The sequence below is a fragment of the Rhodococcus sp. UNC363MFTsu5.1 genome (assembly GCF_000686785.1).
GTDB lineage: Bacteria > Actinomycetota > Actinomycetes > Mycobacteriales > Mycobacteriaceae > Rhodococcus_G > Rhodococcus_G maanshanensis.
This window is the reverse complement of the sequence record NZ_JMLO01000034.1, coordinates 1-55,769: the sequence shown is the minus strand read 5'-3', so window position 1 is coordinate 55,769 and position 55,769 is coordinate 1. Positions and strand designations below refer to the sequence as shown.

The following is a 55,769-nucleotide window of genomic DNA, read 5'->3' as shown; positions in this document are numbered from 1 at the left end:
CGCCCCGATCGCCGCGGCGATGAATGGCGCGTTCACCGCGCCGAGCAGGGCGAAGCCCGCCTCGTGCCAGGAGTCGGGTGCGGCGTTCGCGGCACGCATCACCTGCTGGTCGACGAGCTGGCCGCCCTCGGTGGTGACGAACACCGAGTGCACGACCATCAGTGCGATCGCGCTCATCGCCGCGATCGTCGCGCCGGGGAGGTACCGCGGCGCGCGGGTACCGGCCTTCCGCTTCGACGTCCACATTCGAACCAGCATGCCTCGCCCACATGAGAGCTCCGTGAGAAAAGCCGTTGCCGAAGTCAGTTCCACGCCGTATATTCCATCTGGACTAATTGGCACGGAATATGCGGGGTGAACATGGCGGCCACGGCGCTGACGCCCCTCGGGATCACCGTGCTGGCGCTGCTGTTCGAGCGGCCCATGCACCCGTACGAGATGTACCAACTGCACGTTTCGCGACGCGACGACCGGATCGTCAAGATCAGGCCGGGCTCGCTCTACCACACGGTGGAGCGGCTCGAACGCCAGGAACTGGTCGCCGTCGTCGGTACGGAGCGGGCAGGCAATCGCCCCGAGCGCACCACCTACTGCGTCACCGACGCCGGGCGTGCGGCGCTCACACGGTGGGTTGGCGAGACCCTCTCGACCCCTAAACCGGAGTACCCGGCGTTCCCGCTGGCGCTCGCCGAGGCGCACAACCTCGATGCCGACAGTGTGTGCGCCGCCATGGCCGAACGGATCGGCCTCGTGGAGAAGGACCTCGCCGAACTCGACGCGCTGCGCCAGGTGGCGGTGTCCAACGAGATCCCGCGGGTGTTCTGGTTCGGCTTCGATTACCTGCGTGCTCTCGCGGTCACCGAGGTCGAGTGGCTGCGCGGGCTGATCGACGAGATAGAGAGCGGCGCACTGCCGTGGCACACCGACAGGCAACACTGCGAACTGGCGAAGGGCTGACACGTGACCGAGATCAACCAGAACGCCGAGATCAAACAGAACGCCGAGATCAAACAGTGGCCGGCGCTCTGGGCTCTGTGTCTGGGCTTCTTCATGATTCTGGTGGACTCCACCATCGTCGCGGTCGCGAACCCCGCGATCATGGAGGACCTGCAGACCGACATCAACAGTGTCGTGTGGGTGACCAGCGCCTACCTGCTGGCCTACGCGGTCCCGTTGCTCATCACGGGCAGGCTCGGTGACCGCTTCGGTCCCAAGAACCTCTACCTGCTCGGGCTCACCCTGTTCACCGCGTCTTCGCTCTGGTGCGGCCTGTCCGGCAACATCGAGATGCTCATCGTCGCGCGCGTGTTCCAGGGCTTCGGTGCCGCGCTGATGACCCCGCAGACGATGGCCGTGATCACCCGGATCTTCCCGCCGGACAAGCGCGGTACCGCAATGGGGCTGTGGGGCGCGGTCGCCGGTGTCGCGACCCTGGTCGGCCCGCTCGCCGGCGGCGTCCTGGTCGACGGGCTCGGTTGGCAGTGGATCTTCATCGTCAACGTCCCGGTCGGCGTCATCGCCTTCCTCGCCGCCTGGCGGTTCGTGCCGTCCCTCGAGACCCATCAGCACCGGTTCGACATCCCCGGGGTGATCCTCAGTGCCGCGGGCATGTTCTTCCTGGTCTTCGGTCTGCAGGAGGGCAACACCTACGACTGGTCCGCGCTGGTCTGGCTGTCGATCGTCAGCGGTCTGATCCTGCTCGCGGTCTTCATCTGGTACCAGTCGTGGAACAAGAACGAGCCACTGCTGCCGCTGGGGCTGTTCAAGGACCGGAACTTCTCGCTGGCCAATATCGCGATCACCTCGATGGGCTTCTCGATCACGGCGATGGTGGTGCCGCTGATGTTCTACGCGCAGGCCGTCCGCGGGCTCTCACCGACCGGTTCGGCATTGCTGATGGTCCCGATGGCGGTACTCACCGGAGCGCTGGCACCGAACGTCGGCAAGCTGGTGGACCGGGTGCACCCGCGCTACATCGCCGCGCCCGGCTTCCTGATGCTCTCGATCTCGCTCGCCTGGCTCGCATTGGTGATGAAACCGGACGTCGCGATCTGGGAGCTGCTGCTGCCCATCGCCCTGATGGGTGTGGCGAACGCCTTCATCTGGTCGCCGCTGGCGGCGACCGCTACCAGGAACCTGCCGATGAACGCGGCAGGCGCGGGCTCCGGCGTCTACAACACCACCCGCCAGGTCGGTGCGGTGCTCGGTAGCGCAGGCATCGGTGCCCTGATCACCTCGCGCCTGACCGCCAACGGCGTGCCCACCGGCGGTGCGCACGAGGCGGGCGGCGCGATGCCGAGCTTCATCGTCGACGGATTCAGCACCTCGATGGCACAGGCAGTGCTGCTGCCCGCGGGTGTGCTGTTGATCGGTTTCGTTGCCTCGCTGTGCTTCTCGCGCCCTATCCGGGAGGGCGACAAGCCGCCGGTCGAGGCCGGCCAGGAGCGCGTCCAGGCCTAGGCCGCGCGGGCTCGGGTGTGGCAGGCTGACGCCATGACTGCGTCGTTCCCGCCCGCCAGCCCCGAGCCCGCCAAGCCGACCCGGCTGGAGCGCGTCACCACGGACGCAGGCGCCGAGATCGCGGTGCTGACGTTCGCGCACGGACCGCTGAACCTGTTCGACAAGGCCATGTTCGACGCGATCACCGCCGACGTGGATGCGCTGAGTGCGGCCCCGCCGCGTGCGGTGCTGCTGCGCGCCGAGGGCAAGGTCGTCTCCGGCGGCGTCGACGTGCACGTCTTCGAGGGGCTGAGCGCCGAGCAGGGCGCCGAGTTGTGGCGGACCCTGTTCGCGGAGATCATCCACCAGATCGAGGCCCTGCCCTGCCCGGTCGTGTATGCCGCGCACGGGCTGACGCTCACCGCTGCCTTCGAGATCGCGCTCGCCTGCGACATCATCCTCGCCGCGCCCAAGGCCAAGTTCGGGCTCGTCGAGACGGTCGTCGGGTTGACGCCGTCGATGGGCGGGCCGCAGCGGCTCGCCGAGCGCGCCGGGTCGGGCCGGGCCAGGGAACTGGTGATGACCGGCGATCTGTACGACGCAGCGACATTGGCCTCTTGGGGGGTCGTCAATGCGGTGCACGATGATGTCGACGCGGCCGCCCGCGCCCTGGTCGCGAGGCTCGCGGACGGCCCGACCCGAGCGCACCACGCCACCAAGCAGATCATCGAGGCCTGGCGCTCCGGCGGTGTCGCACATGCGGACTCGATCACCCCTGAGGTCTCGGGCGAGCTGTTCGGCACCGAGGACCTCGCGGGGGCGGTCCGCAGCTTCCTCGACGTCGGACCGGGAAAGGCCACCTACACGGGGCGCTGAGCGCGGAGTCGGCTCGCGGCGGCGCGGTAGCGCCTAGGGTGGGCGCATGTCTGACGAAGTGCTGCTCGAACGTCGTGGCCGCATCCTGGTCATCACCATCAATCGCCCCGAGGCGCGCAACGCGATCAACGCCGCGGTCAGCAACGGACTCGCGGCCGCGGTCGACGAACTCGACGCCGATGCGGACCTGTCGCTCGCCGTCCTGACCGGTGCCGGGGGCAACTTCTGCGCCGGCATGGACCTCAAGGCGTTCGTCGCGGGCGAAAACGTGATCGCCCCCGGCAAGGGGCTCGGGTTCACCGAGGCGCCGCCCCGCAAACCGATCATCTCCGCCGTCGAGGGATATGCACTCGCAGGCGGCACCGAGCTGGTGCTGGCGACGGACCTGGTGGTTGCGTCCTCGGAGGCGCGGTTCGGCATCCCCGAGGTCAAGCGGGGACTGGTCGCGGCCGGTGGCGGACTGCTGAGGCTGCCCAAGCGGATTCCGTACCAGAAGGCGCTCGAATTGGCGCTCACCGGAGACAGTTTCACCGCCGAGGAGGCGCACGGCTACGGCTTCGTCAACCGGCTGACCGAGCCCGGCAAGGCTCTCGACGGCGCGCTGGAGCTGGCCGAACGGATCACCGCCAACGGCCCGCTCGCGGTCGCGGCCACCAAGGAGGTGATCGTCAAGTCGTCCGGGTGGACCGACGAGGAGGCGTTCACCCGGCAGCTCGAGCTGATGGGTCCGGTCTTCGCCTCGGAGGACGCGCAGGAGGGGGCGATCGCCTTCGCGCAGAAGCGCGCCCCGGTCTGGAAGGGCCGATAGCGGTGCGCCGACGTCGGGTGGCGGTGCTGTCGGCACTCGTGCTGGTGGCCGGGCTGCTCGGCGGATGCGCAACGCAGGAACAGGATTCGGCGACGGAGCAGGCGGAGATCGCGGCCGACGGCTACGTCTACGGCTACGCGCCGATCGCCCTGGCCAGGACCAGGGCCAACATGATCTGTCTGCTGCCGGTCAACCAGCTCTACAGCCAGTCCGCCATGTCGGGGCCGGAGACCAGGGTGGTCGTCGCGCCGAACGCGGACACCCTGTACTCCATCGCCTGGCTCGACCTCCGGTCCGGACCGGTGTTGCTGACCCATCCCGAGATGGGGGAGCGGTACTTCGATTTCCAGCTGCTCGACATGTACACCAACGTGTTCGGCAACATCGGTACCAGGGAGACCGGGCAGGCGGCGGGTTCGCACGTGATCGTGCCGCCCGGATGGCACGGCGAGACGCCCGCGGGCGCAGCGGTGATCGAGTCACCCACCTGGGATGCCTGGGTGATCGGGCGCACCCTGGTGGAGTCCGACGCGGACCTCGCCGCGGCACGTGCCGCCCAGCAGCGGTACGCGATGACCGTGCTCACCTCCCCGATCCCGGACGCGCCGCCGCCGTTGCCGCCGACCGACTGCGGCAACAACCCGGCACCACAGGCGATCGCGGGATCCGGCCCGAAAGTCTTCGACGAGCTGTCCGCGATCCTCGCCGCCGACCCGCCGCCCGAGGCGGACGCGCCGATGCTCGAGCAGCTCGCCATCCTCGGGGTGACGCCAGGCGCGACCCCGAGCAGCGGCGAACCGGACGACGTCAAGGCCATGGCCGCGGGCGTGGTCCGCGGGGACAAGCAGATCGTCGGGCTCGCGAGCACCTCGTCCGGCGGCGACGGCCCATGGAGCTCGTTGCGGGACGCGGGCCGGTACGGCACCGACTACCTGCACCGCGCCGGGGTGGCGAAGATCGGGCTCGGGGCGAACGTGCCCGAGGAGTCGATGTACTACGTCGCCAGGACCGACTCGGGCGGCGCCGTGCTGCGCGGAGACGGTGACGGCTACCGCCTGCACTTCCCGGCCGACGGGCTGCCGCCGATCGACGAGCGCGGCTTCTGGTCCGTCACCCTGTACGGACCGGACATGTTCTTCGTTGCGAACCCGTTGGGGCGCTATGCGATCGGTGACCGTACCCCCGGACTGGTGCGCGGCGCCGACGGCTCGCTCGACCTCTGGATCGGGGCCAAGCCGCCCGCGTCCGGCCCGTCCAACTGGTTGCCTGCCCCGCCCGGCGAGTTCGTCCTCATGCTGCGCTCCTACCTGCCGACCGATCAGTCGTGGACGCCGCCCGCGCCGGAACCGGGGCGCTGACGCGGGATACTGGACGCCTGACGACCTCAGGAGGACATCGTGTCGACCCCGCTCGCCGAGCTGCACATGCACATCGAGGGATCCCTCGAGCCGGAGCTGATCTTTGCGCTCGCCGAGCGCAACAAGGTGGAGCTGCCCTATCGGGACCTCGATGACCTGCGTGGACGCTACGAGTTCAGCGACCTGCAGTCCTTCCTGGACCTCTACTTCGCGAACATGGCGGTGCTGCGGACCGAGCAGGACTTCGCCGACCTGGCCCGCGCCTACTTCGCCCGCGCGGCCGCGGGCGGGGTGGGGCACGCCGAGATCTTCTTCAACCCGCAGGCGCACACCGCGCGCGGGGTGCCGCTGCGCGCGGTCCTCGACGGGCTCGGCGATGCCGTCCGCGCCAGCGAGGCCGAGTTCGGTCTGACCAGTGACCTCATCGTCGCGGTGCTGCGGGACCGGCCTGCCGAGGAGGGCATGGCGATGCTCGACGAGCTGCTCGGGCTCGACGTCCCGGTGCTGGGCATCGGGCTCGATTCGGCGGAGGTGGGCAACCCGCCGTCGCTGTTCGAGGACGTTTTCGCGCGGGCCCGCGCCAACGGGCTGCGGGCCGTCGCCCATGCGGGGGAGGAGGGCCCGCCGGAGTACATCCGGCAGGCGCTGGACGTGCTCAAGGTGGAGCGGGTCGACCACGGGGTGCGCTGCCTCGAGGACGCCGAGCTGGTGGCGCGCCTGGTCGAGGAGCAGATCCCGCTGACGGTGTGCCCGCTGTCGAATGTGCGGCTGCGGGTGGTCGACACGCTCGCCGACCACCCGCTGCGCACCATGCTCGAGGCCGGCCTGCTGGTCACCGTGAACTCCGATGACCCCGCCTATTTCGGCGGGTACGTCGACGACAACTTCGCGCGCCTGCAGGCCGAGCTGGGGCTGACCGCCGAGGAGCGGGAGACCCTGGCCCGCAACTCGATCCGGGCCTCGTTCGCCTCCCAGGAGCGCAAGGCCGAGCTGCTGGGAGGCGCGGGGCGCTAGATCCGCTCGTAGATGGTGGCGTTCGCGGTGCCGCCGCCCTCGCACATGGTCTGCAGTCCGTACCGGGCGCCGGTGCGCTGGAGGTGGTGCACGAGGGTGGTGGCCAGTCGGGCTCCGGATCCGCCGAGCGGGTGGCCGAGGGAGATGGCGCCGCCGAGCGGGTTCAACTTGTCCGACGCGGCGCCGGTCTCGCGCTGCCAGGCCAGCGGCACCGAGGCGAAGGCCTCGTTGACCTCGAAGACGTCGATGTCGTCGATGGACAGCCCGGACCTCTTGAGCGCCAGCGCGGTCGCGGGGATCGGGCCGGTGAGCATCTTGACCGGGTCGTCGCCGGTGACGACGGCGGTGTGCACCCGGGCGAGCGGGGTCAGGCCGAGCGCCTTCGCCTTCTCCGAGGTCATGATGAGCACGGCCGCTGCGCCGTCGGAGATCTGCGAGGCGTTGCCCGCGGTGACGACGCCGTTCTCGCGGAACGGGGCCTTGAGGCCGGCCAGCTTCTCGACGGTGGAGCCGCGGCGGATGCCCTCGTCGGCGTCGACGACCGTGCCGTCGACGGTGACAGGGGCGATCTCGGCTGCGAACGCGCCGTCGTCCTGGGCTCGGGCGGCGCGCTCGTGCGAGGCCACCGCGTACTCGTCGAGCTCGGTGCGCGAGATGCCCCACTGCTCGGCGATGATCTCGGCGCCGACGCCCTGGTTGAACCGGCCGTTGAAGCCCGGCGCCTGCAGCGCGTCCGCGTAGCGCTCGCGGGCAGGGCCGCCCATGTCGCCGGTGCCGGGGACCGCGGACGAGCCGAGCGGCACCGCGGACATGATCTCGACGCCGCCGGCGATGATCACGTCGGCCTGGCCGGACACGACGGTCGCGGCCGCGGTGGAGATGGCCTGCTGCGAGGAGCCGCACTGCCGGTCCATGGTGAAGCCGGGGATGGACTCCGGCCAGCCCGCGCCAAGCACGGCCATCCGGCCGATGTTGCCGGTCTGCATGCCGACGCTGTTCACGTTGCCCCAGTGGACGTCGTCGACGACGGTCGGGTCGATGCCGGTGCGGGCCGCGATCGCGCGCAGCACGTGCGCGGACAGCTCGACGGCGTGGACGCCGGACAGTGCCCCGCCGCGCTTGCCGACGGGGGTTCGGACGGCCTCGACGATCACCGCATCACGCATGGTCAACTCGCTCTCTGTCGTCGGCCACAGCCGAATTCGATATTGAATCTAATCATTTACCGGATGATGTCAGGCGAGCCTTCCCGACTGCTGGGAGTCCCCGGCTAGCCGACGGCCGCAGGCTGTGGCAGGTAGGGAGTCGAACGGTGCAGACCGCGGCGGTCGTAGAGGCGCGTGAGGGCGAGGCCCGAGGCGAGCGACACCACGAAGCCGAGGCCGACCATGATCCAAGCGCGGCCGAGACCTGCGTCGGTCCTGGCCCCGAAGTAGAGGATGGACCGGACGCCATCGACCACCTGGCGGAACGGTTCGAAGACAGCAAGGAAGCGGTAGAAGTCCGGGAGGGCCTGGAGCGGGATCGTGGCGCCTGCCGACGGGATGGCCAGGCCGATCAGGACCAGCATGGAGACGAGGGGGCCCGGGGTACCGAGGACGGCCAGCAGGGCCAGCGCGGTGATGCCCATGGCGGCCGTGGCACAGGTTCCGAAGATCCACAGCAGGGGCAGGTGCGAGGCGTCGATGCCGATGACGCCGACGGCCGCCACCATGGCGAGCGCTGAGGTCAGCATGGACAGGACGATCATGAGTGCCGAGCAGACCAGGAAGTGGTGCACCCGGGTGGTGTGCTGGGCGGGATTGACGACGCGGAACGGGCCCTTGTCGTTGGCGATGTAGCCGAGGGCGGTGTCCGCGCCATGACCGCCCGCGGCGGCCTGTCCATCGCCGCCACCCGCGACGTCCTCGCGGCGATCGACGAACCGCTCGACCCGCTCGCGACGCTCGGCGTCGTGCACTACGCACTCCCCACCCCCGTTGACGCGGACGAGACGGACGCTGTCGACGAACAGACGCCACGGGTCGACGCACTCGTACAGGCCATGGGATGGGACGTCTCACCCGACTCCCCACACCGCCGGGCACTCGCCGCGAGCCTCATGGACCCCAGTCGCCTCGGCGTCGATTACGGCACCGGGGACCTGGTGCCCTACGCCGAACTGGCCGCAGGCGCCGCGAAGCTCGACGTCGACCGCCTGGAGGAACTCGACGACAGCGAGGACCGCCTCAAGCTCGCCGAACACGCCGCCGTCGTCGTACTCCTGCTGGAACCGGTCCTCGCCGTGCTGCGCCGCCTGGCGCAGGAGAACGAGACCCGCCGCCGGGCCGTGTGGGCTCGCGCGACCGACGAAGCCGGCCTCGGCCGGCCGAGGGCGACCGGTCCTGAGTCGGCCTAGTCGGGATAGCCCTTGAAGTCTTCTCCCGTCGCGATGTGGGGGTACTCGGCCGCGCTCTGCTGGAATTGCGCGATCTGTTCCTGTACCGGGCGCATCACCCAGCCCATGTCCATCGACACCTCCCAGAGATTGAAGCGCTCCCCGGGATCTCCGATGAGGTTGAACACCATCGGGAGCTGTACGTCCGTGATCGGTTCACCGATGGCGTCGGACTTGCGGAAGACGACCTTGAAGTTCTGCCACTTCACCGACATCAGCCGGCCGTCGAGGCCGAAGTACAGGACCGCATCCCTCCCGGAGGTGTCCTGCTTGCCCAACAGATGGTCGGCGGCATCGACACCATCGATGGGACGGTCGGTCGGCACCCGCTGTGACTGCCCGGCCAGCCCGGCCAGTGTTGGCAGCCAGTCCACCGCGGAGAGCAGTTCTTGGCTCTGTCGTCCGGCGGGGATGTGGTCGGGCCATCGGATCAGGGCGGATACCCGGTAGCTGCCTTCGAACGGCGGGTTGAAGAAATCGCCCCGCCACGGCCCATTCGACCCGCCGTCCGAGCCTTTGAGGGGACTGGTGGCGTTGTCGCTGCTGAAAACGACGATGGTGTTCTGGGCGATGCCCGCGGCGTCGATCGCATCCAGGATCTCGCCGACGCGAAAGTCGATCTCGGTCAGGCAATCCGCATACAGTCCGCCACCGGACGTGTGCTCGAAATCCGGGTGCACGCCGACGGGGGGATGAATCTGCAGAAGCGCGGTGTACGCGAAGAACGGCTTCTGCGTCTCGGCGTGCCGCCGAATGAAGTCCACCGTGCGCGCGGTGATCTTCTCGTCCCCCAAATCCTTGGCCTCCCGGTCGAAGACACCGGCCGCCGTCACCGATTTGCCCTTGATGCCCTCCCACCACTGGGGCTCGGGCACTCCCAGTTCGCCGAAGCGCGGGTATGACGAATAACCCGCTTCATCGGAGGAGTTCTTGATCCCGAACCACTCGTCGAAGCCCTGGTCGATGGGTAATCGGCCAGGCGTTTCACCAAGATGCCACTTGCCGAAGGCGCCGGTGGCGTAGCCCGCATCCGAGAACAGCTCGGCCAATGTGTACTCCCAGGGCGCAAGCCCGGAATCGCCCTGGCCGGGCAGCGGCACCTTCGTGGTCCCCGATCGCACCGGCAGGCGGCCGGTCAAGATCGCTGACCGCGTCGGGGTGCATTGCGCCTCGACGGTGTAGTTGTTCAAGCGCATTCCGTCGGCCGCGAGCGAATCGATCCGCGGCGTCGGGACGGTCCCGCCGTAACAACTGAAGTCGCCCCACCCGCAATTGTCCACGAGGATGAAGACGACATTGGGTGCGGTCGACGGCGTCATGAGCAGGCCCTCCTCCGGTATCCGCTTCCTCCGATCATCATCGACCAGTCGCGTCGGCGAGGGGAGTGCCAATCGGCACTCGGCGATGGAGGCGGGGCGAAAGCGCGGTCTCTGGCCCGCTGCGCGAGGAGGCGCCTGCTCGGACCTCCTCGCGCTCGCCCGGGCGGCTACCTAGCCGAGCACCTGGCGCAGGTAGGCGTTGTCGAACACACGAGCCGGGTCGTACTTGTCCCGCACCGAACGGAACTCGTCGAAGTGCGCGTAGGTCGGCTGCAGGTCCGCCGCGGTGCGCGAGTGCAGCTTGCCCCAGTGCGGTCGTCCGTCGACGGCGCGCGCGATCGACTCAACGGCGTTGAAGTACTCGGTGTGATCGCGACGGTGGTACTGGTGCACGGCGATGTAGGCGGAGTCGCGACCGTTCGCGGTCGACAGCCAGACATCGTCGGCCGCGGCGAAGCGGACCTCGACCGGGAAGGCGACCCGGAAGTCGGACTTCTGCAGCCAGCCGTCGATCTCACGGAGCGTCTCGGGAAGCGCCTCGGCGGGGATCGCGTACTCCATCTCGCGGAACCGAACCCGGCGCGGGGAGGCGAACACCGCGTAGTTGCGATCGGTGAACTCGCGCGCCGAGAGCGCCCGCGAGGAGACGTTGTTGATCCGCGGAATCGCGCCGGGGAACCGGGTGGCAACCCGGTTGACGCCCTCGAACAGGGTGTTGGAGAGCAGCTCGTCGTCGATGTAGCCGCGGATCTTGTTGACCGGGGTGAGTGGGGTGTCGCCGGGGAGGCGCGTGTTGTGCTTGGTCAGCACCCGGTCGGTGTGCGGGAACCAGTAGAACTCGAAGTGGTCGACGCCGTTGGCGTGCTCGTCGATCCGTTCCATGGTCTCGCTCAGCCGTGCGGGGGCCTCGACCGCGCGCATGGCGTAGGCGGGTTCGCACAGCAGCGTCATGGACGCGATGACGCCGAGCGCCCCGAGGCCGAGCCGCGCCGCGTTGAACAGTTCGGCGTTTTCCTCGGCGGAGCAGTTCACCACCGAGCCGTCCGCCAGCACGATCTGCAGCCCGCGCACCTGGGTGGCCAGGCCACCGAAACGGGCGCCCGTGCCGTGGGTGCCGGTCGAGATCGCGCCCGCGATGGACTGCACGTCGATGTCGCCGAGGTTCGTCATCGCGAGACCCAGAGACCACAATGTGGGATTGAGTTCGTTCAGGCGGGTGCCCGCGAGAACCGTGACGAGGGCGCCCGACGGTTCCACCGGGATCACGGACTGGATCCCCGTAAGGTTGTCCAGGCTGATCTGCACGCCGTCGGTGACCGCGACCGGCGTGAAGGAATGTCCGGCACCAATGCACTTGACGTGCAAGCCTTCCGCTGCGGCGCGGGTGATCTCGTCACTCAGCTCCGCGACAGTCGCGGGCGCGGCGAGGCGAGTGGGCCGTGCGCTCGCGCAGCCGGCCCAGTTCTGCCAGAAATGTGATTCCATTCACTCACTATCTCCTGGACGATCGTCCAGGTCAACACCTTCTACGGAACTGGCTCCGGCGTTCTAGGATCGGCAGATGCTGAATAGGCTTCCTGCGGACGAACGTCGCGCCCAACTCGTCGAGTCCGCGATGGGTATCGCGGAGCGCACCGGGATCAACTCCGTCACCATTCGTGCCGTCGCCGAGGAGGCGGGGGTCTCGCTCGGGGTGGTCCACTATTGCTTCGAGAACAAGGAGGCGCTGGTCGCCGCCATGGGCGAGGCCCTCGTTCTCCAGCTCAGCGGTGCGCTGCGGTACGCATTCGGCACGGCGCAGGGAGAGGGCGACCAGAGCGGCCTGCGTGGCCTGCGCGAGGTGCTGCACAGCGGCCTGTCCAATATGTGGCCGCTCATCGAGATGACGCCGAACCGGCAGTTGCTCACCTATGAGATCACCGCGTACGGACTCAGGCAGCAGGCCGCGGGTGCCGAGCTCGCCGGATCCATCGCCTCCCTGCAGTACCAGACCATGGACGTCGAGGCGACCGCCTTCCTCGAGGAGACGGCCCGGTACACCGGGACCACCTGGACCGAGCCGGTCGAACACATCGCCCGCTTCTGCCTGGCGGTGATCGACGGCATCGTGCTGCGGTGGCTCGTCGACCGCGACGGCGAGGCGGTGATCGCCCAGCTCGACGACGCGGTGCAGATGATCGCCATGAAGGCGGTCGAGGCGGAAACCGAGCAGGGCTAAAACCTGGACACTCGTCCAACTGAGTGGTTGACTCTGGCCATGACCTCGACCCGCGAACGGCTGGACTCCTACGCCATGACCTCCACCCGCGAACGGCTGGACGCCGCTACCCGTGAACTCGATCCGCCGCTGGCCGCGGTGGACCTGGGCACGCTACGCACCAACGCCGCGGACCTCGTCCGGCGCGCCGGTGGCACCCCGGTCCGGGTGGCCAGCAAGTCGGTCCGCTGCCGGGCGGTGCTCGAGGAGACCCTTGGCTCCGGGCTCACCGCGCAGGGTGGATTCCGGGGCATCATGTCCTACTCGCTGCGCGAGGCGATCTGGCTGGTGCGGCTCGGCGCGCGCGACGTGCTCATGGGGTACCCGACCGTCGACAGGGGTGCGCTCGCCGAGCTCGCCTCCGACCCGGTGCTGCTCGAGTCGATCACGTTGATGGTCGACAACCCGGCCCAGCTCGAGGTGCTGCACGACGCGGCGGGCAGCACCTCGGTGCCCGCCCGGGTGTGCCTCGACATCGACGCCTCGCTGCGGGTGGGCCCCCTCCATCTCGGCGTCCGGCGGTCCCCGCTGCGGACGCCCGAGGAGGCCGAGGTCGTCGCCCGCGAGGCCAAGCGCCGCGGGTTCGTCGTGGTCGGCGTGATGTTCTACGAGGCGCAGATCGCCGGCCTGCCCGACACCAGCGCACCGGTCCGGCTGGTCAAGCGGGCCTCCGCGGCCGAGCTCGCGACCAGGCGCTCGGCCGTCGTCGATGCGGTCACTGCCGCCGTCGGCGAGCTGCAGATCGTCAACAGCGGCGGCACCGGCTCGCTCGAGGTCAGCTCCGCCGACAGCTCGGTCACCGAGGTGACGGCCGGCTCCGGGTTGTACGTGCCGACGCTCTTCGATCGGTACAACGCCTTCACCCCGCGTCCGTCGGTGTACTTCGCGTTGTCCGCGGTCCGCAAGCCGACGTCCCGCATCGCCACCCTGTTCGGCGGCGGCTACATCGCCTCGGGCCCTGCGGGTCCCACGCGGGTGCCGACCCCCGTCTGGCCCGCGGGCCTCAAGCTCACCAGGCACGAGGGCGCGGGCGAGGTACAGACCCCGGTGACCGGTGATCCGGCCGCCGCCATCCAGATCGGGGACCGGGTCTGGTTCCGGCACGCCAAGGCGGGCGAGCTGTGCGAGCGGTTCAACGAGCTGCACCTGGTCGAGGCCGACGGGACCCGCACCACGGTGCCGACCTTCCGCGGTGAGGGGCAGTGCTTCGGCTAGACGTGCGTCCGCATGAACGCGCCCAGCTCGGCCAGGCCCTCGGGCGTGGAAGGCAGGTAGCGGGTGAGCTCGGGGGAGCGCACGACCACCGCGCGCCACTTCCCGCGCGACACCGCGACGTTCAGCCGGTTCCTGGACAGCAGGAAGCCCATGCCGCGGGGCACCTCGTCGACCGACGACGCCGTCATCGACATGAGCACCACCGCGGCCTCGCGGCCCTGGAACTTGTCGACGGTGCCGACCAGGACCTCGTCGAGCCCCGCGTCGGCGAGGGTTCGCCGGAGCAGGCTCACCTGCGCGTTGTATGGCGCCACCACCAGGATGTCCGACTGGCCGAGCGGGCGGGTGTCGGTGCCGTCGGTCCAGGCCCTGCCGAGCAGCGCCCTGGCCTCGGCGAGGATCGCGGCGGCCTCCTCGGTGGAGCTGGTGGCGTTGCCGTGGTGCTCGACGTACAGCGCCGCGACGCCTGGCTCGACGCCCGCGAGTGCCCGTTGCGTGGTGACCGACTCCTGGGATCGGAGCCGGCCGTCGTAGGACAGCATCGACACGGCCTCGCACACCCCCGGATGCATCCGCCACGTCCGGTCCAGGAAGTAGCCGAGCTCCGGAGGTAGGGCGCCGTGGCCCTGCGCCAGCCAACCCAGCGCCGACGTGTCGACCGGCTCCGGGTGGGTGCCCTGGCTGACCTGCGGCAACTGCTGCGGGTCGCCCAGCAGCAGGAGATTGCGCGCGGAGATGCCGACCGCCACGGTGTTGGCGAGGGCGAATTGGCCTGCCTCGTCGACCACCAGCAGGTCGAGACTGCCGGGCGGTACCCGGTCGGCGTGTGCGAAATCCCATGCGGTGCCGCCGATCACGCAGCCCGCCTGGCCGTGCTCGGCGAGGAACGCGGGAAAGTCGTTGGGATCGAGCTTCGTCCAGGCCGGGTCGGCGGCGAGCCCCGAGCCGGGCTTCTTGGCGACCCGCTCGCCGGGGACGCCGGACCGCACCACCGCATCGAGCATGTTCTCGACCACCGAATGGGACTGCGCGACGACCCCGACCCGCCAGCCGTGCCGGGTGACCAGGTCCGCGACCACCGCGGCGCCGGTGTGGGTCTTGCCGGTGCCGGGCGGGCCCTGCACGGCGAGGTAGGAATCGTCGAGGTCGAGCAGCGCCGCGGTGATCGCGGCCGCGCGCCGGTCGGGATCGGCGGTGGGCAGCGGTGCGCCCGAGCGGGTGCGCGGCGGGATCCGGCGCAGGATGTCCACCGCCGCCGTTGCGGGCATCGCCGGTAGCTCGGCGGCCATGGCGGCGGCCTGCCCGGCGATCGCGGCCTCGATGCGCTGGGTCGGCACCGGCCGACCGGGAGCGAGCGCGATCGGCAGCGCGGTGTGCGGTTCCGCGCCCCGCTTCAGCACCTCTTCGACGACCACCACGTCGCGGACCTCGCCTGTCGGGTCGGCCTCCTCGGTGCAGGAGATCACCGTGACGTCGGTGGTGCCGCGGGTGCGGAGGTCCTCCGATCCGATGCCGGTGGTGGCGTCGTACAGGGCGAACACCTTGTCGCCCGGCCGGGTGGTTGAGCCTGCACCCCAGGAGCCGACGAGCCGGAGGTGCCGTCGCAGGTTCTGCCGCGGGGTCTTCTTGTGCCAGTCCTCGGGCACGCTCGTCGACCGCGCGACGAGCACGTCCGCGGTGTCCGCCCACTCCTCCTCGGCCCGGACCTGCGCGAGCCGGTCGAAGTGTGCCCACCAGAAGGGCTTTCGCTCACGCCGGTGATAGCCGACCGCGGCGGCCATCAGGGCGGCTGCCTGCTGGTCGTCGGTTCGGCGGCCGGGCAGTGTGTCGCCGACGTATGCGCGCAGCGCCTGCTCGGACGGATCGGGCTCCTCGACCACCGAGACGGCGGTCTGCTGGGGGTGCGCCGTCACCCCGTGCTGGGCGGCGATGCCGAGCAGCCAGTCCCGCAGCCGGTGCGTGGACACGCAGTCGTACTCGTTGTAGTCGGCGATGTCGCCGAGCAGGGCCTCGGCCGCCGCGGTCCGCCCGGTGTCGCGCAGCTCGCAGTAGTCGGCGTAGGCGACGATCGAGGCGGCGGCATCGGTGACGTCACCGCCGCGCAGCTGCTCACCCATGTAGAGCGGCTCGAGCTTCTTGATCGAGTACGACGGCGCGCCGACCCGGACCGAGCCGCGGACCACCGGGTACAGGTCGACCAACACGTTCTCCCGCAACAGCGTGTCGACCGCCTCCTCGCCGACGCCGTAGCGGCCCGCCAGGCGCAGCAGGGCGCTCTTCTCGTAGGCCGCGTAGTGGTAGACGTGCATGCCCGGGAACCGCGCGCGCCGCTCGGCGACGTAGTCAAGGAAGTCGATCAGGGCGCGGCGTTCCTGCGCGCGGTCGTGTGCCCAGAACGGGCGGAAGGCCCCGGAGTCCGCCTCGACGACGCCGAACAGGTACTCCAGACCCCAGTCCGGCGACCCGTCCTCGGCCCACATCGGATCGCCCTCGAAGTCGAAGAAGATGTCGCCCGGATCGGGGGCCGGGATCGAGGCCAGCGACCGGGCGCCGTCGATCACCTCGAACACCGGTGCGCCTGTGCGCTCCTGGCGGACCTGTGCCGCCGCCTGCGCCCGCAGCGAGTCGAAGGTGTGCCTGCTCAGGCCCTCGACCGGAACCGACGATGCGGCGAGCGAGTCGAGGTCACCGATGCCGCCGCGGATCAGCTTGTCCCGCTGCGAGGTCCGCATCCCCGCGACCAGCAGCAGGTCGCGCTGCCTGGTCACCTCGGGGGCGCAGTGCTCGCAGCGCCCGCACGCCGAGTACCGAGGGTCAGCCCAGGAGACGGGGCCGCCGTCCCGCCGGTGTCCGTCGAGCACCCGCAGCAGCTCGTCGAGGCGCTGCCGGTACACCGGGGTGATGTCGGCGAGCCGATGCGAGGAGACGCTGTTGTCCCCGAGGACGAGGTGCGCGAGCGGCGCGGGTTCGATCCCGTCGGCGGCGAGCGCGTCGGCATAGGCCGCGAGCTGCAGCAGCGCACTGACGTTGGCCCGCCGCGCGAGCTTCGTGTCGTACACCGCGTACCGGCCGTCCTCGCGCACCAGGAAGTCGCAGAAACCGAGGAACCGGCCGTCGAAGAAGGTGCCCTGGTAGATCACGTCCGCGCCGGCCCGCGCGGCCGCGATGGTGGCCTTGTTCGCCCGGGTCAGCTCCTCCCAGTCCACGCGCGGCCGGTCGATGCGGACCACGCCGTCGCCGAACCGCTCGACGTACAGGTCGAGCTGCCGCCGCTCGTGGGCGTCGCCGAGTCCGGAGGTGCGTGCCAGCATCGGGTCCTCGCGGTCCTGGCCTTCGGGCTCGGACCGCCCCAGCTTGACGTCGAGGCGGCGCAGCAGTGCGTACTCGCAGGCTGCGGCCTGCGACAGATCGCTGGCGCTGTGGATCAACACGTCGTCGAGGAGGAACACGGGGACGACTATCGCAGACGGCACCGACCGATCCGGGTGAACGCCACCCAGATCCGGGCGCGGTCGATCGTCAGCCGCGTCCGCCGCAGGCCGCGGAGATCCCGGCCAGTGCCTGGGCCGTCGTCAGCTCGGCGTCGAGTGTGGGCTCCCCTGGCTGGGCCGGGTCGGCGGGGTGGTGGACCCCGAGCACCGTCACCGGGCGACCGTCGCCGGGGGTGAGCGTCAGCCGGGCGCCGGGCGCGAATCCGGGAGCGGGCTCCGGCGGTACGACGCCCGCTGCCCCGAGCGCGCGCAGTGTCGCGTCCCAGCCTGCCGGTCCGAGCGCGACGATCACCCGGACCCACGGGCGCACCTCGGCGTACTCCCGTTCCAGCCACGACGCGTCGCCGACCGCGGAGACGATCCGGGTCCCGAACAGGTGCTGGCCTGCCGCACGCAGGCCGGTTGGCCTTGAGGCGACACCGATGCGGTGCAGCGCCCCTGCGATCCGGTCCTCCGCGGCCGGGTCCGGCGCCGGGTCCACGATCAGCAGCTTGGGCAGGGTGTCGCCGTATCCGGGCACAATCGTCGACATGAGCCCTATTGAACCCGATCCGGCGCTGGTCGACGCGGCCCGTACCGCGGGCCGAGTGGTGGTGTTCTCCGGGGCGGGTATGTCCGCCGAGTCCGGCGTGCCGACGTTCCGTGACGCGCTCACCGGGCTGTGGCAGCGGTTCGACCCGACCGAGCTGGCCACCCCGCAGGCGTGGGAGCGCGATCCCGAGCTGGTGTGGGCCTGGTACGAGTGGCGCAGCGCGCTGGTGCGGCGGGTCCAGCCGAACGCAGGCCACCGCGCCGTGGCGGACTGGGCACGGTTCGCCGAGGTGGCCGTGGTCACCCAGAACGTCGACGATCTACACGAGCGGGCAGGCTCCGACGTCGCCGCGCACCTGCACGGCAGCCTGTTCGCGCCGCGGTGCAGTGCGTGCGGAACGGCGGCACACGTCGACGTCGGTCCGGATCGGGTCCCGGTGGAACGTCTTTCGCCACCGGAGTGTGCCGCGTGTGGCGCTGCGGTCCGGCCGGGTGTGGTGTGGTTCGGCGAGCAGTTGCCGCAGGCGGTGTGGGAGGTCGCGGAGCGCGCCGTCGAGGGGTGCGACCTCATGGTGGTCGTCGGCACATCCGGGATGGTGTACCCGGCGGCCGAACTCCCCGCGCGGGCGGCCGCGTCGGGTGCGACGGTGGTCGAGATCAATCCGGAGCCAACCGAATTGACCGCCGTGGCGACCCATTCCTGGCGGGCCACCGCGGCCGAGGCGTTGCCTGCGCTGGTGGCGGCCTGCGCTTCGTCCTAGAAGGTCCGCAGCGCCTCACGGCTGAGCTGGTAGCCGTGCCCGGAAACCTCATTGGCGCAGAGCAATCCGCCCTCGGTGCTCAGACAGCCGAAGGCGCCCATCCTGATGCTGCTGCCGTACGGCAGTACCTTGCTGCCCCGGGTGACCAGCGGCCTTGGCAGACACACACCCGCGCCGACGCCCTCGTCGGTGAGCATCGCGTAGTCGGGGAACCACTGGCACGGTTCCTTCGCGTCCGCGGGTTTGGCCGCGGACGGATAGGTGTGGTCGGCGACCTCGCAGAGCAGGACGGTCGGCTCCTTCGGCGTCGAGCAGCGGATGTTGCCGCTCGGTGTCGTGAAGTGGAACCCGATGGTGGGCGCGGCGGGGGAGGAGTCGGTCTCCTTCGCGTCGTGGTAGGTCTCGGGGTCGACTGCGGCCCCGGCGGCGATCCGGGCGGTGTCGGTGGCGGCACCCGGAGTCGGCTGTCGCGTCGGCGCCTGCTCCCTGGACGTGGCGGGGGCGCCCCAGCCCTCGGCGGCGACCGCCGTCCCCTCGATGCCCGCGCCGCCACATCCGCTCGCCGCGACGCCGATCGTGACGGCGCCGAGGGTGCGGAGGAGGGTGGGGGCACATGCGAGGAACCGTCGCGGCATCGGTCGACTATCTCAGATGATTTCGTGCCGCCGCGCGGTGCGCTGACGGCACAATGTCCCGATGCCATTCTTCTCGGGGGTCAGCGGGCAGGTCCACTATCGATATTGGCCGGTGCCCGATCCGGTCGTTGTCTTGGTGTTCCTGCACGGGTTGGGCCAGCACAGCGGTAACTATCACCGGTTCGGACGGGCCATGTCGGCGCAGCGGATCGAGGTGTGGGCCCTCGACCACATCGGCCATGGTCTGTCGGAGGGCGACCTCGGGGTGATCGGTCCGCTGCCAGGACTGGGCGACAATGCCCTGCGGCTCGCCGCGATCGCCGAGGAGCAGCGGCCGGACCTACCGGTGGTCGTGATGGGGCACTCGCTCGGCGCGGCTGCGGCGCTCGCCGCGATCGAGGCGGAGCCGGCGAGGTTCGACGCGGCCGTGCTCAGCGCACTCCCTCGCGTCATCGCCACCCGGCCGCCGATCGCGACCCAGTTGCCGATCCTGGCCCTGCACGGTGTCGACGACAGGATGGCCCCGATCGACCCGGTCAGGTCGTGGGCGGCGGCGCTGCCGACCGCCGCGATGCGCGAGTATCCGGATGCCGGTCACGATCTGCTGCACGAACCGGTGCACCGGGTCGTGACTTCCGACGTCGCGGCCTTCGTGCTGGGTACCGTTCAGGAATGACACCGGACCAACACCTCGAGACACTGCGGACCGAGGGTCTGCGGCTCGCCGCGATGCCCGCCGAGGCGCTTGACGCCCATGTCCCCACGGTGCCGGGGTGGACCATGGAACGGGTCGTGCGACACACCGGGAAGGTGCACCGATGGGTGCGGGCAACGCTCGCGGCGGGGCCGGAAGCCGAGATGGACGGGGCAGGGCAGCCTGAGTCGCTGCCGCGTGGCCCGGACTGCCTGCCCGCGTATCGAGAGTCCCTCGAGCAGCTCCTGGCCGAGATCGACGCCCATGATTTCGACCGCGGGGCACCGACGTTCGCGGGTCCGGGCACCGTCGGGTTCTGGGCGCGCAGGCAGGCCCACGAGGTGGCCGTGCACCGGGTGGACGCGGCCGACGCCCTGCACGCCGCGGGCGGACCCCCGCCGGCCGACATCGCCGCGGAGTCGGCCGCGGACGGCGTCGACGAGTGGGCCCGCCTGATGTTGGTCCGCGCCATGCCGGCCGATCGGATCCCGCAGGAGCTGCACGGCAGGACCGTGCACCTGCACGGCACCGACACCGACGATGCAGAATGGCTGCTGCGGTTCGGACCCGATGGGATCACGGTCGAGGCCGGGCACGCCAAGGGCGACGTCGCGGTCCGCGGCACCGCGCAGGAACTGCTGCTGACGATGTGGCGGCGGCGACCGCTCGCGGCGCTCGAGGTGTTCGGCGACGTCACCGTGGCGCAGCGGTTGGTGGATGCGGCCCGGATCTAGCCCGACGAGCGTGGCGGGTGGAACCGCGTCGGGCGCGTGTGCGTCCAACCGGAACAGGGGCACGTAGTCGGGATGGACAGTAGGGATGGAGTGTCGATGGCGACCTCGGACAACTGCAACGAACTGAACGGCCTCCTGCCGGCCTTCGTCGCTCCGGTGCCGGGGGTCTGAGCCGGATGCGGTGGAACCTCAGCCCGGACGAGTTCGACCACGCCTGGCGCGAGGCCGGACACGACGGGTTCCCGTACCCGCTGGAGGTGCGTCGCACCGTCGACGACGGTGCCGTGCACGCTCGCGTGCTCTCCGATTGGTACGAGGGCTATCGCTCCGCGGAGCTCACCGTTGCGCTGGGAATTCTCGCGAAACCGTCCGTGCGAGTGGAGATATTCGGGGTGGAGGGCGGCGCCGCCATCAGCGACGGCCTGCCTGCCGCGGTTAGCGACGGGCGGCTCACCGCCGAATGGGATGGTCGGCCTGCAGCCGTGGTCCGGGTTCTCGGGTGCGCGAGCGAGCGCACCTCCGTGGTGGTGGCGCAGCGACCCGGGCTCACCGCAGACACGGGCGGGGACCTGGCGATGTGTCTCGGCGGGGTGGACACGCTGGCCCAGCGCATCGCGGACATGTTGCCGGGGGCCGAGGCGGGTGGCAGGAGGCCGCTGAGGGCTCCGGTGTCCGAGGTTCGCGGCGGCCGCCGGTCCTCACTCTTGGTGCCGGTGCGCTCGGCGACTTCGGCGGCCCGTATCCGAGCGCTGCTGGACCTGCCGCGGAACGGGGTGGGGCAGGTGACCGTGACCACCGGGCTCGACCAGGACGCGTCGTCGGCGAGCCGGGCGTTCAGCTGGATCGACGTGAGCGGTGACGGTCGGTACCTGGTGCGGACCGAGTCCGCGGTCGAGATCCGGCCGCTCTCGGTCGCCGACTTCACCGCGGAGCTGCGCGCGGATCTGCCGGCGACCTACTGAGCGTCGATCAGGTCATGATGACCGCGTCGGCCGAGCCGAGCGCGAGCGCGAGGTTGTTGAAGAACGTCGTCACCGGGTCGTACACGAGTACGTCCTGCGGGTTGAGCATCTGGCACTCCTCCTGATAACCGAATGGGTCGTCCCCCCGATCGGAGGGACGACCCATTCACTCATGGTCGGGGACCGCTCAGGAGTAAATGGCCTCGATTGCCGTCGCGAACTCCTGGTGGATGATGTTGCGCTTGAGCTTGAGGGTGGGGGTCAGCTCGCCGGTCTCGACGGTGAAGTCCACATCGAGGATGCGGTACTTCTTGATCTGCTCCGGGTTGGAGACCTTCTTGTTCCCCTCGGCCACCGCGGCGTCGATCTCGGCGACCAGGTCGGCGTGCTTGACGATCTCCGAGATCGGGGTGTCCGCGGCGATGCCGTTGCGCTCGAGCCAACCCGGCAGAGCCTCGGGGTCGATGGTGATCAGCGCGCCGATGAACGGCTTCGCGTCGCCGACGACCAGGCACTGGCTGATCAGGGCGTGGGCACGCAGCGCGTCCTCGAGCACGGCAGGGGCGACGTTCTTGCCGCCTGCGGTCACGATGATCTCCTTCTTGCGACCGGTGATCGAGACGAAGCCCTCCGAGTCGATGGCACCGAGGTCGCCGGTGTGGAACCAGCCGTCGCGGATGGAATCCGCGGTGGCCGCATCGTTGTGCCAGTAGCCGCCGAACACGACCGGGCCCTTCACGAGCAGCTCGCCGTCGTCTGCGATCTTCGCCGCATGCCCGTTGATCGGCTTGCCGACGGTGCCGACCTTCTGGGCGGTCGTGGTGTTCACGGTGATCGCGGCGCTGGTCTCGGTGAGGCCGTAGCCCTCGTAGATCGGGAGGCCGATGCCCCGGAAGAAGTGGCCGAGTCGCGCGCCGAGCGCCGCGCCGCCGGACACCGCGCGGTCACACTCGCCGCCGAGCGCCGCCCGCAGCTTGCCGTAGACCAGCTTGTCGAACAGGGCGTGCTTGAGCTTGAGTCCGAGGCCGGCGCCGCCGGTGTCCTGGGCCTCGCTCCATGCGATGGCGGTGTCTGCGGCCTTCGCGAAGATCTTGCCCTTGCCGCCGTCCTCGGCCTTCTGCTTGGCGGAGTTGTACACCTTCTCGAACACGCGCGGCACCGAGAGGATGAAGTTCGGCTTGAACGTCGCGAACTGCTCGAGCAGGGTGCTGATGTCGGCGGTGTGACCGACGGTCACCTTGTTGTCGAAGGCGCCGAAGGAGATGGCGCGGGCGAACACATGCGCCAGCGGCAGGAACATCAGGGTGCTCTGGCCCTCGTACATCGCGTCGTCCAGCGCGATCTTCACGGCCTTGGACTCGGCGTAGAAGTTGGAGTGGGTGAGCTGGACGCCCTTGGGGCGGCCGGTGGTGCCGGAGGTGTAGATGAGCGTGGCGGGGGAGGAGGCGTTCACCTGCCCGCGGCGCTCGTGCAGCTCCTCGTCGGTGATGGCGGAGCCGCGGGCGGTGAGCTCGTCGAGGGCTCCCGCCTCGATCTGCAGCATCTCCCGCAGCGCGGGGGCAGCCTCGGCGACGTCCTTGACGGTGGCGGCGTGCTTGGCGGTCTCGACAACCAGGATGGAGGTGGCGGAGTCCTCGAGGATCCACTGCGCCTGGTCGGCCGAGGAGGTCTCGTAGATCGCGACGGTGCAGCCGCCCGCGGTCCAGATGGCGTAGTCCAGCACGACCCACTCGTAGCGGGTGGCGGACAGGATGGCGACGCGATCACCGAGCGCGATCCCGGAGGCCATCAGGCCCTTGGCGACGCCCTTGACCTGCGCTGCGAACTCGGCCGCGGTGACGTTGACCCAGGCGCCGTCGACCAGCCGCTTGAAGGGTACGTGCTGGGGGCTCTCCTTTTCGAGGCGGAACACCGTATCGGCCATCGAGATGTCTTCCGGGATGGAAAACGACGCCGGAACTTCGAACTCTCGCACTGTGACCCCTCCAGGTACTACTGACGTGTGGAGTGTGCATTGGATCACATCCGTGGTCGGTATGCACTCTCAAGGCTGTCCGGATTGCGAGGGTTCACCCCCGCTTCGGGGAGTTACGTGTAACTCCAAGTCGCGTGATCTGCGGGTTTTTCGCCGAGTTGAGGCGAAGATCACGTGTCGAGCAGGTCGGTCACCTCCTGGTCCGTGAGCTGGTGGAAATCCCGGTAGGCGCCGCCGACACCGCCGAGCCAGCGCGGGACCAGCGGGCAGATCACCTCGTCCGCTTCCTTCTGCAGCCGGGCGACCGCCTCCTCTGAGGAGACCGGCACCGCGACCACGACGCGTGCGGCTCGCTCGGCCCTGGCCACCCGGCAGGCGACCGCCGCCGTCGCCCCGGTGGCCATACCGTCGTCGACGATCACCACGGTCCGGTCCCGCAGCGGGATCCGCCCCCGATCGCCGCGCAGGACCCGCGAGCGTCGCTCGAGTTCGCGGCGCTCCCGCGATTCGACGGTGGCCAGCGCGAGCGGACTCATCCCGGTCTGTGCGAGGACGTCGTCGTTGAGCACCCGGATGCCGCCCTCGCCGAGCGCGCCCATCGCGAGTTCCGGCTGCCACGGCACGCCGAGCTTGCGGACGAGGATCACGTCGAGTTCGCCGCCGAGCTCGTGCGCGACCTCGGCCGCGACCGGCACCCCGCCCCTCGGCAGCCCAAGCACGAGCGGATCCGCGTCGCGCAGGTGGCCGAGCGACTCGGCCAACGCGCGACCGGCCTTCGCGCGGGTCTCGTACAGCATCCTGTGTTCGACGCTACGCCGATCGAGAGCCTCCGGCGCCTGCGCTTCAGCGTTCGGTGATGCCGAATCGGCGCAGCTCGAGCGCCGGGTTGGTCGCCCGCACCTGGGCGATCCGCTCGGCGGTGGCCTCGGCCCGCGCGGTCCCGACCTGGTCGCCGAGCGACGCGAGCACCACGCCCATCGGGTCGACGATCATCGAGTTGCCCGCGCCGGTCCTTGCGCTCTGGTCGGCGGCGGCGACGTAGATGGTGTTCTCGATCGCCCGCGCCCGCACCAGGGTCGTCCAGTGGTCCTCCTTGAGCGGCCCCGGCACCCACTGGGCCGGTAGCAACAGCACCTCAGCGCCCGCGTCCACGATCCGCCGGGTGACCTCGGGGAATCGCAGGTCGTAGCAGGTCTGCATGCCGAAGGTGAGCCCGTCCACCTCGAAGGTCGCCGGATCGTCGATCGCGCCGGCGCGGAAGAACTGGGATTCGCGGTAACCGAATGCGTCGTAGAGGTGCAGCTTTCGGTAGACGGCGGCGATCCGGCCGTCGGGCGCGGCGGCGACAAGGGTGTTGGAGACCCGCTCGTCGCCGTCGAGTGCCTCGTTGATGCCGGCGACCACGTGTACGCCGAACTGGCCGGCGATCTCGAGCATCCCGCCGACGAACGGGCCGTCCAGCGGTTCGGCGGTGGCGAGGATGCGTTCGTCGGTTGGCGGCGCGGTGAACATGGCGTACTCGGGCGCCACCACCACCTGCGCGCCGCGCGAGGCCGCCTCGCCGACGAGGTTCCGCAGCGTCAGGTGGTTCTCCCGCTTGTCCTGTCCTGCGGAGAACTGGGCAACGGCGATCTCGACCATGGCACGAGTATGGCCCAGCCGGTGGGCGCGCCGCGGGCGCGCCCACCGGTGCGTCCTACCCCGTGGAGGTGAGGTTGCCGTCCAGGTAGGCCTGGTACGCGGGCAGATCCAACATGCCGTGTCCGGACAGGCCGATGACCAGGACCTCCGGCTCGGTCAGTCCGCGCGCGTACTCGGCGCAGGCGGCGATCGCGTGCGCGGACTCGGGTGCGGGCACGATGCCCTCGGCGCGCGCGAACAGCACGCCCGCGGCGAACGAGTCGGTCTGGTCGACGGCCTGGCCCTGCACGTAGCCCAGCTCGACGGTGTGGCTGAGCAGTGGCGCCATGCCGTGGTAGCGCAGGCCGCCCGCGTGGATCGGGTCCGGGACGAAGTCCTGGCCGAGGGTGTGCATCTTCAGCAGTGGCGTCAGGCCCGCCACATCGCCGTGGTCGTAGCGGTATTCGCCCTTGGTGATCGAGGGGCAGGCGGCCGGCTCGGCGGCGATGATGCGCGTCGTGGCCCGCTCGTGCAGCACCTCGCGGATGAACGGGAACGCCAGCCCGGCCAGGTTGGATCCGCCGCCCGCGCAGCCGAACACCACGTCCGCGTTGGCCTCGCCCGCCGCGCGCAGCTGCTCGACGGCCTCGAGGCCGATGACGGTCTGGTGCAGGACCACGTGGTTGAGCACGCTGCCGAGCGCGTAGCGGGCGTCGGGGTCGCCTGCCGCGACCTCCACGGCCTCGCTCACCGCGATGCCGAGCGATCCGGGGGTGTCGGGGAACTCGGCGAGCATCTTGCGACCGGACTCGGTGAGGTCGGACGGGCTCGGGTGCACGGTGGCGCCATAGGTCTCGATCAGGTGGCGTCGGTACGGCTTGGAGGCGTACGACGCCCGCACCTGCCAGACCTCGAGCTCGATGCCGAACTTGGCGCACGCGAAGGACAGCGCGCTGCCCCACTGCCCGGCGCCGGTCTCGGTGGTGATCTTCTTGACCCCGTCCTGGGCGTTGTAATACGCCTGCGCCACCGCGGTGTTGGTCTTGTGGCTGCCCACCGGGCTGACGCCCTCGTACTTGACGTAGATGCGGGCCGGGGTGCCGAGCGCCTTCTCGAACTCCTTCGCCCGGATCAGCGGTGCCGGACGCCAGGTCCGATACACCTCGCGGATCGGTTCCGGGATCTCGATGTACTGCTCGGTGGTGGCCTCCTGCGCGATCAGCGCGCTCGGGAACAGTGCCTCGAGGTCGGCGGGCGTGACCGGCTCCCTGGTACCGGGGTGCAGGTGCGGTGGCGGCGGCACGGGCAGGTCCGCAGCGATGTTGTACCAGTGGGTGGGGATCGGCGTCTGCTCGGACACGGGCGCTCCTGGTCGGGATTCGGGCGAATGGGACGGGCACATTGTGATCAGCGGCACTCGCGGTGCCGCGACCAGGGTGGCCGTTACGGCCCGTTCGGGTCTATATCCTAGTGCTAGGATATAGACATGCCCGCAGAGCTGACCGAATCCGAGGTGACCCTTCTCGGCCTGATCGCCGAGCGTCCGCGCCACGGCTTCGATCTCGAGAAGGTGATCGGCGAGCGCGGCATGCGGCAGTGGACCCAGATCGGGTTCTCCTCGATCTACTACCTCCTCGGCAAGCTCGAAAAGCGCGGCCTCATCGAGGAGGTGGCGGCCCCGTCGGGCGGCCCAGGCCGGGCGCGCCGGGTCTACGCGATCACCCCGGCAGGACTGGCGGCGGCCGCGGAGCGGACCGCGGCGTTCCTTGCCGAGCCGTCCGCGGTCGCCGCGCCGGTGCTGGTCGGGATGGCCAACTGGCCTCTGCTCCCGCCCGTCGAGTCGGTCGGCGCATTGCGGCGACGCTCGGACGCGTTGAGCCGCAAGCGGGCCGAGGTCCTCGCCGCCCGCGATGCCCAGCAGCCGCTGCCGGATTTCGTCGATGCCGTCTTCGAGTACTCGCTCGCGATGCTCGAAGCCGAACAGAACTGGGTCGCCAGGACCCTGACATCCCTTGAGAGGAAACGATGACCAAGCTGGACTTCAAGAAGCAGAAGGAGCTCTACGCGCCTGCCACCGACGACTTCGTGCTGGTGGAGGTTCCGCCGATGTGGTTCCTCATGATCGACGGCCACGGTGATCCGAATGTCGCCGAGGACTACCGGCTTGCGGTGGAGGCGCTGTACGCCGCGTCGTACGCGGTGAAGTTCGCGAGCAAGAACGGCCACGAGGCCGACTACGTGGTCGGCCCGCTGGAGGGCCGGTGGTGGGCACCCGATCCCGCGGTCTTCGTCGACCGCAGCAAGTCGGAGTGGAACTGGACGATGCAGATCCGGCAGCCGGACTGGATGGCCCCCGAGGAGGTCGTGGCCATCCTGGCGGAGACGGAGTCCAAGAAGAAGCTGCCCACCGTGGGGCAGTTGCGGCACGAACGGCATGAGGAAGGCCTGTCGGTGCAGATCATGCACGTCGGCTCCTATGACGACGAGGCGCCGACCCTCGAGCGGTTGCACTCCGAGTTCATCCCCGGTCGCGGTCTCGAATTCAACGGCAAGCACCACGAGATCTACCTCGGCGACCCCAGGAAGTCCGCGCCCGAGAAGCTGCGGACGGTACTCCGTCAGCCCGTCCGGCAGGCGTCGGCGACGGGCGCGACGAGGGCGTGACCGTCGGCTCCGGGCGGCGACGTACTAAACTCCTGGTGAGATGAGCGACACCGAGCACAACCCCGAGCCGGAAACCGACACCACCACCTTTGCCGATCTGGGCATCGATGAACGGGTGCTGCGGGCACTCTCGGACGTCGGCTACGAGTCGCCGTCGCCGATCCAGGCCGCGACCATCCCGCCGCTGATGTCAGGAAACGACGTCGTCGGCCTCGCGCAGACCGGCACCGGCAAGACCGCGGCGTTCGCCGTTCCGATCCTGTCCCGCATCGACACCGAACAGAAGCGGCCGCAGGCCCTGGTGCTGGCGCCGACCCGCGAGCTGGCGCTGCAGGTGGCGGAGGCGTTCGGCAAGTACTCGGCGCACATCCCCGGGCTGAGCGTGCTGCCGATCTACGGTGGCCAGGCCTACGGTGTGCAGCTGTCGGGCCTGCGGCGCGGGGCGCAGATCATCGTCGGCACCCCCGGCCGGGTGATCGATCATCTGGAGAAGGGCACCCTCGACCTCTCGCACCTGGACTACCTGGTGCTCGACGAGGCCGACGAGATGCTCAAGATGGGCTTCCAGGACGACGTCGAGCGGATCCTGGCCGACACCCCCGAGTACAAGCAGGTGGCGCTGTTCTCGGCGACCATGCCGCCGGCGATCCGCAAGATCTCCAAGCAGTACCTGCACGATCCGGTCGAGATCACCGTCAAGTCGAAGACGTCGACCGCCTCGAACATCAGCCAGCGGTACGTGCAGGTCGCGCACCAGCGCAAGCTGGATGCGCTCACCCGGGTCCTCGAGGTGGAGACCTTCGAGGCGATGATCATCTTCGTCCGCACCAAGCAGGCCACCGAAGATCTCGCCGAACGTCTGCGGGCGCGCGGGTTCTCGGCCGCCGCCATCAACGGCGACATCGTCCAGGCGCAGCGTGAGCGCACCATCGGTCAGCTCAAGAGCGGTGCGCTCGACATCCTGGTCGCCACCGACGTCGCGGCCCGCGGTCTCGACGTCGAGCGCATCTCGCACGTCGTCAACTACGACATCCCGCACGACACCGAGTCCTACGTCCACCGCATCGGCCGCACCGGCCGCGCGGGCCGCTCCGGCGAGGCGTTGTTGTTCGTGGCGCCGCGGGAACGGCACCTGCTCAAGGCGATCGAGAAGGCCACGCGGCAGCCGCTGACGGAGATGCAGCTGCCGACCGTCGAGGACGTCAACGCGCAGCGCGTCGCCAAGTTCGGCGACTCGATCACCGAGAGCCTGAACTCCGACAACCTGGCGCTGTTCCGGACGCTGATCGAGGACTACGAGCGCGAGCACGACGTCCCGCTCGCCGACATCGCGGCGGCCCTTGCCGTGCTCTCGCGTGACGGGGACACGTTCTTGATGCCGCCCGAGCCGCCCGCGCCGCCGCGCCGCGAGCGTGAGCCCCGCGGGGAGCGCCCGCCCCGCAAGTTCGACGAAGGGCCCAAGTTCGGGCGGGAGGGGCAGGAGCTCGCCACCTACCGGATCGCGGTCGGCAAGCGGCACAAGGTGGCGCCCGGCGCGATCGTCGGCGCGATCGCCAACGAGGGTGGTCTTCGGCGAAGCGACTTCGGCCACATCAGCATTCGGCCCGATCACAGCCTGGTGGAGCTGCCGGCGGACCTGGCGAACGAGACCCTCGAGGCGCTGCGGCGGACCCGGATCTCCGGCGTGCTCATCCAGCTGACCCCTGACCAGGGCCCGCCGGGGCACCGGCCCTCGCGCGACGGCGGCAAGGGCAAGTTCGACCGCAAGCCCAAGCGGGACCGCTACTGACGCTCGGCCTCGGCCACCAAGGCCGAGGCCCGCGCGCGGGTGAGGGTGCGCCCGCGCGCGATGCCGGCCTCGAGGCGGTCGGCCGGGACCTCCGCGCGGAGCTCGCGGTCGTAGCGCGCGAGGTCGACCGGGTCCATGGCCTGTGGGTCGTATCCCATCAGCGCACCCTGCCTGGACACGAAGCCGGTCAGTTCGGCCGCGGTGTCGTGGTCCCCGCGCCGGAACAATGCGTAGGCGAGCGTGGCCAGCGCCACCAGCCAGGAGGTCAGGTCGCCGTTGGACTCGCACACCCGCGCCATCCGGACCAGCTTGCCTTCGGCCGGGCCGCCCCATTTTCCCTGTGCGAGATCGGTTTTGGCGTTGATCCACAGCGCGGATGCCTCGCACCACCCGTAGCCGTTCTCGGCGGCGACCCGCACCGCCTCGTCCAGGTGCCTGCCGGCGCTCTCGAAATCACCGCCACGGAAGTCGGCGGTGCCCAGACACATCAACGCCTCCGCGTGGGTGAACGGCTCGTCGGTGCGTAGCGCGTGGGCCAGTGCGTGCCCGGCGTGTTCGCGGGCCTGCTCGACGAGCCCGGACCCGGCCTCGAAGAAGGCGAGGATGAGTGCGGCTTCCGTCCTGGCGACGTCGTCGTCGGTGCGGGTGTGGAGTTCGGCCAGGTAGCCGAAGGCCTCGAGCAGGCCGGCCATGTCGCCGGCCAGGTAGCGGATCAGCGTCACCCCTGAGACGGCACGCACCCGGGTCGGGCTGAGACGCTCGCCTGGGATGGGGCAATCGCGTTGCCGCAGTGCCTGATCGAGGTAGCTCAACGCCTCGGCCACATGACCGCTCCGGTACCAGTACCAGTACACCCCGCCCGCGATCCGGAAGTAGGTCTCGTCGTCGTGCAGGCAGGCCTCCAGTGCCGCGCGCACGTTGGCGATCTCCAGGTCGAGCCGACGCATCCACTCGGTGCTCTGCGGACCGCGCAGCCCGTAGTGGGCGCCGTCGGCCATCTCGCAGACCCAGCGGGTGTGCCGCTCGCGCACCGCGGCGGTGAGTTCGGGCCGCCGGACCAGGGCGGCGTAGCGCCGGAGGGTCTCGAGCATCCGGTACCGCCGGGGGTCGCCGCCGACGACGAGGATCAGCGACTTCTCGACCAGTGAGCCGAGGTCGGTGAGCAGGTCGGGGGAGTCGGTGATCGCCCGTGCACCGTCCAGGTCGAAGCCGCCGCTGAAGATCGCAAGGGACTGGAACAGCTCTTGTTCCGACGGCGACAGCGAGTGGTACGACCAGTCGACCGCCGCCTGCATCGTGGCGTGCCGTGCGTTGGTCCGCGAGCCCCCGCGAAGCACCGAGAACCGGTCGTCGATGTTCGCGAACAGCTGCCGCACGGACAGGGTGCGGCACTGGGCCGCGGCCAACTCGATGGCGAGCGGCATGCCGTCGAGCTCGGTGCAGAGCGTCGAGATCAGCTCGTGCTCGGCGTCGTCGGGTTCGAAGCCGCGGGACTGGGCGGATGCCCGCTGGACGAACAGTGATACCGCTTCGCCCCCTCGGCCCTCGGACAGCGGCGGCACCTCGTAGACGAATTCGCCTGCGGCCCCGAGTGCCTCACGGCTGGTGGTGAGGATCCGGACGCGGGGACAGGTGGACAGCACGGTGTCGACGAAGTCCGCCACCGGCGCGAGTACCTGCTCGCAGTTGTCGAGCACGAGCAGGAGTTCTCGATCGCGGAACACGGCCGCGAGTGGATCGGATCCGCCCGAGATCGTCACGCCCATCGCGGTCGCGATGGCGTCGGTGACGTGGGATTTCTCGCAGGCCCCCGCGAGTTCCACGAGCCAGGGCCCGTCGGCGTCCTCGCGCCTGCGCGCGGTCTCGAGCGCCAGCCGGGTCTTACCCATGCCGCCCGCACCGGTGAGCGTGACGAGGCGGTGCGTGCGGATCAGCGTGGCGAGTTCGGTGAGCTGGGGCGCCCGCCCCACCAGCGGGGAGAGGGTGAGGGGGATGTTGTGCGCGAACGGATCCGGCGCCGCGGGCTGGGTCGGCGGTTGGGCTGCGGCCGGGACCGTCGGTGCGGGCGTCAGGGCGACGTCGTGGTCGAGGATCGCGGCCTGTAGCGCCAGCAGGCTGGGGCGCGGATCGGTCCCGAGCTCGTCGGCGAGCGTCTCCCGCGCCCGGCGCAGCGTGTCGAGGGCCTCGCCGGGGCGGCCGGCCAGGTAGTGCGCGCGGGCCAGCAGTTCCCACGACCGCTCCCGGAGCGGGTGCCGACGAGTGAACGCCTCCAGCCGGGCCGCCGCGGATCCGTACTCGCCCAACGCGAGTGCGGCCTCCATCCGATCCTCCACCGCGTCGAGCCGGAGCGCGTCGAGCCGGCCCGCCTCGACGGACACGGCTTCGGAGTCGGTGACGTCCGCATACGCGCCGCCGCACCAGTGATCCAGTGCGGCGTCGAGGGTTTCGGCTGCCGCCGCGGCGTCGCCCTCGACGAGAAGTGTTCTGCCAGCTCGTGCCAGCGTGGTGAACTGCTGCCAGTCCGTGGCATCGAGTTCGAGCGCGTATCCGTTGCCGCGCCGGGTCAGCACCCGCGATCGCGACCCGGGACGGTGGGGATCGAGCGCCCGGCGAATCCGCGCGACATAGCCCTGCAGGGTGACCTTCGCGCTCGGCGGCGGATCGGCACCCCACAGGTCGTCGATCAGGGCGTCGTCGGAGACGCTCTCGCCTGCCGCGACCGCCAGCCGCGACAGCAACGCCCGCGGCACCGGGCCGCCGATCGAGACGTCCTCGTCGCCGACGAGTACCCGCACCGGGCCGAGGACCTGCAGGTACACGGAGGTCGGAGGCGGTGTGGCGGTGGTCGGTTCGAGCATGCCGATCAGCATAGGGGGCGCGTTTGCCAGCGACTTACCAGTGAGTTGCCAGTGCCGCGCAGCGCACTGCCAATCGCTTTCCACCGCTGCCCGGCACTGTCTGTGGTGTCGGACGGACCGACGCTTCCACTGAAGGAGAGACAGATGCGCAACACCACCATCAACGAGATCCCCGCGGCAGGCGCCGAGCTCAACGAGGCCCAGCTCGCGGCCGTCTCCGGCGGTATGCGTGACCGCGGCCGCTCCAGCAAGGTCATCGACGTGGTCGACGGCTGGACCGGGACCGACGCCGACTTCTGATCGGTCACCCACACGGGAGGCAGGGGGGCGCGGTGCGAACCGCGCCCCCCTGCGCGCCCTCGGGACGTACACGAGGAGCAATCGCCATGCCACAGCCCGCCGCCCACATCCTGGTCCTGACGCAGCCCGGTGACGCCCACGCCGACACGGTGATGGGCCTGCTCCACGCCGCGGGCGCCCGGGTCACCGTCTTCGATCCCGTCGAATTCCCCTCCGCTGCGGCGCTGTCGGTGCGTTACGCCACCGACGGCCGGCGCAGCCGCGGGCTCGTCCGCGACGGTGAGCGGGTGGACCTGGAATCGATCGACGCCGTCTGGTTCCGCCGCCCGCAGGACCCGCGCGCGCACCCCACCGTCACCGACCCTGCCGTCCGCGAGTACGTCGAGCAGGAATGCGAGTCCTTTGCCTCGGGACTCTGGGACGACCTGGATGGGCTCGCCGTGCCGGGCACCAGGTCCGCGATCCGGCTCGCCGGACGCAAGCCGGGGCAGCTCGGCCTCGCGGGACGGCTCGGCTTCGAGCTCCCGCCGACGATCATCACGACCGACCCCGACGAGTTCCTCGACTTCTGGGACGAGAACGAGGGCCGGGTCATCACCAAGCCCTTGCAGCGACCCTGGCTGGTGCGCGGCGACGAAAGCCACGCTCGGATGGCGGAACTCGCGACCACCGTCGACGTGGCCTCTGCCGAGGCGATGCGGCTGTGTCCGCTGATCGTCCAGGGCTACGTGCCGAAGCGGGTGGAACTGCGGGTGACCGTCGTCGGTACGACCGTCTTCGCCGCCGAGATCCACAGCCAGGAGAGCAATCACACCCGTCTCGACTGGCGCTGCTACGACCCGTCCGCGACCCGGTACGCCGTGCACGACCTCCCCGCCGACGTCGCCCGGCGCTGCGTACTCCTGGTCGGCGAGCTCGGTCTGCGGTACGGCGCAATCGATCTGATCGTGACCCCGGACGGCAGGTACGTCTTCCTGGAGATCAATCCGTCGGGCCAGTGGCTGTGGATCGAGGACGCCACCGGGCTGCCCATCTCCGCCGAGCTCGCAGCGCTGCTGTTGAGCTCAGCCGACCGTCACCTCCCGCAACGAACCCTCGGAGCCACCTCATGACCGCACCGACCCCGACCCTGCTCGCCGAGGCGCTGAGCCTGCTGGTGCAGCTCAACGAGTCCTCGACGCGGCCCGACCCCCGTGAGGCCCTCGCCCCGCTGCGCGCCCGGCATCCGCGCACCCGGATGCGGCTGCTCCGGCACCGCGAGGCGCTGGACGATTCCATGCAGTACGGCCTGCTGCTCACCGAGACGGGAGTGGGCACGGCCACCCTCTCCTGGGCGCCCGAGCGTGCCATCCCGTGGTCGCTGCGCGGGACCCAGCGCACCGCCGAATCGATGCTGTTGCGGGTGAACGGGGAGGCGCTCGCGATCGAGGAGGCGATGGCCTACCTCGACGTCATGTGGGAGCGGACCGAGCTGCTGGACCGGCTGATCTCGGTGTGCCTGATCAAGCAGGAACTCGCCGAGAATCCCGTGCGGCTGGCGCCGGGCGTGCTGCAGGACGCCATGGACGCGTTCCGGCGGGCGCGCGGGTTGCTGACGGTGGCGGATACCGAGCGCTGGATGCGTGCCAGGACGCTCAGCCATGCGGCGCTCGAGGAGCTGGTGGAGCGCGAGGCGGCCATCGCGGAGCTGAAGCGGCGGGTCGTGGCGGACCGCGGGCAGGCATGGCTGGCCGAGAACGTCGGCGCCCTCGATCGGGCACGCGTCGCCACCGTGCGATTCGCCGAGCGTGCCGAGGCCGAGCGGTTCCTCGATCTCGTGCGGGCGCGGATGGTCGACGGCGGGGAGCACGCCGTGCGCGCGTTCGGCGCCGCGGCCGCGGCGGAGTTCGCCGCCTCGGCCACGCTCACGGGCGTCGAACTGACCGAGGTGGTCAGGTGCGAGCTACCCGAATCTCTTGCGGGGCCGCTGTTCCTGGCCGAACTCTCGGAGGTGCTCGGTCCCGTGCCGGACGAGCCGGGCTGGCGGGTCGTGCAGGTACTGGCGCGAACTCGGGCGGCGTCGGACGCACGGGCCGATCGGGCGGTGGCGGAGGCGGTGTTCGCGCAGTGGCTGGCGGAGCGGCGCGAGGTCGCTCAGATCGAGTGGTTCTGGGGCGACGCCGCCAAGACACCGACCGGCGCGCCGGTGCACCGGCCGTGACGCGGATAGTCCCCGTCGCCCAGAACGGGATGTCGGACTGCGGTGCGGCGTGCCTGACGATGATCCTCCGGTACTTCGGATCGCACCGCACCGCGGCCGAGGTGGGCGAGGAACTGGGCGCGGGACGGGACGGGTTGACCGCGTTGGCCCTGGTGCAGGCCGCCCGCGGGTACGGACTCGGCGTGCGCGCGCTGGGTGGGCCGGCGCAGATCGTGCTGAGCGGCGAGGTGACCTTGCCTGCCGTGGTGCATTGGCGCGGAGACCATTTCGTGGTGGTCGAGCGGGTCGGGCCGACCTGGGTGCACATCGTGGATCCGGCCCGAGGCAGGCGCAGGATCCGGCACGACGAGTTCGACGAGGGCTATGCCGGGGTGTTGCTGGAATTCGAGCGAGGGTCGCTCGAACCGCACCGGTCCGATCGCGCGCGGGCGCCGTGGCGCCGGGAGTTGGCCTCGCTCCTGCTGCGCGGACGACGCGGCCTGATCGCCCGGATCGTGCTCGCCTCGGCGGCGTTGCAGGCGTTGGGGATGGCCCTGCCGCTGTCGTCGGCCGTCCTGGTGGACCGGGTCATACCGGACGATGATCGGAGCCTGCTGCTCGTCGTGATGCTCGCGGTTGGCGCCGCGTGCCTCGGCTACCTCGGGGTCGGGCTGGCGCGGAGTGCGCTGTTGGTCCTGTTCCGCAGCCAGGTCGACGCGGAGGTCACCGCGACGCTCGTCGAGCGGTTGCTGCGGCTGCCGCTCGGGTACTTCCTCAGGCGGGGGACCGGTGATGTGGTGCAACGCATCTCATCGGTGGGTGCGGTACGTGAGCTGGTCACGGGCCCGGTCGTCGCCGCCCTCCTCGACGGGCCACTCGCGCTCGGTTACCTCGCGGCGGTGTACTGGTGGTCGCCGCTGGTCGGCCTCTGGCTGACCGGTTTCGCGGCGGCGTCGGTCGGCCTCATCGCGCTGAGCAACCGCCGGGTGGTCGAGCTCGGGCAGCGGGAGCTCGCCGGGCAGGCCGCCGCCGAGGGACAGCTGATCGAGGCGGTCGGCGGGATCGAGACGGTGAAGGCCTCCGGCGCCGAGACCGCGGTGCTGACGCAGTGGTCGCGACTGTTCGCCGCGTCGGTGCACGATGCCGCGCGCAGCGGCCTGCTGCAGGGTGCGCTGGACGCGGCGCTCTCGACTCTGCGGGTCGCGGCCCCCGCGGTGCTGATCACCGTCGGTGCGACCCAGGTGATGTCGGGGCAGCAGACGCTCGGTCAGATGATCGCGCTGAACGGGATCGCGCTGGCCGCGCTTGCACCGATCGGTTCGCTCGTCGGCACCCTGCAGCGGCTCCAGGTGGCGGGCGCGCATCTGCGGCGGATCGGCGACATCCTCGAGGCCCCCGCCGAGCAGCACGACCTCGACGTCACGGTTGCGCCCGCGCTTCGTGGATCGATCTCGTTGCGGGGAGTGGGGTTTCGGTACGACCCGCGCTCGGAGTGGGTGCTGCGCGACCTCGATCTCGAGATTCCGGCGGGGGCAACGGTGGCACTGGTCGGACGCTCCGGATCGGGCAAGAGCACTCTCGCACGCCTGCTGCTCGGACTGTTCCCGCCGACCGAGGGATCGGTGCACTTCGACGGCATCGACTCGGTTGGTGTCGACCTGAGGTCGCTGCGCGCCCAGTTCGGCGTCGTCACGCAGGAGTGCGTGTTGTTCACCGGGAGCATCGCCGAGAACATCGGGCTGTGTCGGCCGAGGGCAGGGCGGGACGAGATCATGGCGGCCGCCCGGGTGGCGTGCCTGCACGACGAGATCGCCGCGATGCCGATGGGCTACGACACCCTGCTGCGCGAGGGGGCGGGGCTGTCCGGCGGTCAGCGGCAGCGGCTGGCGTTGGCCAGGGCGGTGCTGGCGGACCCGTGCATCCTCCTGCTGGACGAGGCGACCAGCGCGCTGGACACGAGAACGGAGGCGGCTGTCGCGGGCAATCTGTCCACGCTGCGTCAGACCCGCATCATCATCGCGCACCGCCTGAGCACGGTGCGGGAGGCGGACGTGATCCTGGTGCTCGAAGGCGGTCGGATCGTGGAGCGGGGCAGGCACGACGAACTCGTCGGCGCGGGCGGCGCGTACGCCGATCTGGTTGCGGGGCAGACGATCGAGGCCGCCCCGGCAACCTGATCCGGGCTACTTGGCGGGAGCGGCGGCGGGGGCGGCGACGGTGAACATGCCGACGGTCGGCAGCACCACACAGGTCGCGTCCGCGTAGGTGACCGTGCCGAAGAGTGCGGCGGCCACGTTGCCGGGGCCCGAGTCGACGACCTTCGACAGCGACGGGGTGCCGAACTCGGTGACACCGTCGATGGGGGCGATGCCGCTGGCACCGGTGCTGGTGTTGACCCACACCGCGGTCAGACCGGAGCCCTTCGCTACGCCGGAGACCCGGGGCGAGGCCTGGAACCGGATCTGGCCGGCCTTGAGGTCGCCGCCGCTGCTGGCGGAGGCTCCGGTGAGCGTGATCGGGACGCCGGGGCCGCAGCCGATCGTCGGCGAGGTGAACGCGAACAGGCCGAAGGAGCTCGCGATGTTCGTGGTGACGAGAGGAGAGTTCACGAGGACGTCGACGGCGGCGCTGTTCGCCTCGGAGTTGGCGGCGGCCTTGCGGAGATCCTGGATGCCGTCCGACTGGGGGTCGGCGCCTGCGGTGCCCGCGAACACGAGGGTGGCGGTCGCGCCGATGGCGAATGCGGCGGTGGTGCGACGTGCCAGGTTCTTGCCGTTCACTCAATGCTCCTCGTGTCGTGTGCTGCTCCGAGGAGAAGGTACCGGATAACCGGGCACCCGGCGAGAGATGATTTCACCGCCAGGACAACGTGGTCCGTTCAGCGCGCGGGCGTGAGCGGCTGCTCCCCGAGCGATTCCCGGATCGCGCCGATCAGTGCGGCCTTCTTGTCGTTGTATCGGGTCCGGAACGCGTCCTGGTCGGTGACGCCGTCGATGGTGGAGTCGGTGACGAATCCGAAGAGGGCGACGGTCGCGCCGACCACGGGGCCGGGGGCGCAGATCCGGAGTTCGTTCGCCATCGCGTCCATCTCGACGATGGACCGGGCCAGTGCCTTCAGTTTCGGGTCGTCGGACTCGAGAGACTCCTCGAGGTCCGCCTCGGCGAGCACGGCGTGGTCGACCTCGACGATGCTGTTGTGTGCACGGTCGGCCGCGGCGAGGAAGCGCACGTAGGTGGACCGGGCCTGCGGGTCGCTCGCGATCGCGCGGGCAGGTTCCGGGGTGGGCGACGACCTGCCGCGCCGGACGGCGAAGACGCCGAGCAGGATCCCGACGATCATCGACAGCGGTACCGCCCACCACGGTGCGGTATCGGAGCTGAGGGCCTCGACCAGCGAGTTCACTTGCCGATCCTAACAATCGGAGACCCGAATTCCGGTGAGCGACGGGCCGCGACACGCGATCGCTAGTGCAACCAAAGGATTGCATTGATCGAGGACGAGTGCAACCATTGGGTTGCAGCTTTGCGGGCAACCCAACAGGAGGAGATCGAGATGACGTCGACAGGGCAGGCAACCGTGGACGAGGGGCGCTACGTCGTCAGCAGGACCGTGGTCATCGACGCGCCGCGCGATCGGGTGTGGCAGGCGCTGACCGAGCCGGAGCACATCGCGAAATGGTTCGGCCAGCGTGCGGTCATCGACTCGCTCACGGTCGGGGCCAGGGGCGTCTTCAGCTGGGACGAGCACGGCGACATGCCTCTCGAGATCATCGAGGTCGACGAGCCCGACCACTTCGGGTACCGCTGGGGCCAGGCGGGCGACCCCGACCTGATCCGCGGCACGGACGTGCGATTCACGCTCCGCGAGCTCGGCGGCTCCACCGAACTCACCGTCGTCGAGACCGGATTCGACCGGGTCAGCGACGTGGAATCCGAGCGCCGCGACGCGCTCGAGGGCAACCGTCAGGGCTGGAACGCCGAGCTGGACGAGCTGGTGGCCTACCTCGAGGCGAAGGCGGCATGACCGCCGGGGTCCCGGCGCCGACTCGCGTGTTCGCCGCGCTCGCCGACGACACCCGCTGGGACATCCTGGTGCTGCTCGGCGAGGCGGACCTGTCGGCGTCCGCGCTCGCCGATCGCCTGCCCGTCAGCAGGCAGGCGATCGCGAAGCACCTCGCGGCGCTCGAGGCCGCCGGGCTCGTGGAACGCGTCCCGGCGGGCCGGGAGGTGCGGTACCGGGCGATCGGCGCCACCCTCAGTGCGGTCGGCAGGCGGCTCGAGGCGATCGGCGCGCAGTGGGACGCCCGGCTCTCCGAGATCAAGCGAATCGCCGAGGCGCTGTAGGCCTGTCGGCTCAGGCGTTGCCGACGGCCTCGCGCAGGTAGGCGAGGTCGTCGGCGAGGCCGTCCGCCGGGGTCTCGAGGATGACCGGGGCCTGAGCGGCGAGCACGACGGCCGCGAGCACCTCCGGGTCGATGGTGCCGTCGGTCAGGTTTGCGTGCCGGTCCCGCGCGGAGTTGAACTCGTCGCGGGAATTGTTCAGGTGCACCAGGTCGATGCGCCCGGTGATCGCCTTGATCCGCTCCACCACGCCGACCAGTTCCTCGCCACCGGCCCACGCGTGGCAGGTGTCGAGGCAGAATCCGGCGCCGAACTCGCCGACCTGGTCCCACAGCCGGGCGATGTCGTCGAACCGCCGCGCCATCGACGACTCGCCGCCCGCGGTGTTCTCGATCAGGATCGGCACCTCGAAGCCGCCCTTGTCGGCCTGCCGCTCGAACAGCTTGCGCCAGTTGTCGAACCCCGCGGCGGGGTCCTCGCCGTCACGGACATGCCCGCCGTGCACGACAAGGCCGATCGCACCGAGGTCCGCCGCGGCCTTCGCCTGGTCCGCCACCGACTTGCGGGAGGGGATCCGGATCCGGTTGTTCAGGCTCGCCACGTTGATGACGTACGACGAGTGGACCACGACGTCGATCGCGCTGTCGCGGATCTGCTCGGCCCTCGGGTGCGGGGTCAGCTTGTTCCACTTCTGCGGGTCGGTGAGGAACAGCTGCACCACCTCCGCGCCGAGCCGCTCACCTGCCCCGATGGGATCGTCGTCCTCGCGTACGTGTGCTCCGATGCGCATGGTTACCAGGGTAGGGCCTCGGGCGGGTTGTCGTTCCGATGGCTAGAGTCGTCGGGATGCCGAGGCCGACCGCAGGAAGCGCCGCACCCGCTGGCAGGGATCGCACACTCGCCCAGGTGTACCGACGATTCGGTGAGGTCGACGCAGCCGAGACATCGCCGCTGTATGCGCGCGTCGCCGTCGCGCTGAGCGAGTCCGCCGAGGCGCTGCGTGCCATCGAGGCGGCGCCTGCGCGCAAGCGGCACCCAACGGTGATCCTCGCCGCGCTGCACGACCTCGCCCTCGCCGGACGTGCCCCGGCGCTTGCCGCGGCCTATGCGGCCGGGGACGGCGACGCCGCCGCTCGCGCCGCGATCGACGCGCTGCTGCGCATGACCGACTCGGTCGTGGCCATCGTCGCGCGCAGGAAGGTGCTGACCGACGAGACCGGACACGGCCCCGTGCTCTATCCGGCCATTGCCGAGGCGGCGCGCCGGACAGGCGCGAATGCGGTCGGGTTGATCGACGTGGGCTGTTCGGCCGGGCTCGATCTCAACGTCGATCGCGTCGGCATCACGTACAGCAACGGACAGACGCTTGGCGACCCGTCATCTCCCGTGCAGCTGTCGTCTTCGGTCGTGGGAGACCGGCCCATTCCGGCGCGGGCGATGCCGGAGGTCGTCGCCCGGGTCGGCATCGACCTCGATCCGATCGACGTGACCGACGCGGACGACGCCCGATGGTTGCGCGCCTGCCTCGGGCCGGACCAGCCGGAGCGGGCCGCGAGGCTCGACGCGGAGATGGCGTTGACGGCGACGGCCCCTCCGCTGCTGCTGCGAGGCGACGCCGTCGAGTTGATGCCCGACGCCCTTGCCCGGGTCCCCGCGGACGCCCTGCCCGTCGTCACCACGACGTGGGCGTTGTCGCACCTCTCGCTCGAGAGCCGCCTGCGCTTCCTGCACCGCCTCGACGAAGCGGCGGCGGGCCGGGCGGTGGCGTGGGTGTCGGCGGAGGGGGTCGGGGTCGCGCCTGCGATACCGACACTCGGCGATCGCCGCGCCTCCGGCCACAGCATCATCGGCCTTGCGGTGTTCGACGGGCCGGCCCTGCACGCCGAGGCCATCGGCCGCTGCTGGTCACGGGGTCGCCTGCTGGCGTGGCTGACAGGAAGCCGGCACGCCTCCAACTCCGCCCCCTGAACCGGGGACGCCGAGCGGCGTCGGGGGTTAACCTTCGCGCATGTCTCCTGCGTAGCAATCGAGGCCCGCAGGCTGGGCATCAAGTACGTGTGGGTGTACGTCGTGCTGTCGATCGTGATCGCGATCAGCGTGATGTTCCCGCTCTTTCTGATCGCTCGCGAGCGGCGCCTGTCGGAGACCTCGGGCACGATGGCGACGTGAGCACCGGCTGTCGCGGTCGGACCGCACCCTGAGCGAAAGATCAGGGTGGTCCCTGATGGTGCTCGTATAACTGCTCCGACCAGACTGATGCGGTCGCAGTGTCAGCCCAGCCCCAGGACGAAAGGCAGTCATGAGCTCGCATGCCCTCGGCGCCGTCGCGGTGTCAACCGAAACGCCGGCCCCCACAACCCTCGCTGCCCGCGCGCAGAACCTGAACAAGACGTACGGCTCGGGGGACACCCAGGTCCGTGCGCTGGACGGGGTGTCGGCCGACTTCGCCCGCGGCGAGTTCACCGCGATCATGGGGCCGTCGGGGTCAGGCAAGTCGACGCTGATGCACTGCCTGGCCGGGCTGGATTCCGCCACCTCGGGCTCGGTGATGATCGGTGACACCGAACTGACCACCCTGTCCGACAAGCAGATGACGCAGCTGCGGCGCGACCGGATCGGATTCGTCTTCCAGGCGTTCAACCTGGTTCCGACGCTCACGGCGCTGGAGAACATCACCCTCCCGCTGGACATCGCGGGCCGCAAGGCCGACCCGTCCTGGCTCGACAACGTGCTGACCCGGCTCGGGCTCAAGGACCGGCTCGACCACCGGCCGAGCGAGCTGTCCGGCGGCCAGCAGCAGCGCGTCGCCTGCGCGCGGGCGCTGGCCGGTCAGCCGGAGATCATCTTCGGCGACGAGCCAACCGGGAACCTGGACTCGCGCTCCTCCGGCGAGGTGCTCGCCATCCTGCGCGCCGCGGTCGACGAGTTCGGCCAGACCGTCGTGATCGTCACGCACGATCCGCGGGCCGCGAGCTACGCGGACCGGGTGGTGTTCCTCGCCGACGGCCACATCGTCGACGAGTTGCGTGACCCGACCGCGGAGACCGTTCTGGACCGGATGAAGCGGCTCGACACCGTCGCCGTCGACGTAGAGGGCTGAGACATGGCCTCACCCATGCGCAAGGTCTCGCTGCGAAACCTCGCGGCGCACAAGGTGCGTCTCGCGCTGACCGTGCTCTCCGTCGTCCTCGGCACCGCCTTCGTGGCCGGGTCGTTCGTGTTCACCGACACGCTGCAGAAGACCTTCGACGGACTGTTCGCGGATGCGGCCAAGGGCGTCGACGTCCGGGTCAGCGGCCTGGAGAAGGGGTCGAGCGGGGTGCCGCTGGCCGACCTCCCGACGCTGGAGGCCGTCGACGGGGTGCGCGCAGTCGTGCCAGCCGTCGACGGCCCGATCGTGCTGCTCGGCGCCGACAAGAAGCCCATGCAGTCCGGTGGAGCGCCCAGCATCGGGCTGTCGTACATCCCGCCGGAGCAGGCGCTCGGCGACCCCGACGAGATGGTCGCGGGCGCGCCGCCCGCCGCTCCGGGCCAGATCGCACTCAACGAGGGCGCGGCACGCAAGGCCGGTCTCGCGGTGGGGGACCGGACCCAGGTGCTGGTGCCCACGAGCGGCGTCATCGACGTCACCGTCACCGGGATCTATGAAACGCCCTCCGACAGCGGTGGATTCGTCGGTGCGTTGTTCGACGGTGCGCAGGCGCGCGAGCTCTTCACCGACGGTAGCCACGTGGACTACATCGACGTCGCTGGCAGCGGGGTGTCTCAGTCCGAGCTGCGCGACCGCGTCGCCGCCGCCCTCCCGGACCTCAAGGTGGACACCGGCGATCAGGTTCGCGAGGACGTGAAGGCGGAGGTGAGCTCGGCGCTCAGCTTCATGAACTACTTCCTGCTCGCGTTCGGCGCGATCGCGCTGCTGGTCGGGACGTTCATCATCTACAACACCTTCTCGATGATCGTGGCCCAGCGGCTGCGCGAGCTCGCGCTGCTGCGGGCGATCGGCGCCAGCCGCAAGCAGGTTGGGCGTTCGGTTGTGCTCGAGGCGCTCATCGTCGGCCTGCTCGGCAGCGCGCTCGGCATCGCCGCGGGCGTCGGCCTCGCCTACGGGCTGCGGGCGCTGCTCAACGGGTTCGATGTCGGCTTGCCGTCTGGGCCGTTGCAGCTCGAGCCGCGCACCGTCATCGTTGCCCTCGCCGTCGGCGTGCTCGTCACGGTGGTCAGCGCCTATGCACCCGCGCGCCGGGCGGCCAAGGTGCCGCCGGTGGCGGCGATGCGGGAGGAGTTCTCCTCCACTGGTGACTCGCTGCGCGTGCGGACGCTGGTCGGCGCGATCGCGGCGGTGGTCGGCGGCGTGCTGCTGCTGGTCGGTTCGCGCGGTACCGGCGGCGGCGCGGCCACGACGGTCGGCCTCGGCGCGGCCGCGTTGATCGTCGCGGTCCTGCTGGCCGCCCCCGCGCTCTCACGCCCGGTGGTCGGCGCGCTCGGCGCGGTGCTGGCCAAGCCGTTCGGTCCGGTGGGCCGGCTGGCCCGCACCAACGCCGTGCGCAATCCCCGCCGCACCGCGGCGACCGCGTTCGCGTTGACCCTCGGGCTGATGCTGGTGTCGGTGATCGGGGTGTTCGGGGCGTCCGCGAAGGAGAGCGTGAATTCCCTGGTGGACACCGGCGTCAGTGCCGACTACATCCTCCTCGGCCCGGACGCGATGGGTGTTCCCCTCGGGGCGGCGGCCGCGGCAAAGGAGGTGCCCGGCGTTGCGGATGCGGTCGCGCTGCACGGCGTTTCGGTGAAGATCGACGACGAGGCGCAGATGGGCACCGCTCTCAGCGGTCAGCTCGACGGTGTCCTCGACTACACCCTCGTGGAGGGGTCGGCCGAGCTGTCGGGCAGCAACATGCTCGTCTCCGAGACGACCGCCGCCGAGAAGGGGTGGCGGCTCGGCTCGCCGGTCGTCCTGACCGACCGCGACGGCGAGCAGGTGACCACCAATGTCACCGGTGTCTATGCCGACTCCCAGCTCCTCGGCGACTGGGTGGTGCCCGAATCGGTGTACGAGCAGGTGACCCCGGCCGCGGTCAGGGCGGTCTGGGCGGTGCTGATCGAGGCGCAGCCCGGCGCCGACCTGGCGGCGATGCGCGGCGATCTGGCGGCGGCGACGGACAAGTTCCTGGTGGTGCAGGTCAAGGACCGGGAGGAGTTCAAGGGCAGTCAGGGCAAGCAGATCGACACCCTGCTGGCGGTGCTCTACGGGCTGCTGGCGTTGGCCATCGTGATCGCGATCCTCGGCATCATCAACACCCTCGCGCTGTCGGTGGTGGAGCGGCGCCGCGAGATCGGAATGCTCAGGGCCGTCGGCATGCAACGGCCGCAGGTGCGCCGCACCATCTATCTCGAGTCGGTGCTCATCGCGGTCTTCGGTGCGGCGGTCGGGGTGCTGCTCGGGCTAGCGTTCGGTTGGGGTTTCGTGAGCACGCTGGCGGATGAGGGCCTCGACGTGATCGCGGTGCCGTGGGGACAGGTGGTGGCCATGCTGCTCGGCTCCGCGGTGGTCGGCGTGCTGGCCGCCCTGTGGCCGGCCGCGCGGGCCGCGCGGACCAAGCCGCTGGAGGCGATCGCCGGGGTGTGATCGCGGAGCGGCCGGGCTGGTCGTCGATGTCAGTGCTCGATGTCGACGACCAGCCTGGTCGGGTCGCTCAGCGTGGACACCGTGAACGGGTGCCCGCCGGACTCGAGCCCGATGAACGCCTGGGTGGTCCCCTCGAACACCCCGGAGATCCGGGCCTCGGTGACCAGCTCGGTGCCGTTTCCGGGCAACGGGCTCGGCCCGTCGTACTCGGCGACGCCGGTGTCGAAGGGATAGCCGCTGCCGGTGATGAGGACCTCGAGGATCGCCTCGCCCGCGACCGGCATCACCTCCCCGCTGCCCTCCTGGACGGCCTGGTCGACATAGCGGACCGACCAGCCGGGGACGCCGGTGCCGCCCAGTTCGTAGACCACGCGGTCGTAGCCGTCCTGGGCGCCGACGCGCAGGCCGGAGACGGTCAGGTGCGCGTCGTCGGACGCGTCGGCCCGTTGGGGGTCGGTGCTCCAGGCGGTGTTCGGGGTCGTCGACATGAGCGTGGCGCCCGACGCGGATGTGGCAGAGTCCACCGGTGCCGCGGTGACCGACCCGGAGGTGGTCGCGAGGCCGTCGCTGCCGTCGCCGCAGCCGGTCAGCGCGAGCACCCCGCCCACCGCGAGCACCCCACAGAGCGCCGCGAGCCGCGGGCGGGCCGTGTTCGGGCGGTTCATGATTCCGGCATTTCGGAGGAGTGGTGGTTCACGATCAGCCATTTGTCGTCTCTCTTCTCGTACACGAACGTGTAGCGGGCATCGACGGTCTCGGGAGTGGCCTCGGGCTTGCTCAGGGTGAACCGGTACACGCCGGTGTCGATCGCGTTGTCCGCATCGAGCACGTTGACGACGGACTGCTCGATCACCGCGCTCGGCTTGCTGGGCAGGAAGCCGGTGAAGTAGTCGACGATGCCGGCGCGGTCCGTGCGGACCGTATTGGACACCGTCGGGAGGAGCACCGCGTCCGGGGCGTACAGGTCCGCGACCGCCTCCGGGTCGCCGGTCGCCAGCGTCTCGTTCCAGGTGTCGAACAGCGCGGCGACCTGCTCAGGCGACGGCGGGTCATCCTGCGCGTCGCCGGAGATCGGGTCCGCGCATGCCGTGAGGGCCGCGATCGCGCCCGCGGTCAGTGCGATGGATCGAACGGTGGACTTGTGCATCGCGGCACCTGATTTCCTCGCTCGTCGGGTGATGGATTCGCCGTGCTACCTCACCACCAGATCGTGGTCGGTGGCGCTGAGGGTGATGGCTGCGATCTGTTTGCCCCGCATCCAGTCCCGGACGAAGCTCTCCAGCGCGGGATCGTCGCCGCGGGAGTCGAACGCGTCGCGCGGGACCTCGACGGCGCCGACGAGATGGCGCGGCTCACCGTCGAGACCGGGAGCGCGCGTGTCGAACAGGCGCAGCCCGTCGGCGGTGTGCAGCACCACCGGGATCTCGGTGCCGTCGGGTGCGGTCACCGTTGCCGGCCTGCTGGTGGCCGCTGGGTCGAAGTGCGGCACCGAGATGCGGTAGCCCGACGGTGCGGCGTGCGATCCGACCGCGTCGAGCATCCGCGGGTCGACGACCGAGTAGGGGAACCCGATGTCGATCAGGACCTGCCCGTCGATGCTGCCGTCGCGGGCGGGCAGGTTCCCCGACAGGTGCCACGGCGCGGGCGGGGCCAGGGTGTCGTTCGACCGATCCGCCGACGGGTTGTCGACGGGTGTGCCGAGGCGCGCGGCATCCGTGCGGGTGAACTCCCAGTCGGGCGCGGTCAGATTCTTGTGCCAGAACCCGGTGGCGCCGTCGCGGCGACCCTCCACCCGCAGTTCGCGCTGGCCAGGGCCGGGCCCGATGGAATTCACGCTGATCGCCGAGGTGATCTCGCCGGGGATCTTGGGCTGATGGATCCAGTCGGGCGCGGGCAGTTGGATCGCGGCGGTGCTGCGGTCGAGCAGTTCGGCGATGATATTGGGGGCGGTTGGCTTGCCGGCCTGGCTGTCCCAGCTGTATCGGAAGAAGACCGAGTCCGAGCCCGACGAGTCGAAATCGAAGCTGCGGGTGTACATGTCGCCGTACCTGTTCATCACGAAGGTCGTCGACCCGGCCGCGGACAGCGAGATCGACTTGAACCGGCCACCGAGCGGGCCGCCGATCTCGTAGCTGTCGTCGTTCGGCAGCCACGGGTCGGCGAAGGTGATGCGGCTGCCGTCGCCGGTGAGCGCGGGGAGCATCGTCATCTTCCCCAGCCCCACATAGTGGATTCGTCCCGCGATGTCGGTGAAGGTCTGGTTGTCCCACGGGGACGAGACGCTCAGCGCCCAGCCGTTCCCGTTCTCGCCCGGAAGTTGTTGTCCGGGAGCGAACCACAGCGGTGAGCCCCACGCGGATGTCCAGTTCCACAGGATCGGGTCCTGCGAGGCGTTGTCCATCGTGTAGATCCAGCCGTTGTCGTCGATGGCGACCAACTCGTCGTCGTCGACGGAGATCCCGATCAGTCGGCCTCGCAGGCATTCGGGCATCGGGACGTAGCGCCACGGTTCGGCGTCGGCACCCGTCGATCGGGGGCGGGTGAGCAGGTCCCGGCCGACAAGGGCGAAATCGGAGAACCGGTTGAACTGTGTGGTCGGCGTGCGTAATTCGACGCTCGCGGGGGCGGACTGTCCGGTGAACACCGGCAGGTTCGTCAACCCGAGCCTGCCGCCACTCGACGGCGCACCCGGCGGCAGTTGCGCGGTCCCGAACGGCACGCAGGCGGCGGGCTGGCTCGGCGGAGTCGCGGCCGCGGCGACCGGGACCGGCCACAACAGGCCGACCGCGGCGATGCCCCACAACCGCTGCAGCGACGGGCGAATCCGGCGTGTGTTTCCACGTTCGGGTGGTTGCCTCACCCTATGAGTTTCGCACCTGGTCCCGGGAAGTAGTGGCAATAATCGCGGGTGGGCCTGTCTAGCTCTTGGCGTGACGGGGCAGCAGTTCGACCCCGTTGATGGTGTGCACGGTCCACCGCTGCCCGTCGTGGCTCATGGTGCTGATGCCCGCGTTGCGAATCCGCGGTGAGCGCGCCGAGTGGACGGAGTCGAGGACCGCGCGGATGACCCCACCGTGCGTGACCGCGATGATCGCAGACCCGGGGTGGCGTCGGGCCAGGTCGTCGACGGCGCGGAGGCCGCGCTGCGCAACCGCGGGCTTGGGTTCGATATCGGGATAGCGGCCGTGCGGCCAACGGTCGTAGGCCTCGTAGTCGGTGATGCCCTCGGCCTCGCCGAGATGGCGTTCGGCCAGGTCGTGGTACGCGGCGGAGCGCTCGATGCCGAGCCGTGCGCCGATGATGTCAGCGGTCTCGGTTGCGCGCGACAGCGGCGAGCTGACCAGCAGATCCCAGGTCCGGTCTGCAAGCGCGTCGGCCGCCCTGTGCGCCTGCGCGCGGCCGGTGTCGTTGAGTGGGATGTCGGAAGAGCCCTGCAGGCGGCGTTGTGCGTTCCACTCGGTCTCGCCGTGCCGAATCAGCGCCAGGTAGGTCATGGTCGCCGCAGACTAACACCGGTTGGGGCGAGCGGTGCTGTGCGACTGGGTGATTCGACGGCACGTGTGCCCTCCGCTCGACATGGAGGGCACACGGCCGGCCGGGGTCGGTTCCTGCAGGGATACCGCTCCTGGCCGGTCGAAGCACAACGCCTCGATTTCTGGAACAGTGGAGTCCTGGAACTCGAGGAGGCTCGATGTCGGATGACCCGCAGGTCCCGGGCGAATTCGAGACCGCGGCGCAGCGCCGCGAGCGCATCTCGCTGCAGGTGCGGCGGTGGAGCGAGGACGCGTGGGTCGATGCCCGGCTGCCGGTGCTGTCCGACGAGGCTGCGGTCCTGATCGCGGCCGGTCACCTCGATTCCGCCACGCGCGAGATCCTGGCCGAGCGGCGGCGGACGGGCCGGACGATCCCGTCGATCGGGGGCTTCGGCGCGCTCCGACGACTCACCGACGAACAGGCCCGGCTCGCGGGGCGGGCGGCGGAGCTGCGGCCGGGGCCGGTGCAGGCGGTGTTCACCTTCCGGGCGGCCGAGGTCGCCAAGCGGCTCGCTCACCTGCGGGCGGCCCTGGTGCTGTCCGCCACGCACTACGCGAGCGGGGTGCGGGCGATCCGGCGGGAGCGACGCGACGGGGTGCATCTCGAACCCGACCAACGGGAGGCGCTGTTCGCCGCGTTGCAGCGGACCCCGGTGCCCGTCACCTCGGGGGAACGCCCCGTCGACCAGGTGCGGAACGCGACCCTGGGCGCGGCGGCCGAGCGGGTCGCCGCGCTCACCGAGAGCACCCCGCTGGCCGGCGTCGGTCGGCGGGCCGCCGAGGCCCTCGCGCAGGGCGCCGCGCCCGAGGGCGAGCGGTTCGCGGATCGCTACGACACGCTGCTCTACCTGGCGGGCACGCTCTACGACCGGATCGACGGGTCCTCGGCCTGGCATTCGGAGCACTTCCTCATCCAGCGCGCCCAGCTGGACCTGGCGGACGAGCTGATCCAGATCGCCGCCGACACCGTGGCGCTGCGGGGGATCACCGCCGAGCTCGCCGCGGCCATGCAGTCAACGCGGGGCGAGGGCGCCCGCGCCCAGATCACCGCGCGGCAGACGGCGCTTGCCCCGGTGTGGGGTCAGCTGGTCGACCGGGTCGCGGCGCTGGCCCGCATCGGGGACCTGCTGTCCCAGGCCGAGGACCAGCTGCAGACGATCGCCGCGGTGCAGCGGACGATGAGCCTCGATTCGAGGATCGACGACCTCATCGCGCGCTCGGGCAACCGGGAACTGTCGGCGGAGAACACCCATCATGTCGGCGACCAGTTCGGTGGGGTCGAGGAGCTGATGGGGACCTATCAGAGCGTCCTGTACGGGGACATCCTGGCGCTGACCTCGCGCGCGGACCCGGGCCGCGGGCGGGACTGACGGTCAGGCGGTGGCCGCGACGAGGCGAAGGGCCAGTTCGGAATACAGCTCCGCGACCTGATCCGGTTCGCTGAAGCCGCCGCCGGGGAACCACCGGCACACATCGACGCAGAGCGAGGTGATCGCGAGGGTCACCCCCTCGACGTCAGGGACGACGAACGAGCCGTCCGCTGCGCCTGCCTTGACGATCCGCTTGACGATCCGGTTCACGTCGCGGCGGAGCCCGATGATCGTGCGGTAGTGCTCGGGTGAGAGCGCGGTCAGCTCGTACTGGACCACCCGTCCGCGCGCGTGGTGTTTGGCGTGCCACCGCGTGAAGGCGCCGACCACCGCTCGCAGCCTCGCGGCGGGTGGCGAGTCGACGGGATCGGCGTCGGTGAGCAGTTCCACGCACCGCTGGTGGCCCTCGTAGCTGATCGCGTAGAGCAGCTCTTCCTTGGACTTGTAGTGCGGGTACATCGCCGCCGGGCTCAGGCCGAGGCGGGCGGCGATGTCGCGGGTGGTGGTCCCGCCGTAGCCGTTCTCGGCGAACGCCTCCACGGCCGCGGCCCGGATCCGCGCGGCGGCCTTGGAGCTGCTCACCACGGCGGGGGTCTCCGCCGTCACCGATTCGCTCACCTTCGCCTCCGCTTCCCGTTCGACCTTGACAACACCCGCCGGCGGGACAAGTATAAGCATGCGCTTAGGAAATGAGCGTGCGCTTAGTTCTGCGGTGCGCGCTCTCGGCTCGCCCCGTCCGCTTGGACCGGCCGGGGTTCGGCGATCTGACACAGAAAGCACACAATGAACCTGAAACTCACCGACGAGGAACTCGCCTTTCGCGACGAGATGCGCACGTTCTTCACCACCCAGGTCCCGGCCGACATCCGTGAGCGCGCCGCGCGCGGCGGTGAGCTGACCGCCGAGGATTTCAAGACCACCCAGGCGATCCTCAACGCGAACGGGCTCGCCGTGCCGAACTGGCCGGTCGAGTGGGGCGGCCGCGACTGGACGCCGGTGCAGCGTCACATCTGGCTGGACGAGATGCAGCTGGCGTCGGTGCCGGACCCGCTGGCGTTCAACGCCGACATGGTCGGACCGGTCATCGCGGCGTTCGGCTCGCAGGAGCAGAAGGAGCGGTTCCTGCCCGCGACCGCGAACCTCGACATCTGGTGGTGCCAGGGCTTCTCCGAGCCGGAGGCGGGCTCCGACCTGGCCTCGCTCAAGACCCGTGCGGTCCGCGACGGCGACGACTACATCGTCAACGGTCAGAAGACCTGGACCACGCTGGCGCAGCACGCGGACTGGATCTTCTGCCTGGTCCGGACGGACCCGAACGCGCCGAAGCGGCAGGCGGGCATCTCGTTCCTGCTCATCGACATGAAGACCCCCGGCGTCACCGTCCGCCCGATCAAGCTGATCGACGGCAGCTATGAGGTCAACGAGGTGTGGTTCGAGGATGTCCGCGTCCCGGCCGAGAACCTCGTGGGCGAGGAGAACGCCGGCTGGGGATACGCGAAGTTCCTGCTCGGCAACGAGCGCACCGGCGTCACCCGGGTCGGCACCTCCAAGGTGCGCCTGGCCAGGGCCAAGGAGCTGGCGGCCCAGACCAAGGTCGGCGACGGCACGCTCCTGCAGGACCCGCTGTTCGCGGCGCGCCTGGCGGAGCTGGAGAACGAGCTGCTCGCGCTCGAGCTGACCCAGCTGCGGGTGGTCGCGGGCTCGGCGGACGGCAAGCCCAACCCGGCGTCCTCGCTGCTCAAGCTGCGCGGCTCGGAGCTGCAGCAGGCCACCACCGAGATCCTCATGGACGTCGCGGGCCCCGATTCGCTGCCGTTCGGGGCGGCCGACATCGACTCGCCGGCCTGGGCGCAGCACGCCGCCCCGACCTACCTGAACTACCGAAAGGTATCCATCTACAGCGGATCGAGCGAGGTGCAGCGCACCATCATTGCCTCTTCGATCCTCGGATTGTGAGGCGCCGCAATGGACTTCGAACTCAATGACGAACAGGTCATGCTGCGTGACACGACCCGTGAGCTGCTCAGCCGCAGCTACGACGCCGAGAAGCGCAACGCCGTCACCGCCACCGAGCCCGGCTGGAGCCAGGACGTGTGGAAGAGCTTCGCGGAGATCGGCCTGCTCGGGCTCCCGTTCGCCGAGGAGGACGGCGGGATGGGCGCCGGACCGGTCGAGACGATGGCCGTGATGAACGAGATCGGCCGCGCGCTGGCGCCGGAGCCGTACCTCGCCGTGCTGGTCGCCGGTGGGCTTATCGCCGACGCCGGCTCGGCCGACCAGCGGGCGCGCTACCTGCCCCGGGTCGCCGAGGGCACCGTGCTGCTGGCGTTCGCGCACGACGAGCCCGGTAGCCGGTGGCCGGCGACCGCGGTCTCCACGACCGCCACCGCGCGGGGCGACGGCTGGGTCCTCACCGGCCGCAAGAACCCGGTGCTGCACGGCGACTGCGCCGACACCCTGGTCGTCAGCGCGATCCTGCCCGGCGGGGGAGTTGGCCTGTTCCTGGTCGATGCCGCCGCCGAGGGCGTGACCCGGCGCGGCTACGCCACCCACGACGGGCTGCGCGGCGCCCAGATCGAGTTCACCGAGGCGCCGGCCGAGCAGCTCGGTGACGGCGGTGACGTCACCGCCGCGATCACCGCATCCGAGGTGCGCGTGCAGGCCGCCCTGTGCGCCGAGGCGGTGGGGGCGATGGCGGAGACGCTGCGGCTGACCACCGAGTACCTCAAGCAGCGCAAGCAGTTCGGTGTCCCGCTGGCGAAGTTCCAGACTCTGACGCAGCGCGCGGCGGACATGTACGTCTCGCTGGAACTGGCGAGCAGCATGAGCCTGTACGCCACGATGTCCCTTGCGGACGGCGTGAAGGACCCGACGATCGCCTCGCGGGCCAAGCTGCAGATCGGACGGGCCTCGCGGCACATCGGTCAGGAGGCCATCCAGATGCACGGCGGTATCGGCATGACCGCCGAGTACCCGGTGGGGCACTACGTGTCCCGGCTCGTCGCGATCGAGCACACGCTCGGCAGCGCCGACGACCACCTGCGCGTGCTGGCAGGAACCGTCGCCGACCACGAGATGGTCAACGTCTCGCAGTAGCCATGACGCCGAGAGCCCCGTCGACCTGTGCGGTCGGCGGGGCTCTCGGCCGTCGAGGGTCAGCGGCTGAGCTTGGTGCGCATCATCATCACGTTGTAGTCGGACCACGTGGTGGCCAGGAAGTACAGGTTCTCGCCCTCCGACCAGGGGTGCATGTACGCGCCGTACAGGCCGGGCACGGTCGCGCTGCTGACCAGCGTTTCAGGCGCGCTCCACGGCCCGGTCAGCACCGGCGCGGTCCGCATCACCAGCGCGTTCGACTGGTTGGAGTACAGCGCGATGAACTTGCCCAGGTAGGCGCTGTACTGGACCGACAGCTCGCTGACCCGGCCGTCCAGGACCGGCACCGCGACGGCCGGGTTGCCGACCACCCAGCCGGCGCCGTCCCAGTACTCGTAGCCGGCGACGTTCAGGATCGAGGCCTCAGGGGTGCGGGAGAGCCGGGCCTGCCCGGACCGACCCGACGGCGTGCCGAAGTTGTAGACGAATCCGTCGTGCTTGACGAAGGCGCCCATCTGGAAGTTTTGATTTCCGGTCGCCGGGAGATTCGCCCGTGACAGGGCGTCGTCGAGGACATTCAGCCGGATCGACTCCGGGCGCGGCGTCCATGTCTCGCCATTATCGGTGGAGGAGGCGATCTGGGAGTAATTGGTGACCCATTCGCCGGGCGCCGCCCAGCTGCGGATGGACATGTAATTGATGTACTGCGCCCCGTTGACGGAGATTCCGGTGGTCGGGATGACGGTGTGTTCGACGCCGGGGATCTTTTTGCTCGGGAGGAATTCCTTCGAGTGGTTCGGCCGGTCAAGGGGAGAGCTGTCGATGCTCATACCGTCGCTGAGGTCGCGATCGGAGCTGCGGAAGAGCACGTTGCTCCGCCAGTCACCCACCAGCCCTTCGCACAGCGGAACCTGGCTCAGTCCGGTGGTGTCGCCGAACGCGGTGAGGACCTGGCCCGCGCCGTTGTCCCACATGATGCCGAGGTCGGTGCCGACCACGTTGAACCGCCTGGCGGTGTCGTTCGGGCCGTTCATGCCGGTGACGTGCTCGATCGCCTGGGTCTTGCCCTTGAGATTGGGGAGCCGCCCGTCCTGACCGTTCAACCACGGGATCGGATTGCCCGCGCCGCCGGTGCTGCCGAACCCGCTGCTCCCGCCGCTGCCGGTACCGCCGCAGAACAGATCCACCGCCGCGGCGGGAGCGCCGACGGCGAGTACCGCGGTCGACGCCATCGTCGCGGCGAGGGACAACATCACGAGCTTGGGGGAACGGGTCATCGGGTGGGCCTTCCCTCTTGATTCAGCGCAACGGCCGCATGAGAATCGCGGCCGCTGACAATCTAACGAAGCCGGAGAAAGGTGGTCGTGCCCTTGGATAACCGTTAGGACAAGACTTCCGAATTGTCCCCGGCTTCGACAAAGGTCTCGATTTGGATAACGACGCCGCGCCTACCGGGATTGTCGTCAATCCGCCGCTAGCGTTTCGTGCGGAAATGCGGCTCAGGAGTCTTACGCCCCCGAGATGCGTAATTCTCGACGAAGCAGTGACCAGCTGGCGGCTCGCGTGCGAGACGCCGAAGAACTTCCGAGTAGGTGTTCGAGCATGACCACAATCAACCCTCCCGCCCTCAAGACCCTCAGTGCCTGTGTCTTCGTGACCGGACTCGTCGGCGCCGCCATCGGCATCTATGGCCTGGATGTCGAGGCCGCCGTGCTGTGGCTCATCGTCGCGTCCGTCTCCGGGCTCTACCTGCTGAAACTGCGGGCGGAGTCGCAGGGCCGACTCGAACGCCCCGCGCGCTCGCGTCGCACCACCGCCTAGCACCCCGCGGCAGCGCACGCACCTAGCCTCGTGTGATGCGGACTGTGGGTGTGGACCTTGCGGCGGAGCCGGGAAAGACCGCGGTCGCGGTGATCGCGTGGTCCGGAGGTGCGGCGACGCTCGAGAGCCTGCATCTGGGTGTCGGCAACGCCGAGATCGTCGAGGCGATCCGAGGCGCCGAGCGAACGGGGATCGACTCGCCGTTCGGGTGGCCCGAGGCCTTCGTCCGATTCCTGAACGAACACGACACCGGCACGCTGCAGGGGACCAACGACCTGGAGAGCAGGGACGGCCGCCGGCCGTTGGCGATGCGACGTACCGATCTTCTTGTCCGTGCGTCGACGGGGCTGTCCCCGCTCAGCGTCTCCGCCGATCGCATCGCACATGTCGCGTTCCGCTGCGCGGGCCTGCTCGCCGAGCTCCGAGGCAGTGGCGTCGAGGCCGGCCGGGTCTCGGGCCGCGCGGTCGAGGTGTACCCGGCGGCCGCCCTGCTCGGGTGGGGCCTGCCCGCACGCGGATACAAGGGGCGGGTCAACCGGCCGGCACTCACCGACCTCGTCACCGGGTTCGCCGGGGCGGCGCCGTGGCTGGACCTCGGGGAGTGGGAGTGGCTGTGCCGGGAATCCGACGACGCCTTCGACGCGGTGGTGGCCGCCGTCGTGGCACGCGCTGCCGCGCTCGGCAAGACAGAGCTGCCCGCGGACGCGGATCGGGTGGTGGCGGAGCGGGAGGGGTGGATTCACCTACCGAATTCGCCGCTGGCAACGCTCCGAGGCGCGCGAATTTGAGAGCAAGAATCCGATCACCGCGTTTGACCAGGCGTTTTGGTGTTCTGGGGTTTGTCGCGTAACTTTTGTCGAGTCAGAGCGACACGGACACCGACCCGGCCGAGAGGCGCGGGACACGAGGTTGGACGTAGGCGCCTGGTAATCCTAGAAGTTGTAGCCGGTTTCGATCGGTTCAGTCTTCGACTGCCTTCTGAGTCTGGTGGGGCCGGTTTTGACCGGGTCTGCTCGATGAGATAGGCTGGAACAGTTGCCCCGGAGCGGCCGAGAACGTGTTTCTCGGT

General features: G+C 70.2%; 52 protein-coding genes and 1 pseudogene (1 of these 53 running past the window's edge). 31 read left to right on the top strand and 22 right to left on the bottom strand.

Annotated elements, in window-relative coordinates:
• A protein-coding gene (locus tag BR31_RS32550) for a phosphatase PAP2 family protein (RefSeq protein WP_331281147.1) crosses the window boundary here: on the bottom strand, positions 1 to 258 show its 5' end (the start). 600 nt of this gene lie to the left of the window's left edge; only the first 258 of its 858 coding nucleotides appear in the window; the start codon lies at positions 256 to 258; its stop codon lies off the left edge, out of view.
• 102 nt (positions 259 to 360) lie between these two features.
• Here BR31_RS32550 and BR31_RS0122340 point away from each other — a divergent pair, with 102 nt between their 5' ends.
• The 6 genes from BR31_RS0122340 to BR31_RS0122315 all read left to right on the top strand — a co-directional run bounded on the left by BR31_RS0122340 (position 361) and on the right by BR31_RS0122315 (position 6,495).
• Entirely contained in the window at positions 361 to 957 is a 597-nt protein-coding gene (locus BR31_RS0122340) for a PadR family transcriptional regulator (protein ID WP_027502927.1), read from the top strand.
• A 93-nt stretch (positions 958 to 1,050) separates the two neighbouring features.
• A complete protein-coding gene (locus BR31_RS0122335; RefSeq protein WP_081830635.1) occupies positions 1,051 to 2,460 on the top strand; it encodes a DHA2 family efflux MFS transporter permease subunit in 1,410 nt (469 codons plus the stop codon).
• Between the two features lie 33 nt (positions 2,461 to 2,493).
• On the top strand, positions 2,494 to 3,315 hold the full coding sequence (locus BR31_RS0122330) for an enoyl-CoA hydratase/isomerase family protein (RefSeq protein ID WP_051637653.1): 822 nt from the start codon (positions 2,494 to 2,496) through the stop codon (positions 3,313 to 3,315).
• 46 nt (positions 3,316 to 3,361) lie between these two features.
• Positions 3,362 to 4,123, top strand: coding sequence for a crotonase/enoyl-CoA hydratase family protein (locus BR31_RS0122325; protein ID WP_027502924.1), 762 nt, complete (start codon positions 3,362 to 3,364; stop codon positions 4,121 to 4,123).
• 2 nt (positions 4,124 to 4,125) lie between these two features.
• Entirely contained in the window at positions 4,126 to 5,481 is a 1,356-nt protein-coding gene (locus tag BR31_RS29730) for a DUF1254 domain-containing protein (protein ID WP_331281146.1), read from the top strand.
• A gap of 39 nt (positions 5,482 to 5,520) precedes the next feature.
• Positions 5,521 to 6,495, top strand: a complete 975-nt coding sequence (locus tag BR31_RS0122315; RefSeq protein ID WP_027502923.1) for an adenosine deaminase — start codon at positions 5,521 to 5,523, stop codon at positions 6,493 to 6,495.
• Here the strand turns inward: BR31_RS0122315 and BR31_RS0122310 are convergent.
• Entirely contained in the window at positions 6,492 to 7,661 is a 1,170-nt protein-coding gene (locus BR31_RS0122310; protein ID WP_027502922.1) for a thiolase family protein, read from the bottom strand. The two genes, BR31_RS0122315 and BR31_RS0122310, sit on opposite strands and share 4 nt — an antisense overlap.
• A gap of 104 nt (positions 7,662 to 7,765) precedes the next feature.
• Positions 7,766 to 8,455 (bottom strand): DUF3533 domain-containing protein, encoded by a 690-nt coding sequence (locus BR31_RS29725; RefSeq protein WP_051637652.1) that lies wholly within the window; start codon positions 8,453 to 8,455, stop codon positions 7,766 to 7,768.
• Between BR31_RS29725 and BR31_RS29720 the strand changes: the two genes are divergently transcribed.
• The gene (locus BR31_RS29720) at positions 8,450 to 8,893 is read left to right on the top strand and encodes a hypothetical protein (RefSeq protein WP_156042585.1); all 444 of its coding nucleotides are present in this window, start codon (positions 8,450 to 8,452) and stop codon (positions 8,891 to 8,893) included. The two genes, BR31_RS29725 and BR31_RS29720, sit on opposite strands and share 6 nt — an antisense overlap.
• On the opposite strand, the gene BR31_RS29715 is transcribed toward BR31_RS29720, so the two are convergent.
• Entirely contained in the window at positions 8,890 to 10,251 is a 1,362-nt protein-coding gene (locus BR31_RS29715) for an arylsulfatase (protein ID WP_037177792.1), read from the bottom strand. The genes BR31_RS29720 and BR31_RS29715 overlap by 4 nt on opposite strands.
• A 171-nt stretch (positions 10,252 to 10,422) precedes the next feature.
• On the bottom strand, positions 10,423 to 11,736 hold the full coding sequence (locus BR31_RS0122290; protein ID WP_027502921.1) for a D-arabinono-1,4-lactone oxidase: 1,314 nt from the start codon (positions 11,734 to 11,736) through the stop codon (positions 10,423 to 10,425).
• 76 nt (positions 11,737 to 11,812) lie between these two features.
• On the opposite strand from BR31_RS0122290, the gene BR31_RS0122285 reads away from it, so the two are divergent.
• Together BR31_RS0122285 and BR31_RS0122280 are read left to right on the top strand one after the other, a co-directional pair.
• On the top strand, positions 11,813 to 12,469 hold the full coding sequence (locus BR31_RS0122285) for a TetR/AcrR family transcriptional regulator (RefSeq protein ID WP_027502920.1): 657 nt from the start codon (positions 11,813 to 11,815) through the stop codon (positions 12,467 to 12,469).
• Between the two features lie 75 nt (positions 12,470 to 12,544).
• A complete protein-coding gene (locus BR31_RS0122280) occupies positions 12,545 to 13,723 on the top strand; it encodes an amino acid deaminase/aldolase (RefSeq protein ID WP_027502919.1) in 1,179 nt (392 codons plus the stop codon).
• Here BR31_RS0122280 and BR31_RS0122275 read toward each other — a convergent pair.
• Together BR31_RS0122275 and BR31_RS29710 are read right to left on the bottom strand one after the other, a co-directional pair.
• Positions 13,720 to 17,172 carry a TM0106 family RecB-like putative nuclease gene (locus tag BR31_RS0122275; RefSeq protein WP_027502918.1) on the bottom strand — a complete coding sequence of 1,151 codons (3,453 nt, stop codon included), beginning with the start codon at positions 17,170 to 17,172 and terminating at the stop codon, positions 13,720 to 13,722. The genes BR31_RS0122280 and BR31_RS0122275 overlap by 4 nt on opposite strands.
• A gap of 70 nt (positions 17,173 to 17,242) precedes the next feature.
• Entirely contained in the window at positions 17,243 to 17,746 is a 504-nt protein-coding gene (locus tag BR31_RS29710) for a uracil-DNA glycosylase family protein (RefSeq protein WP_156042584.1), read from the bottom strand.
• On the opposite strand from BR31_RS29710, the gene BR31_RS0122265 reads away from it, so the two are divergent.
• On the top strand, positions 17,745 to 18,506 hold the full coding sequence (locus tag BR31_RS0122265) for an SIR2 family NAD-dependent protein deacylase (protein WP_027502917.1): 762 nt from the start codon (positions 17,745 to 17,747) through the stop codon (positions 18,504 to 18,506). The genes BR31_RS29710 and BR31_RS0122265 overlap by 2 nt on opposite strands.
• Here the strand turns inward: BR31_RS0122265 and BR31_RS0122260 are convergent.
• On the bottom strand, positions 18,503 to 19,141 hold the full coding sequence (locus tag BR31_RS0122260; RefSeq protein ID WP_027502916.1) for a hypothetical protein: 639 nt from the start codon (positions 19,139 to 19,141) through the stop codon (positions 18,503 to 18,505). The genes BR31_RS0122265 and BR31_RS0122260 overlap by 4 nt on opposite strands.
• Positions 19,142 to 19,202: 61 nt before the next feature.
• On the opposite strand from BR31_RS0122260, the gene BR31_RS0122255 reads away from it, so the two are divergent.
• From BR31_RS0122255 to BR31_RS0122240, 3 genes are all read left to right on the top strand, one after another.
• A complete protein-coding gene (locus BR31_RS0122255) occupies positions 19,203 to 19,817 on the top strand; it encodes an alpha/beta hydrolase (RefSeq protein ID WP_027502915.1) in 615 nt (204 codons plus the stop codon).
• Positions 19,814 to 20,569, top strand: coding sequence for a maleylpyruvate isomerase N-terminal domain-containing protein (locus BR31_RS0122250; protein WP_027502914.1), 756 nt, complete (start codon positions 19,814 to 19,816; stop codon positions 20,567 to 20,569). Before BR31_RS0122255 ends, BR31_RS0122250 begins: the two co-directional genes overlap by 4 nt.
• A 176-nt stretch (positions 20,570 to 20,745) precedes the next feature.
• Positions 20,746 to 21,531, top strand: a complete 786-nt coding sequence (locus tag BR31_RS0122240) for an ESX secretion-associated protein EspG (protein WP_027502913.1) — start codon at positions 20,746 to 20,748, stop codon at positions 21,529 to 21,531.
• A gap of 187 nt (positions 21,532 to 21,718) precedes the next feature.
• Here BR31_RS0122240 and BR31_RS0122230 read toward each other — a convergent pair whose 3' ends face one another.
• The 4 genes from BR31_RS0122230 to BR31_RS0122215 all read right to left on the bottom strand — a co-directional run bounded on the left by BR31_RS0122230 (position 21,719) and on the right by BR31_RS0122215 (position 26,486).
• The gene (locus BR31_RS0122230) at positions 21,719 to 23,506 is read right to left on the bottom strand and encodes an AMP-dependent synthetase/ligase (RefSeq protein ID WP_027502912.1); all 1,788 of its coding nucleotides are present in this window, start codon (positions 23,504 to 23,506) and stop codon (positions 21,719 to 21,721) included.
• 170 nt (positions 23,507 to 23,676) lie between these two features.
• Positions 23,677 to 24,303, bottom strand: coding sequence for a phosphoribosyltransferase (locus BR31_RS0122225; protein WP_027502911.1), 627 nt, complete (start codon positions 24,301 to 24,303; stop codon positions 23,677 to 23,679).
• 46 nt (positions 24,304 to 24,349) lie between these two features.
• A complete protein-coding gene (locus tag BR31_RS0122220; RefSeq protein WP_027502910.1) occupies positions 24,350 to 25,147 on the bottom strand; it encodes a carbon-nitrogen hydrolase family protein in 798 nt (265 codons plus the stop codon).
• Positions 25,148 to 25,202: 55 nt separating this feature from the next.
• A complete protein-coding gene (locus BR31_RS0122215) occupies positions 25,203 to 26,486 on the bottom strand; it encodes a TrpB-like pyridoxal phosphate-dependent enzyme (RefSeq protein ID WP_027502909.1) in 1,284 nt (427 codons plus the stop codon).
• Positions 26,487 to 26,612: 126 nt separating this feature from the next.
• Here BR31_RS0122215 and BR31_RS0122210 point away from each other — a divergent pair, with 126 nt between their 5' ends.
• Genes BR31_RS0122210 through BR31_RS0122200 form a run of 3 tightly spaced genes read left to right on the top strand, consistent with a single transcriptional unit; the run spans position 26,613 to position 29,579 of the window.
• Positions 26,613 to 27,155 (top strand): PadR family transcriptional regulator, encoded by a 543-nt coding sequence (locus BR31_RS0122210; RefSeq protein ID WP_027502908.1) that lies wholly within the window; start codon positions 26,613 to 26,615, stop codon positions 27,153 to 27,155.
• Positions 27,152 to 27,790, top strand: a complete 639-nt coding sequence (locus tag BR31_RS0122205; RefSeq protein WP_027502907.1) for a GyrI-like domain-containing protein — start codon at positions 27,152 to 27,154, stop codon at positions 27,788 to 27,790. The genes BR31_RS0122210 and BR31_RS0122205 overlap by 4 nt, the downstream gene beginning before the upstream one ends.
• 40 nt (positions 27,791 to 27,830) lie before the next feature.
• Positions 27,831 to 29,579, top strand: coding sequence for a DEAD/DEAH box helicase (locus BR31_RS0122200; RefSeq protein WP_027502906.1), 1,749 nt, complete (start codon positions 27,831 to 27,833; stop codon positions 29,577 to 29,579).
• Here BR31_RS0122200 and BR31_RS0122195 read toward each other — a convergent pair.
• Positions 29,573 to 32,437 carry an AfsR/SARP family transcriptional regulator gene (locus tag BR31_RS0122195; RefSeq protein WP_197023687.1) on the bottom strand — a complete coding sequence of 955 codons (2,865 nt, stop codon included), beginning with the start codon at positions 32,435 to 32,437 and terminating at the stop codon, positions 29,573 to 29,575. The genes BR31_RS0122200 and BR31_RS0122195 overlap by 7 nt on opposite strands.
• A 144-nt stretch (positions 32,438 to 32,581) precedes the next feature.
• Here BR31_RS0122195 and BR31_RS31275 point away from each other — a divergent pair, with 144 nt between their 5' ends.
• From BR31_RS31275 to BR31_RS29705, 4 genes are all read left to right on the top strand, one after another.
• The gene (locus tag BR31_RS31275; RefSeq protein WP_072754273.1) at positions 32,582 to 32,737 is read left to right on the top strand and encodes a putative ATP-grasp target RiPP; all 156 of its coding nucleotides are present in this window, start codon (positions 32,582 to 32,584) and stop codon (positions 32,735 to 32,737) included.
• Between the two features lie 86 nt (positions 32,738 to 32,823).
• Entirely contained in the window at positions 32,824 to 33,849 is a 1,026-nt protein-coding gene (locus BR31_RS0122185; RefSeq protein ID WP_037177786.1) for an MvdC/MvdD family ATP grasp protein, read from the top strand.
• Positions 33,846 to 34,937 (top strand): TIGR04500 family putative peptide maturation system protein, encoded by a 1,092-nt coding sequence (locus tag BR31_RS0122180; protein WP_027502903.1) that lies wholly within the window; start codon positions 33,846 to 33,848, stop codon positions 34,935 to 34,937. The genes BR31_RS0122185 and BR31_RS0122180 overlap by 4 nt, the downstream gene beginning before the upstream one ends.
• The gene (locus BR31_RS29705) at positions 34,934 to 37,093 is read left to right on the top strand and encodes a peptidase domain-containing ABC transporter (RefSeq protein WP_231496662.1); all 2,160 of its coding nucleotides are present in this window, start codon (positions 34,934 to 34,936) and stop codon (positions 37,091 to 37,093) included. The genes BR31_RS0122180 and BR31_RS29705 overlap by 4 nt, the downstream gene beginning before the upstream one ends.
• Before the next feature lie 6 nt (positions 37,094 to 37,099).
• Here the strand turns inward: BR31_RS29705 and BR31_RS29700 are convergent, their stop codons facing one another.
• Both BR31_RS29700 and BR31_RS0122165 read right to left on the bottom strand, forming a co-directional pair.
• On the bottom strand, positions 37,100 to 37,696 hold the full coding sequence (locus tag BR31_RS29700) for a hypothetical protein (protein WP_051637647.1): 597 nt from the start codon (positions 37,694 to 37,696) through the stop codon (positions 37,100 to 37,102).
• Between the two features lie 98 nt (positions 37,697 to 37,794).
• Positions 37,795 to 38,319, bottom strand: coding sequence for a hypothetical protein (locus tag BR31_RS0122165; RefSeq protein ID WP_027502902.1), 525 nt, complete (start codon positions 38,317 to 38,319; stop codon positions 37,795 to 37,797).
• 150 nt (positions 38,320 to 38,469) lie between these two features.
• Here BR31_RS0122165 and BR31_RS0122160 point away from each other — a divergent pair, with 150 nt between their 5' ends.
• The gene (locus BR31_RS0122160; protein ID WP_051637655.1) at positions 38,470 to 38,940 is read left to right on the top strand and encodes an SRPBCC family protein; all 471 of its coding nucleotides are present in this window, start codon (positions 38,470 to 38,472) and stop codon (positions 38,938 to 38,940) included.
• Entirely contained in the window at positions 38,937 to 39,260 is a 324-nt protein-coding gene (locus BR31_RS0122155) for an ArsR/SmtB family transcription factor (RefSeq protein WP_027502900.1), read from the top strand. The genes BR31_RS0122160 and BR31_RS0122155 overlap by 4 nt, the downstream gene beginning before the upstream one ends.
• A 10-nt stretch (positions 39,261 to 39,270) precedes the next feature.
• Here BR31_RS0122155 and BR31_RS0122150 read toward each other — a convergent pair whose 3' ends face one another.
• Positions 39,271 to 40,047 (bottom strand): deoxyribonuclease IV, encoded by a 777-nt coding sequence (locus tag BR31_RS0122150; protein WP_027502899.1) that lies wholly within the window; start codon positions 40,045 to 40,047, stop codon positions 39,271 to 39,273.
• A gap of 56 nt (positions 40,048 to 40,103) precedes the next feature.
• Here BR31_RS0122150 and BR31_RS0122145 point away from each other — a divergent pair, with 56 nt between their 5' ends.
• The 4 genes and pseudogenes from BR31_RS0122145 to BR31_RS0122130 all read left to right on the top strand — a co-directional run bounded on the left by BR31_RS0122145 (position 40,104) and on the right by BR31_RS0122130 (position 44,880).
• Positions 40,104 to 41,225 (top strand): DUF2332 domain-containing protein, encoded by a 1,122-nt coding sequence (locus tag BR31_RS0122145; RefSeq protein ID WP_051637646.1) that lies wholly within the window; start codon positions 40,104 to 40,106, stop codon positions 41,223 to 41,225.
• Positions 41,226 to 41,279: 54 nt separating this feature from the next.
• A pseudogene (locus tag BR31_RS32500) lies at positions 41,280 to 41,426 on the top strand (DUF2834 domain-containing protein); the annotation flags it as partial.
• Positions 41,427 to 41,556: 130 nt separating this feature from the next.
• A complete protein-coding gene (locus BR31_RS0122135) occupies positions 41,557 to 42,357 on the top strand; it encodes an ABC transporter ATP-binding protein (protein WP_051637645.1) in 801 nt (266 codons plus the stop codon).
• A 15-nt stretch (positions 42,358 to 42,372) separates the two neighbouring features.
• Positions 42,373 to 44,880, top strand: coding sequence for an ABC transporter permease (locus BR31_RS0122130; protein WP_442970238.1), 2,508 nt, complete (start codon positions 42,373 to 42,375; stop codon positions 44,878 to 44,880).
• Between the two features lie 29 nt (positions 44,881 to 44,909).
• On the opposite strand, the gene BR31_RS0122125 is transcribed toward BR31_RS0122130, so the two are convergent.
• The 4 genes from BR31_RS0122125 to BR31_RS0122110 all read right to left on the bottom strand — a co-directional run bounded on the left by BR31_RS0122125 (position 44,910) and on the right by BR31_RS0122110 (position 48,374).
• Positions 44,910 to 45,545: an AMIN-like domain-containing (lipo)protein gene (locus BR31_RS0122125; protein WP_051637644.1), complete on the bottom strand. Its 636-nt coding sequence runs from the start codon at positions 45,543 to 45,545 to the stop codon at positions 44,910 to 44,912.
• Entirely contained in the window at positions 45,542 to 46,027 is a 486-nt protein-coding gene (locus tag BR31_RS0122120) for an SgcJ/EcaC family oxidoreductase (RefSeq protein ID WP_027502894.1), read from the bottom strand. The genes BR31_RS0122125 and BR31_RS0122120 overlap by 4 nt, the downstream gene beginning before the upstream one ends.
• A gap of 45 nt (positions 46,028 to 46,072) precedes the next feature.
• Entirely contained in the window at positions 46,073 to 47,656 is a 1,584-nt protein-coding gene (locus BR31_RS0122115) for a hypothetical protein (RefSeq protein ID WP_037177799.1), read from the bottom strand.
• A 142-nt stretch (positions 47,657 to 47,798) separates the two neighbouring features.
• Positions 47,799 to 48,374, bottom strand: coding sequence for a histidine phosphatase family protein (locus BR31_RS0122110; protein ID WP_027502892.1), 576 nt, complete (start codon positions 48,372 to 48,374; stop codon positions 47,799 to 47,801).
• A gap of 197 nt (positions 48,375 to 48,571) precedes the next feature.
• Between BR31_RS0122110 and BR31_RS0122105 the strand changes: the two genes are divergently transcribed.
• The gene (locus tag BR31_RS0122105; protein ID WP_027502891.1) at positions 48,572 to 49,783 is read left to right on the top strand and encodes a hypothetical protein; all 1,212 of its coding nucleotides are present in this window, start codon (positions 48,572 to 48,574) and stop codon (positions 49,781 to 49,783) included.
• 3 nt (positions 49,784 to 49,786) lie between these two features.
• Here the strand turns inward: BR31_RS0122105 and BR31_RS0122100 are convergent, their stop codons facing one another.
• Positions 49,787 to 50,368 carry a TetR/AcrR family transcriptional regulator gene (locus BR31_RS0122100; RefSeq protein ID WP_037177795.1) on the bottom strand — a complete coding sequence of 194 codons (582 nt, stop codon included), beginning with the start codon at positions 50,366 to 50,368 and terminating at the stop codon, positions 49,787 to 49,789.
• Between the two features lie 198 nt (positions 50,369 to 50,566).
• Here BR31_RS0122100 and BR31_RS0122095 point away from each other — a divergent pair, with 198 nt between their 5' ends.
• Both BR31_RS0122095 and BR31_RS0122090 read left to right on the top strand, forming a co-directional pair.
• Positions 50,567 to 51,739, top strand: coding sequence for an acyl-CoA dehydrogenase family protein (locus BR31_RS0122095; protein ID WP_027502889.1), 1,173 nt, complete (start codon positions 50,567 to 50,569; stop codon positions 51,737 to 51,739).
• A gap of 9 nt (positions 51,740 to 51,748) precedes the next feature.
• On the top strand, positions 51,749 to 52,879 hold the full coding sequence (locus BR31_RS0122090) for an acyl-CoA dehydrogenase family protein (RefSeq protein WP_027502888.1): 1,131 nt from the start codon (positions 51,749 to 51,751) through the stop codon (positions 52,877 to 52,879).
• 59 nt (positions 52,880 to 52,938) lie between these two features.
• Here the strand turns inward: BR31_RS0122090 and BR31_RS0122085 are convergent, their stop codons facing one another.
• Positions 52,939 to 54,156 (bottom strand): DUF4185 domain-containing protein, encoded by a 1,218-nt coding sequence (locus tag BR31_RS0122085; protein WP_027502887.1) that lies wholly within the window; start codon positions 54,154 to 54,156, stop codon positions 52,939 to 52,941.
• 325 nt (positions 54,157 to 54,481) lie between these two features.
• Between BR31_RS0122085 and BR31_RS0122080 the strand changes: the two genes are divergently transcribed.
• Positions 54,482 to 54,700: a hypothetical protein gene (locus BR31_RS0122080; protein WP_027502886.1), complete on the top strand. Its 219-nt coding sequence runs from the start codon at positions 54,482 to 54,484 to the stop codon at positions 54,698 to 54,700.
• Between the two features lie 35 nt (positions 54,701 to 54,735).
• Positions 54,736 to 55,488, top strand: a complete 753-nt coding sequence (locus tag BR31_RS0122075) for a DUF429 domain-containing protein (protein WP_027502885.1) — start codon at positions 54,736 to 54,738, stop codon at positions 55,486 to 55,488.
• The last annotated feature ends 281 nt before the right edge of the window (positions 55,489 to 55,769 follow it).

Bases quoted from the DNA above. Each gene is read 5' to 3' on its own strand.
- BR31_RS0122160 (WP_051637655.1), top strand. From the start codon at position 38,470: ATGACGTCGACAGGGCAGGCAACCGTGGACGAGGGGCGCTACGTCGTC.
- BR31_RS0122250 (WP_027502914.1), top strand. From the start codon at position 19,814: ATGACACCGGACCAACACCTCGAGACACTGCGGACCGAGGGTCTGCGG.
- BR31_RS0122225 (WP_027502911.1), bottom strand. From the start codon at position 24,303: ATGCTGTACGAGACCCGCGCGAAGGCCGGTCGCGCGTTGGCCGAGTCG.
- BR31_RS0122130 (WP_442970238.1), top strand. From the start codon at position 42,373: ATGCGCAAGGTCTCGCTGCGAAACCTCGCGGCGCACAAGGTGCGTCTC.
- BR31_RS0122310 (WP_027502922.1), bottom strand. From the start codon at position 7,661: ATGCGTGATGCGGTGATCGTCGAGGCCGTCCGAACCCCCGTCGGCAAG.
- BR31_RS0122260 (WP_027502916.1), bottom strand. From the start codon at position 19,141: ATGCCGCGACGGTTCCTCGCATGTGCCCCCACCCTCCTCCGCACCCTC.
- BR31_RS0122220 (WP_027502910.1), bottom strand. From the start codon at position 25,147: ATGGTCGAGATCGCCGTTGCCCAGTTCTCCGCAGGACAGGACAAGCGG.
- BR31_RS0122095 (WP_027502889.1), top strand. From the start codon at position 50,567: ATGAACCTGAAACTCACCGACGAGGAACTCGCCTTTCGCGACGAGATG.
- BR31_RS0122280 (WP_027502919.1), top strand. From the start codon at position 12,545: ATGACCTCCACCCGCGAACGGCTGGACGCCGCTACCCGTGAACTCGAT.
- BR31_RS0122075 (WP_027502885.1), top strand. From the start codon at position 54,736: ATGCGGACTGTGGGTGTGGACCTTGCGGCGGAGCCGGGAAAGACCGCG.
- BR31_RS0122110 (WP_027502892.1), bottom strand. From the start codon at position 48,374: ATGACCTACCTGGCGCTGATTCGGCACGGCGAGACCGAGTGGAACGCA.
- BR31_RS0122150 (WP_027502899.1), bottom strand. From the start codon at position 40,047: ATGCGCATCGGAGCACACGTACGCGAGGACGACGATCCCATCGGGGCA.
- BR31_RS29710 (WP_156042584.1), bottom strand. From the start codon at position 17,746: ATGTCGACGATTGTGCCCGGATACGGCGACACCCTGCCCAAGCTGCTG.
- BR31_RS0122125 (WP_051637644.1), bottom strand. From the start codon at position 45,545: ATGAACCGCCCGAACACGGCCCGCCCGCGGCTCGCGGCGCTCTGTGGG.
- BR31_RS0122285 (WP_027502920.1), top strand. From the start codon at position 11,813: ATGCTGAATAGGCTTCCTGCGGACGAACGTCGCGCCCAACTCGTCGAG.
- BR31_RS0122090 (WP_027502888.1), top strand. From the start codon at position 51,749: ATGGACTTCGAACTCAATGACGAACAGGTCATGCTGCGTGACACGACC.
- BR31_RS0122195 (WP_197023687.1), bottom strand. From the start codon at position 32,437: ATGCTCGAACCGACCACCGCCACACCGCCTCCGACCTCCGTGTACCTG.
- BR31_RS0122240 (WP_027502913.1), top strand. From the start codon at position 20,746: ATGCGGTGGAACCTCAGCCCGGACGAGTTCGACCACGCCTGGCGCGAG.
- BR31_RS0122325 (WP_027502924.1), top strand. From the start codon at position 3,362: ATGTCTGACGAAGTGCTGCTCGAACGTCGTGGCCGCATCCTGGTCATC.
- BR31_RS0122335 (WP_081830635.1), top strand. From the start codon at position 1,051: ATGATTCTGGTGGACTCCACCATCGTCGCGGTCGCGAACCCCGCGATC.
- BR31_RS29715 (WP_037177792.1), bottom strand. From the start codon at position 10,251: ATGACGCCGTCGACCGCACCCAATGTCGTCTTCATCCTCGTGGACAAT.
- BR31_RS0122185 (WP_037177786.1), top strand. From the start codon at position 32,824: ATGCCACAGCCCGCCGCCCACATCCTGGTCCTGACGCAGCCCGGTGAC.
- BR31_RS0122145 (WP_051637646.1), top strand. From the start codon at position 40,104: ATGCCGAGGCCGACCGCAGGAAGCGCCGCACCCGCTGGCAGGGATCGC.
- BR31_RS0122255 (WP_027502915.1), top strand. From the start codon at position 19,203: ATGCCATTCTTCTCGGGGGTCAGCGGGCAGGTCCACTATCGATATTGG.
- BR31_RS0122210 (WP_027502908.1), top strand. From the start codon at position 26,613: ATGCCCGCAGAGCTGACCGAATCCGAGGTGACCCTTCTCGGCCTGATC.
- BR31_RS0122120 (WP_027502894.1), bottom strand. From the start codon at position 46,027: ATGCACAAGTCCACCGTTCGATCCATCGCACTGACCGCGGGCGCGATC.
- BR31_RS0122290 (WP_027502921.1), bottom strand. From the start codon at position 11,736: ATGGAATCACATTTCTGGCAGAACTGGGCCGGCTGCGCGAGCGCACGG.
- BR31_RS0122155 (WP_027502900.1), top strand. From the start codon at position 38,937: ATGACCGCCGGGGTCCCGGCGCCGACTCGCGTGTTCGCCGCGCTCGCC.
- BR31_RS0122200 (WP_027502906.1), top strand. From the start codon at position 27,831: ATGAGCGACACCGAGCACAACCCCGAGCCGGAAACCGACACCACCACC.
- BR31_RS31275 (WP_072754273.1), top strand. From the start codon at position 32,582: ATGCGCAACACCACCATCAACGAGATCCCCGCGGCAGGCGCCGAGCTC.
- BR31_RS0122340 (WP_027502927.1), top strand. From the start codon at position 361: ATGGCGGCCACGGCGCTGACGCCCCTCGGGATCACCGTGCTGGCGCTG.
- BR31_RS0122205 (WP_027502907.1), top strand. From the start codon at position 27,152: ATGACCAAGCTGGACTTCAAGAAGCAGAAGGAGCTCTACGCGCCTGCC.
- BR31_RS0122265 (WP_027502917.1), top strand. From the start codon at position 17,745: ATGAGCCCTATTGAACCCGATCCGGCGCTGGTCGACGCGGCCCGTACC.
- BR31_RS0122085 (WP_027502887.1), bottom strand. From the start codon at position 54,156: ATGACCCGTTCCCCCAAGCTCGTGATGTTGTCCCTCGCCGCGACGATG.
- BR31_RS0122180 (WP_027502903.1), top strand. From the start codon at position 33,846: ATGACCGCACCGACCCCGACCCTGCTCGCCGAGGCGCTGAGCCTGCTG.
- BR31_RS0122135 (WP_051637645.1), top strand. From the start codon at position 41,557: ATGAGCTCGCATGCCCTCGGCGCCGTCGCGGTGTCAACCGAAACGCCG.
- BR31_RS0122330 (WP_051637653.1), top strand. From the start codon at position 2,494: ATGACTGCGTCGTTCCCGCCCGCCAGCCCCGAGCCCGCCAAGCCGACC.
- BR31_RS0122105 (WP_027502891.1), top strand. From the start codon at position 48,572: ATGTCGGATGACCCGCAGGTCCCGGGCGAATTCGAGACCGCGGCGCAG.
- BR31_RS0122080 (WP_027502886.1), top strand. From the start codon at position 54,482: ATGACCACAATCAACCCTCCCGCCCTCAAGACCCTCAGTGCCTGTGTC.